This is a genomic window from Variovorax sp. dw_954 (genome assembly GCF_018449755.1).
Lineage (GTDB): Bacteria > Pseudomonadota > Gammaproteobacteria > Burkholderiales > Burkholderiaceae_C > Variovorax.
On sequence record NZ_JAAVVD010000003.1, the window covers coordinates 55177 to 112253 of the forward strand.

General features: G+C 65.8%; 51 protein-coding genes and 1 pseudogene (2 of these 52 only partly in view). 41 read left to right on the forward strand and 11 right to left on the reverse strand.

All coding sequences use genetic code 11. From position 1 onward, the window contains the following. From HB681_RS06360 to HB681_RS06375, 4 genes are all read right to left on the reverse strand, one after another. Window positions 1-1491 carry the 5' portion of a M3 family metallopeptidase gene (locus HB681_RS06360; RefSeq protein ID WP_213953955.1) on the reverse strand. 570 nt of this gene lie to the left of the window's left edge, so the window shows 1491 of its 2061 coding nt (coding positions 1-1491); the start codon lies at window positions 1489-1491; the stop codon falls past the left edge of the window. A gap of 145 nt (window positions 1492-1636) precedes the next feature. Next, the gene (locus HB681_RS06365) at window positions 1637-2485 is read right to left on the reverse strand and encodes a bifunctional methylenetetrahydrofolate dehydrogenase/methenyltetrahydrofolate cyclohydrolase (RefSeq protein ID WP_213953956.1); all 849 of its coding nucleotides are present in this window, start codon (window positions 2483-2485) and stop codon (window positions 1637-1639) included. Between the two features lie 96 nt (window positions 2486-2581). After that, a complete protein-coding gene (locus HB681_RS06370; protein ID WP_213953957.1) occupies window positions 2582-3208 on the reverse strand; it encodes a response regulator transcription factor in 627 nt (208 codons plus the stop codon). Further along, the gene (locus HB681_RS06375) at window positions 3205-5745 is read right to left on the reverse strand and encodes a PAS domain S-box protein (RefSeq protein ID WP_213953958.1); all 2541 of its coding nucleotides are present in this window, start codon (window positions 5743-5745) and stop codon (window positions 3205-3207) included. The genes HB681_RS06370 and HB681_RS06375 overlap by 4 nt, the downstream gene beginning before the upstream one ends. A gap of 202 nt (window positions 5746-5947) precedes the next feature. Between HB681_RS06375 and aceE the strand changes: the two genes are divergently transcribed. From aceE to lpdA (HB681_RS06395), 4 genes are all read left to right on the forward strand, one after another. Then, the gene (aceE, locus tag HB681_RS06380; protein WP_213953959.1) at window positions 5948-8662 is read left to right on the forward strand and encodes a pyruvate dehydrogenase (acetyl-transferring), homodimeric type; all 2715 of its coding nucleotides are present in this window, start codon (window positions 5948-5950) and stop codon (window positions 8660-8662) included. Window positions 8663-8713: 51 nt separating this feature from the next. Then, the gene (gene aceF, locus HB681_RS06385; protein ID WP_213953960.1) at window positions 8714-10384 is read left to right on the forward strand and encodes a dihydrolipoyllysine-residue acetyltransferase; all 1671 of its coding nucleotides are present in this window, start codon (window positions 8714-8716) and stop codon (window positions 10382-10384) included. Window positions 10385-10499: 115 nt separating this feature from the next. After that, entirely contained in the window at window positions 10500-11090 is a 591-nt protein-coding gene (locus HB681_RS06390; RefSeq protein ID WP_213953961.1) for an MFS transporter, read from the forward strand. Further along, a complete protein-coding gene (lpdA, locus tag HB681_RS06395) occupies window positions 11087-12907 on the forward strand; it encodes a dihydrolipoyl dehydrogenase (RefSeq protein WP_213953962.1) in 1821 nt (606 codons plus the stop codon). Before HB681_RS06390 ends, lpdA (HB681_RS06395) begins: the two co-directional genes overlap by 4 nt. A gap of 100 nt (window positions 12908-13007) precedes the next feature. Here the strand turns inward: lpdA (HB681_RS06395) and HB681_RS06400 are convergent, their stop codons facing one another. Beyond that, window positions 13008-13565 (reverse strand): C40 family peptidase, encoded by a 558-nt coding sequence (locus HB681_RS06400; protein WP_213953963.1) that lies wholly within the window; start codon window positions 13563-13565, stop codon window positions 13008-13010. Between the two features lie 232 nt (window positions 13566-13797). Between HB681_RS06400 and HB681_RS06405 the strand changes: the two are divergent. Beyond that, window positions 13798-13926 (forward strand): annotated as a pseudogene (locus HB681_RS06405) (PQQ-dependent sugar dehydrogenase); the annotation flags it as partial. 6 nt (window positions 13927-13932) lie between these two features. Here the strand turns inward: HB681_RS06405 and HB681_RS06410 are convergent. Together HB681_RS06410 and HB681_RS06415 are read right to left on the reverse strand one after the other, a co-directional pair. After that, entirely contained in the window at window positions 13933-14712 is a 780-nt protein-coding gene (locus tag HB681_RS06410; RefSeq protein WP_213953964.1) for an alpha/beta hydrolase, read from the reverse strand. Next, entirely contained in the window at window positions 14703-16310 is a 1608-nt protein-coding gene (locus HB681_RS06415) for a 4-hydroxyphenylacetate 3-hydroxylase N-terminal domain-containing protein (RefSeq protein ID WP_213953965.1), read from the reverse strand. Before HB681_RS06415 ends, HB681_RS06410 begins: the two co-directional genes overlap by 10 nt. A 196-nt stretch (window positions 16311-16506) precedes the next feature. Between HB681_RS06415 and HB681_RS06420 the strand changes: the two genes are divergently transcribed. From HB681_RS06420 to HB681_RS06450, 7 genes are all read left to right on the forward strand, one after another. After that, complete coding sequence (locus tag HB681_RS06420; protein ID WP_213953966.1) at window positions 16507-17109, forward strand: isochorismatase family protein; 603 nt, start codon at window positions 16507-16509, stop codon at window positions 17107-17109. 32 nt (window positions 17110-17141) lie between these two features. Next, window positions 17142-19076, forward strand: coding sequence for a propionate--CoA ligase (locus HB681_RS06425; protein ID WP_345944632.1), 1935 nt, complete (start codon window positions 17142-17144; stop codon window positions 19074-19076). Window positions 19077-19244: 168 nt separating this feature from the next. After that, window positions 19245-22121, forward strand: a complete 2877-nt coding sequence (locus HB681_RS06430; RefSeq protein ID WP_213953968.1) for a 2-oxoglutarate dehydrogenase E1 component — start codon at window positions 19245-19247, stop codon at window positions 22119-22121. 52 nt (window positions 22122-22173) lie between these two features. Then, window positions 22174-23430 (forward strand): 2-oxoglutarate dehydrogenase complex dihydrolipoyllysine-residue succinyltransferase, encoded by a 1257-nt coding sequence (gene odhB / locus HB681_RS06435; protein WP_213953969.1) that lies wholly within the window; start codon window positions 22174-22176, stop codon window positions 23428-23430. Window positions 23431-23440: 10 nt separating this feature from the next. Further along, window positions 23441-24871: a dihydrolipoyl dehydrogenase gene (gene lpdA / locus HB681_RS06440; protein WP_213953970.1), complete on the forward strand. Its 1431-nt coding sequence runs from the start codon at window positions 23441-23443 to the stop codon at window positions 24869-24871. Between the two features lie 4 nt (window positions 24872-24875). Further along, window positions 24876-25973: a cell division protein ZapE gene (gene zapE / locus HB681_RS06445; protein WP_213953971.1), complete on the forward strand. Its 1098-nt coding sequence runs from the start codon at window positions 24876-24878 to the stop codon at window positions 25971-25973. Window positions 25974-26002: 29 nt separating this feature from the next. Continuing rightward, window positions 26003-26608: a hypothetical protein gene (locus tag HB681_RS06450; protein ID WP_345944643.1), complete on the forward strand. Its 606-nt coding sequence runs from the start codon at window positions 26003-26005 to the stop codon at window positions 26606-26608. Window positions 26609-26617: 9 nt separating this feature from the next. Here the strand turns inward: HB681_RS06450 and HB681_RS06455 are convergent, their stop codons facing one another. Next, a complete protein-coding gene (locus HB681_RS06455) occupies window positions 26618-27415 on the reverse strand; it encodes a protein phosphatase 2C domain-containing protein (RefSeq protein WP_213953973.1) in 798 nt (265 codons plus the stop codon). Between the two features lie 107 nt (window positions 27416-27522). Here HB681_RS06455 and HB681_RS06460 point away from each other — a divergent pair, with 107 nt between their 5' ends. Next, a complete protein-coding gene (locus tag HB681_RS06460) occupies window positions 27523-27726 on the forward strand; it encodes a DUF465 domain-containing protein (protein ID WP_213953974.1) in 204 nt (67 codons plus the stop codon). Next, window positions 27726-29732 carry an ATP-dependent DNA helicase gene (locus HB681_RS06465; RefSeq protein ID WP_213953975.1) on the forward strand — a complete coding sequence of 669 codons (2007 nt, stop codon included), beginning with the start codon at window positions 27726-27728 and terminating at the stop codon, window positions 29730-29732. Before HB681_RS06460 ends, HB681_RS06465 begins: the two co-directional genes overlap by 1 nt. A gap of 22 nt (window positions 29733-29754) precedes the next feature. Here the strand turns inward: HB681_RS06465 and HB681_RS06470 are convergent, their stop codons facing one another. After that, entirely contained in the window at window positions 29755-30564 is an 810-nt protein-coding gene (locus HB681_RS06470) for an outer membrane protein assembly factor BamD (protein WP_213953976.1), read from the reverse strand. 56 nt (window positions 30565-30620) lie between these two features. Here HB681_RS06470 and HB681_RS06475 point away from each other — a divergent pair, with 56 nt between their 5' ends. From HB681_RS06475 to HB681_RS06570, 20 genes are all read left to right on the forward strand, one after another. After that, complete coding sequence (locus tag HB681_RS06475) at window positions 30621-31607, forward strand: RluA family pseudouridine synthase (RefSeq protein WP_213953977.1); 987 nt, start codon at window positions 30621-30623, stop codon at window positions 31605-31607. A gap of 135 nt (window positions 31608-31742) precedes the next feature. Then, the gene (scpB, locus tag HB681_RS06480) at window positions 31743-32525 is read left to right on the forward strand and encodes an SMC-Scp complex subunit ScpB (protein ID WP_256734841.1); all 783 of its coding nucleotides are present in this window, start codon (window positions 31743-31745) and stop codon (window positions 32523-32525) included. Continuing rightward, window positions 32522-34294 (forward strand): pseudouridine synthase, encoded by a 1773-nt coding sequence (locus tag HB681_RS06485; protein WP_213953978.1) that lies wholly within the window; start codon window positions 32522-32524, stop codon window positions 34292-34294. The genes scpB and HB681_RS06485 overlap by 4 nt, the downstream gene beginning before the upstream one ends. A gap of 148 nt (window positions 34295-34442) precedes the next feature. Beyond that, window positions 34443-34868 (forward strand): nucleoside-diphosphate kinase, encoded by a 426-nt coding sequence (gene ndk / locus HB681_RS06490; RefSeq protein WP_213953979.1) that lies wholly within the window; start codon window positions 34443-34445, stop codon window positions 34866-34868. 3 nt (window positions 34869-34871) lie between these two features. Beyond that, window positions 34872-36032 (forward strand): 23S rRNA (adenine(2503)-C(2))-methyltransferase RlmN, encoded by a 1161-nt coding sequence (gene rlmN / locus HB681_RS06495; RefSeq protein WP_213953980.1) that lies wholly within the window; start codon window positions 34872-34874, stop codon window positions 36030-36032. A gap of 97 nt (window positions 36033-36129) precedes the next feature. Next, on the forward strand, window positions 36130-36957 hold the full coding sequence (pilW, locus tag HB681_RS06500; protein WP_213953981.1) for a type IV pilus biogenesis/stability protein PilW: 828 nt from the start codon (window positions 36130-36132) through the stop codon (window positions 36955-36957). Next, entirely contained in the window at window positions 36950-37840 is an 891-nt protein-coding gene (locus HB681_RS06505) for a helix-turn-helix domain-containing protein (protein ID WP_213953982.1), read from the forward strand. The genes pilW and HB681_RS06505 overlap by 8 nt, the downstream gene beginning before the upstream one ends. A gap of 5 nt (window positions 37841-37845) precedes the next feature. After that, window positions 37846-39123 (forward strand): flavodoxin-dependent (E)-4-hydroxy-3-methylbut-2-enyl-diphosphate synthase, encoded by a 1278-nt coding sequence (ispG, locus tag HB681_RS06510; RefSeq protein WP_256354359.1) that lies wholly within the window; start codon window positions 37846-37848, stop codon window positions 39121-39123. Between the two features lie 11 nt (window positions 39124-39134). After that, a complete protein-coding gene (hisS, locus tag HB681_RS06515) occupies window positions 39135-40457 on the forward strand; it encodes a histidine--tRNA ligase (protein ID WP_213953983.1) in 1323 nt (440 codons plus the stop codon). A 5-nt stretch (window positions 40458-40462) separates the two neighbouring features. Continuing rightward, a complete protein-coding gene (locus tag HB681_RS06520) occupies window positions 40463-41137 on the forward strand; it encodes a tetratricopeptide repeat protein (RefSeq protein ID WP_213953984.1) in 675 nt (224 codons plus the stop codon). 7 nt (window positions 41138-41144) lie between these two features. Next, window positions 41145-42287, forward strand: a complete 1143-nt coding sequence (gene bamB / locus HB681_RS06525; RefSeq protein WP_213953985.1) for an outer membrane protein assembly factor BamB — start codon at window positions 41145-41147, stop codon at window positions 42285-42287. Window positions 42288-42340: 53 nt separating this feature from the next. Further along, the gene (gene der / locus HB681_RS06530; RefSeq protein ID WP_213953986.1) at window positions 42341-43684 is read left to right on the forward strand and encodes a ribosome biogenesis GTPase Der; all 1344 of its coding nucleotides are present in this window, start codon (window positions 42341-42343) and stop codon (window positions 43682-43684) included. Between the two features lie 176 nt (window positions 43685-43860). After that, window positions 43861-44106, forward strand: a complete 246-nt coding sequence (hfq, locus tag HB681_RS06535) for an RNA chaperone Hfq (protein WP_340338774.1) — start codon at window positions 43861-43863, stop codon at window positions 44104-44106. Window positions 44107-44167: 61 nt separating this feature from the next. Continuing rightward, on the forward strand, window positions 44168-45340 hold the full coding sequence (gene hflX, locus HB681_RS06540; protein WP_213953988.1) for a GTPase HflX: 1173 nt from the start codon (window positions 44168-44170) through the stop codon (window positions 45338-45340). 78 nt (window positions 45341-45418) lie between these two features. Continuing rightward, a complete protein-coding gene (gene hflK / locus HB681_RS06545) occupies window positions 45419-46789 on the forward strand; it encodes an FtsH protease activity modulator HflK (protein ID WP_213954310.1) in 1371 nt (456 codons plus the stop codon). A gap of 13 nt (window positions 46790-46802) precedes the next feature. Next, window positions 46803-47723: a protease modulator HflC gene (gene hflC, locus HB681_RS06550; RefSeq protein WP_213953989.1), complete on the forward strand. Its 921-nt coding sequence runs from the start codon at window positions 46803-46805 to the stop codon at window positions 47721-47723. An 18-nt stretch (window positions 47724-47741) separates the two neighbouring features. Continuing rightward, a complete protein-coding gene (locus tag HB681_RS06555) occupies window positions 47742-47930 on the forward strand; it encodes a DUF2065 domain-containing protein (RefSeq protein WP_213953990.1) in 189 nt (62 codons plus the stop codon). Between the two features lie 74 nt (window positions 47931-48004). Then, entirely contained in the window at window positions 48005-49159 is a 1155-nt protein-coding gene (locus HB681_RS06560; RefSeq protein WP_213953991.1) for an ATP phosphoribosyltransferase regulatory subunit, read from the forward strand. Window positions 49160-49184: 25 nt separating this feature from the next. Beyond that, window positions 49185-50516, forward strand: a complete 1332-nt coding sequence (locus HB681_RS06565) for an adenylosuccinate synthase (RefSeq protein WP_213953992.1) — start codon at window positions 49185-49187, stop codon at window positions 50514-50516. 62 nt (window positions 50517-50578) lie between these two features. Continuing rightward, window positions 50579-51103 (forward strand): phosphoribosyltransferase, encoded by a 525-nt coding sequence (locus HB681_RS06570; protein ID WP_213953993.1) that lies wholly within the window; start codon window positions 50579-50581, stop codon window positions 51101-51103. 89 nt (window positions 51104-51192) lie between these two features. Here HB681_RS06570 and HB681_RS06575 read toward each other — a convergent pair whose 3' ends face one another. Beyond that, window positions 51193-51636 (reverse strand): VOC family protein, encoded by a 444-nt coding sequence (locus HB681_RS06575; protein WP_213953994.1) that lies wholly within the window; start codon window positions 51634-51636, stop codon window positions 51193-51195. Between the two features lie 126 nt (window positions 51637-51762). Here HB681_RS06575 and HB681_RS06580 point away from each other — a divergent pair, with 126 nt between their 5' ends. Next, window positions 51763-52968 (forward strand): PLP-dependent transferase, encoded by a 1206-nt coding sequence (locus HB681_RS06580; protein WP_213953995.1) that lies wholly within the window; start codon window positions 51763-51765, stop codon window positions 52966-52968. A gap of 90 nt (window positions 52969-53058) precedes the next feature. Then, complete coding sequence (locus HB681_RS06585) at window positions 53059-53262, forward strand: hypothetical protein (RefSeq protein WP_213953996.1); 204 nt, start codon at window positions 53059-53061, stop codon at window positions 53260-53262. 94 nt (window positions 53263-53356) lie between these two features. Here HB681_RS06585 and HB681_RS06590 read toward each other — a convergent pair whose 3' ends face one another. After that, window positions 53357-53956 (reverse strand): arylesterase, encoded by a 600-nt coding sequence (locus tag HB681_RS06590; RefSeq protein ID WP_213954311.1) that lies wholly within the window; start codon window positions 53954-53956, stop codon window positions 53357-53359. Window positions 53957-54018: 62 nt separating this feature from the next. On the opposite strand from HB681_RS06590, the gene HB681_RS06595 reads away from it, so the two are divergent. The 5 genes in view from HB681_RS06595 to HB681_RS06615 are tightly spaced (at most 60 nt apart) and all read left to right on the forward strand, a layout consistent with a single transcriptional unit that may run on beyond the window. After that, window positions 54019-54708: an ABC transporter ATP-binding protein gene (locus tag HB681_RS06595; protein ID WP_213953997.1), complete on the forward strand. Its 690-nt coding sequence runs from the start codon at window positions 54019-54021 to the stop codon at window positions 54706-54708. Between the two features lie 21 nt (window positions 54709-54729). Beyond that, window positions 54730-55098 (forward strand): ribosomal protein L7/L12, encoded by a 369-nt coding sequence (locus HB681_RS06600; RefSeq protein ID WP_213953998.1) that lies wholly within the window; start codon window positions 54730-54732, stop codon window positions 55096-55098. Window positions 55099-55119: 21 nt separating this feature from the next. After that, window positions 55120-56103 (forward strand): hypothetical protein, encoded by a 984-nt coding sequence (locus HB681_RS06605; protein ID WP_213953999.1) that lies wholly within the window; start codon window positions 55120-55122, stop codon window positions 56101-56103. A gap of 60 nt (window positions 56104-56163) precedes the next feature. After that, complete coding sequence (rlmB, locus tag HB681_RS06610; protein WP_213954000.1) at window positions 56164-56919, forward strand: 23S rRNA (guanosine(2251)-2'-O)-methyltransferase RlmB; 756 nt, start codon at window positions 56164-56166, stop codon at window positions 56917-56919. A 14-nt stretch (window positions 56920-56933) separates the two neighbouring features. Beyond that, window positions 56934-57077: the 5' end (the start) of a hypothetical protein gene (locus tag HB681_RS06615; RefSeq protein WP_213954001.1), read on the forward strand. It continues 174 nt past the right edge of the window; 144 of the gene's 318 nt are visible here — the first part of the coding sequence; it begins with the start codon at window positions 56934-56936; the stop codon falls past the right edge of the window.

Here is a 57077-nt window from a genome sequence, read left to right on the forward strand (position 1 = left end):
CGGCAGTTCGACCGCATCCCACTCGACGCCGCTGATGCCCGACACGTCGCGCTCGTTGATCTGCGTGAGCATGTGGTGCAGGCCGTGGCCGAACTCGTGGAACAGCGTGGTCACGTCGTCGTGGGTGAGGAGCGGCGGCTTGCCGTCCACGCCGTCGGCGAAGTTGCAGACCAGTTGCGCGACCGGGGTCTGCAGGGCGCCGGTGTCGGGCCGCAACCAGCGGGCGCGCACGTCGTCCATCCAGGCACCGCCACGCTTGCCGGCGCGTGCGGACGGGTCGAGATAGAACTGGCCGACTTTCTGTGCGCCCTGCGGCGTCTGGCGCTCGATGCGATAAAACTCGACGCCCGGATTCCACACCGGCGCATCGTCGCGGCGGATGTTGACCTCGAACAACGTCTCGACGATCTTGAACAGGCCGGCCATGACCTTCGGCGCGGTGAAGTACTGCTTGACTTCCTGCTCGCTGAAGGAGTAGCGCGCTTCCTTGAGCTTCTCGCCGACGTAGCTCCAGTCCCAGGGCTGCGGATCGGCCAGGCCCAGCGATTCGGCGGCGAAGGCGCGCAGGTCGGCCAGATCGCGCTCCCCGTAGGGGCGGGCCTTGGAGGCGAGATCGCGCAGGAACTTCGTGACCTGCTCGGGCGACTCGGCCATCTTCGGCACCACCGAGAGTTCGCCGAAGTTCTTGTAGCCGAGCAGGCGGGCTTCCTCCTGGCGCAGTTCGAGGATCTCGCGGATCAGCGCGCTGTTGTCGAGCTCGGGCGGGCCGAACTCACTGGCCCGCGTGACGTAGGCGCGGTAGAGCGTCTGGCGCAGCGCGCTGCTTTTCGCGAACTGCATCACCGGCAGGTAGCAGGGCATCTTCAGCGTGAGCTTGTAGCCTGGCTTGCCTTCGGCTTCGGCGGCTGCGCGGGCGGTGCTGACGACGTCATCCGGAACGCCTTCGAGTTCTGGCAGCTCGGCGTAGTAGGCGAAGGCATCGGTGGCATCGAGGGCGTTTTCGCTGAACTTCTGGCTCAGTTCGGCCTGGCGCTCCTGGATGGCTGCGAAGCGCTCCTTGGCCTCGCCCTGCAATTCCGCCCCACCGAGCACGAAATTGCGCACCGCGTACTTGTGGGCCTGGCGCTGCTCCGCATTGAGCGCGCCCACGTCGACGGCTTTGTACTTGGCATACATGCGTTCGTCGGAGCCGAGCTGGGTCCAGAACGCGGTGACGCGCGGCATCGCCTCGTTGTAGGCGGCGCGCAGTTGCGGCGTGTCGGCGACGGCATTGAGATGGCCGACGGCCCCCCAGGCCCGGCTGAAGCGCTCGGTGGACACGTCCAGCACCTTGGCGATCGCCGACCATTCCGCGGGGAATGCCGGGGCGGTCACGGTTTGCAGGGCGGCCTCGGCATCGGCCAGCAGCACGTCGACGGCAGGCGCCACATGCTCGGGCTTGATCTTGTCGAACAGCGGGAGGTCGGAGAAATCGAGGAGGGGATTGGTCATGGTCTGGTTGAGATGGCGGGCAGATGAGACAAGTTCAAGTGTGCCGGTGTTTGAGCCGGCACCACTGCGACGCCGGCTTTATCGGGTTGCCGGCGTGGGGGCTCTGGTCGGGGGGGCGTGAGGAGCGCAGGAAGTGCGCGGAGCATCATCCCGCGTTTTCGGCCGCCTCGAGCGTGTTGACGAGCAGCATCGCGCGCGTCATCGGGCCGACGCCGCCGGGCACCGGCGTGATCCAGCCGGCGACCCCGCGCACGCCGTCGAAGTCGACGTCACCGCAGAGCTTGCCTTCGTCATTGCGGTTCATGCCGACGTCGATGACCACCGCGCCCGGCTTCACCATGTCGGCGGTGAGCACATTGCGCTTGCCGACCGCTGCGACGATCACGTCGGCCTGCAAGGTCATGGCCTTGAGGTCGGCGGTGGCGCTGTGGCAGATGGTGACCGTGGCGCTCTGCGCGAGCAGCATCATGGCCATCGGTTTGCCGACGATGTTGCTGCGGCCGATGACCACCGCATGCTTGCCGCGCAGGTTGTAGCCGATCGATTCGAGCATCTTCATGCAGCCGTAGGGCGTGCAGGGCCAGAAGCCGCGGGCGCCGGTCATCAGCGCACCGGCGCTGTGGATGTGGAAGCCGTCAACGTCCTTGGCGGGCGAGATGGTCTCGATCACCTTCTGGCTGTCCATGTGCTTGGGCAACGGCAATTGCACGAGGATGCCGTGCACTTTCGGATCCTCGTTGAGCGCGCGAATGCGGGCCAGTAGTTCGGCCCCGGTCATGGTGGCCGGGTAGCGCTCCAGCGTGGCCTGCAGGCCGGTCTCGGTGCTGTCGTTGACCTTGTGCTTCGTGTAGACCTGGCTGGCCGGGTCTTCGCCCACGAGGATGATGGAAAGGGCCGGCGTGATGCCGCGCGCCTTGAGGGCAGCGGTGCGTCCGGCGACTTCGGCGCGGATGGATTTGGCAAGCGCGTTGCCGTCGATGAGTTGTGCGGTCATGGGCGGTGATTCTCCAAGTAAAAGCGCCCGTTCACGCAAGCGTGACGGGCGCTGTGGCTGTCAGTGAAATAGCGAAATTCGGGAACGCGTCGTGCCTCAAGCCTTCGGGGCGTTCTGCCCCAGCGCGATCTTCAACAGGTCGGCGACCGTGTTGGCGTTGAGCTTTTCCATGATGTTGGCCCGGTGCGCCTCCACCGTCTTGATGCTGATGCCGAGGTCGTCGGCGATCTGCTTGTTCAGGCGGCCGGCGACGATGCGTTCGAGCACCTGGGCTTCGCGGCCGGTCAGCTTGGACAGCAGCGCGTCGCGGCTGGCTGATTGCTGGTGCTGGGCGAAAGCGCCGCGTGCGTGTTCGAGCATGCGCTCGACCAGCGTCACCAGTTCCTCGTCGTTGAAGGGCTTCTGGATGAAATCCATCGCGCCCTTCTTCATCGAGTCGACCGCCATCGGCACGTCGCCGTGGCCGGTGATGACCACGATCGGCAGCGGCGAGCGGCGCTCGATCAGCCGATCCTGCAACTCGAGCCCGGTCATGCCGCCCATGCGGATGTCGACGATCAGACATGCGACTTCGCGTGGGTCATAACGGGAGAGGAAGGATTCGGCCGAATCGAAACAGCGAACCCGGTAATCCTTGCCTTCCAGCAGCCATTGCAGGGAATCGCGAACCGCTTCGTCGTCATCGACAACGTAGACCGTGCCCTTCTTGGGAATCAAACTCATGCCGTTACCTTTGTCTCGTCTCTTGCTATCGGGTCCATCGCGTCAAACACCGGAATCCAGAAGGAAAAACGGCAGCCAACTACTTGTGAGAGATTGTAAATGTTCTCTGCCTGCATCCTGCCACGGTGGGATTCCACGATGGTCCGGCACAAATTCAGCCCTATGCCCATTCCTTCCGGTTTGGTGGAAAAGAATGCTTCATACAGGCGGTCCATGACTTCCGGCGCCAGGCCCATGCCGGTGTCCTGCACTGAAAACTCGACGGCATTCTGACCATCGACCACGCGCGGAACCACCCGCAACTCTACGCTGCGGCGCGCCAGCGGCCGATTCGCCACGTCGATGGACTCGGCGGCATTCTTCAGCAGGTTGACCAGCACCTGTTCGATGAGGATCGGGTCCACGCGCAGGATGGGCAGGCGCGCCGCGACATAGTGGTTGAGACGCACGTTGCGTCGACGCAGTTCGATGCCGGCGAGTTCCACGGCCTCGCTCACCATCGTGCTGGCCTCGGCCGGCGTGCGGTTGGGTTCGCTGCGCTTCACGAAGGAGCGGATGCGCTGGATGATCTGGCCGGCGCGTTGGGCCTGCTTCGAGGTCTTGTCGAGCGCGGCCAGCAGCGAATCGGAATCGATGGTCTGGCCCTTGATGCGCGAGGCCATGCCGTTGCAATAGTTGTTGATGGCGGTGAGCGGTTGCGTCAGTTCGTGCGCAACGCTCGATGCCATCTCGCCCATCGTGATGAGGCGGCTGGCGGCCTGCGCGCGGTCGGCCTGCGCGGCGGACAGGTCCTCGGCGTCGCGGCGCGGCGTGATGTCGGTCGCGATCACCATTTGCGCCAGGCGGCCGTCGACCCAGGTCAGGTAGCGCGAGCGCACTTCGAGCCACTTGCCGAGATCGGGCACGAAGATCTCGTTGTTGCCGGGCTGCGCTGCGGTGAGCGTGTCGATCGGCAGGCCGGCGTAGGGATCGACGTCGTCCAGGCCGTCGTCGTGGGCCTGCGAGGCCGGCACGCCTGCCTGCGCCACCATGTCGAGATGGCCGACGGTGTTGGAGCCGAACCAGCTGCGGTACAGCTTGTTGGCGAACAGCAGTTCCTTGCTGCCAAGCGGTGCCACCGATACGGACGCGTCCAGCGCCTCCAGCACGATCGTGAAACGCTCATGCGATGCCGACAGCTGTTCGCGGATGCGCGTCGGCTCCGTGATGTCGGTCATCGACGTCATCCAGCCGGTCTGGTGGCCGCGTGCATCGATGAGCGGCGAGACGTAAAGCCGCGCATCGAACACGCTGCCATTGCGGCGCTTGACCCGCACCTGGAAGCCGCCGGGCAGGGCGCGCCCGTGCAACTCTTCCTCCAGGCGCTCGTTCATCACCTCGCGGTCGGATTCGAGCCAGTAGGGGAAGGGCGGCGTCTGCCCGACCAGTTCCGATTCGCTCCATCCGGTCATGGCGCAGAAGGCGGCGTTGACGTAGGTGATGCGGCCTTCGAGGTCGAGCACGCGCATGCCGGTGAGCATGGAGTTCTCCATCGCACGGCGGAAGTTGGTTTCGGCAACCAATGCCTGCTGTGCCTGCAGGCGGCGGCGCGTGTGGCGCCAGGTGCCGATCAGCATCCAGCTGGTGAGCACGCTGAGTGCGCCAACCAGCCAAAACAAGCCGTTGCCGACGAAGCCCTGCGAGGTGCGATAGGCCTGCGCGCGCAACAGCAGGCCATTGCCGACGGGCGATACCGGCACTTCGTATTCGTTGGTGTGCTCGTTCCATGGCAGCACGCGCGTGCCGGCTTCACGCGGGTTGACGGTGTTGCCGGCGATCAGGCCATTCTTGGCGTCGAGCAGCGACACCGCATAGCGCGCCGCCACCTCGGGCGGGATGCCGTAGCGCAGCAGGCCGTCTATAGAGAACTCGCCCATCAGCACGCCGGCGAACAAGCCCTGGTCGAACAGCGGGATGTGGAGCTGCAGCAGGCTGGGCGGATCGTTGCCCGCGATCGGCTGCGAATACACCGGCTGCCGCAATTCGCGCGAGAGGGCGTAATTGGTTTCGATGTCGCCGGGGCGCAGCACTTCGCCGATCGGGTGTTGCTGCGAGGGGTGCACGCTGGGCGCGGCGTACGCGGCCTTCACGCGGCGACGGTCGTCGATCCACGTGACGCCCTGCAATTCCGGGAACTGGCTCACCAGTGATTCGGCTCGACTGGCGAATTCGGGGGAATCGATCTCGCGGTTGGAGGCATCGCGTGCCACGCGCATCAACTGCTCCTGGCGCTCCAGCAGTCGAAGTCGCAAGCGCTGCTGGGCGTATTCCACGTCGCGCTTGACGGACTCCTGTTCGCGCTCGAGTTCTTCTGCACGCAGGTACCAGAACGCGGAAACGATGGCGGCTAGGAAAAGCAGTACGGCGGCCAGCGGCGCCAGCATGGCGACCGCATCCTGAAGGACCGGCGTCTGGCGTCGCCACCACCGGCGCCACCAGGAAAGGGGCGACGAATTGGCGACCTGGCGCGCTGCTTCGACGGAGGACGTGAACGGCATTGCCCCCGAGTGTAGGGGAACCCCTCTTCGAGCCAGCGGAAACGGTCTTGACACTCATGCGGGAACGTCACGGACTGAAACTTCAAATTGCACAATATAAAATCAACAAGCACCATTTGAAATTACATAAATGTTGTGCGAAACTTCCTGCCATCGCAAACACGGCGGTAAATTGGCTGCCATCCACACCCAGGAGACAAAAATGTCGGCAAGTCCCGAGAATCTTTTTGGCTCGGCCGCGAATGACGCGGACGCGCAGGAAACACGTGAATGGATGGACGCACTGTCCGCCGTCATCCAGAGTGAGGGCCCCGACCGCGCTCACTTCCTCCTGGAGCAACTCCTCGAGCACGCGCGCCAGAACAGCATCGACAAGCCGTTCTCGGCCAACACCGCCTACGTCAACACCCTGGAGCCGGACCAGGAAGAACGCTCCCCCGGCAATCTCGAAATCGAAGAACGCCTGCGGTCCTACATGCGCTGGAATGCGATGGCGATGGTGGTCAAGGCCAACCGGCATCACCCGCCCGAAGGCGGCGACCTTGGCGGCCACATCGGCTCCTTCGCATCGCTGGCAAGCATGTTCGGCGCTGGCTTCAATCACTTCTGGCATGCCGAGAGCGAGAACCACGGCGGCGACTGTCTCTACATCCAGGGGCACGTGTCGCCCGGCGTCTATGCCCGCGCCTACCTCGAAGGCCGGCTGACCGAAGAGCAACTGCTCAACTTCCGCCAGGAAGTCGACGGCAAGGGCCTCTCCAGCTATCCGCATCCCAAGTTGATGCCCGAGTTCTGGCAGTTCCCGACCGTGTCGATGGGCCTTGGCCCGCTGATGGCGATCTACCAGGCCCGCTTCCTCAAGTACCTGCATGCCCGCGGCATCGCCAACACCGAGAACCGCAAGGTCTGGGTGTTCTGCGGCGACGGCGAAATGGACGAAGTGGAATCGCTCGGCGCCATCGGCCTGGCCGCACGCGAGAAGCTCGACAACCTGGTGTTCGTCATCAACTGCAATCTGCAGCGCCTCGACGGCCCGGTGCGCGGCAACGGCAAGATCGTGCAGGAGCTCGAAGGCGAGTTCCGCGGGGCGGGCTGGAACGTGATCAAGCTGCTGTGGGGCAGCAACTGGGATCCGCTGCTGGCGCGCGACAAGGACGGTGCGCTGCGCAAGATCATGATGGACACGGTCGACGGCGACTACCAGGCCTTCAAGGCCAACGACGGCGCCTACGTCCGCAAGCACTTCTTCGGCCGCGATCCGCGCACGGCGGCCATGGTCGAGAAGATGAGCGACGACGACATCTGGCAACTGCGCCGCGGCGGCCATGACTCGCAGAAGGTCTACGCGGCCTTCCATGCGGCCGTGAATCACAAGGGCCAGCCGACGGTGTTGCTGATCAAGACCGTGAAGGGCTTCGGCATGGGCAAGATCGGCGAGGGCAAGAACACCGTCCACCAGACCAAGAAGCTCAGCGAAGACGACATCAAGGCCTTCCGCGACCGCTTCAACATCCCGATTCCGGACAGCCAGATCGCGGACATCCCGTTCTACAAGCCGGCCGACGACACGCCGGAAATGAAGTATCTGCACGAGCGTCGCAAGGCGCTGGGCGGCTACCTGCCGCATCGCCGCACCAAGGCCGATGAAAGTTTCACCGTACCGGCGCTGGAGGTGTTCAAGAGCGTGATCGAGCCAACCGCCGAGGGGCGCGAGATCTCGACGACGCAAGCCTATGTGCGCTTCCTCACGCAACTGTTGCGCGACCAGGCGCTGGGCCCGCGCGTCGTGCCGATCCTGGTCGACGAGGCACGTACCTTCGGCATGGAAGGCCTGTTCCGCCAGATCGGCATCTACAACCCCGATGGCCAGCAGTACACCCCGGTCGATAAAGACCAGGTCATGTACTACAAGGAAGACAAGGCTGGCCAGATCCTGCAGGAAGGCATCAACGAGGCGGGCGGCATGTCGAGCTGGATCGCTGCGGCCACGTCGTACTCGACGAACAACCGAATCATGGTGCCGTTCTACGTGTACTACTCGATGTTCGGCTTCCAGCGCATCGGCGACCTGGCCTGGGCGGCCGGCGACATGCAGGCGCGCGGCTTCCTGCTCGGCGGCACGTCGGGGCGCACCACGCTGAATGGCGAAGGCCTGCAGCACGAGGACGGCCACAGCCACATCCTGGCCAACACCATCCCGAACTGCGTGAGCTACGACCCGACCTTCGCGCATGAAGTCGGGGTGATCCTGCACCATGGCCTGAAGCGCATGGTCGAACGCCAGGAGAACGTGTATTACTACATCACACTGCTCAACGAGAACTACCCGATGCCCGGCCTGCAACCCGGCACCGAGGAGCAGATCATCAAGGGCATGTACCTGGCCAAGCAGGGCCCTGCACTGAAGGCCAAGGCGCCGACGGTGCAGTTGCTGGGCAGCGGCACCATCCTGCGTGAGAGCTTCTTCGCGCAGGAACTGCTCGAGAAGGACTGGGGCGTGAGCGCGAGCGTGTGGAGCTGCCCAAGCTTCAACGAGCTGACGCGTGACGGCCAGGAGGCCGAGCGCTTCAACCTCCTGCATCCCACCGACGAACAGCGCGTGCCGTTCGTGACGCAGCAACTGTCGTCCAGCAATGGCCCGGTGGTCGCGTCGACCGACTACATGAAGGCCTACGCCGAACAGATCCGTCCGTTCATCCCCAAGGGCCGCAACTACAAGGTGCTTGGCACCGACGGCTTTGGCCGCAGCGATTTCCGCGCCAAGCTGCGCGAGCATTTCGAAGTCAACCGCCACTTCATCGTGGTTGCCGCGCTCAAGGCGCTCAGCGAAGACGGCACAGTGCCGGCAACCAAGGTCGCCGAAGCGATCAAGAAGTACGGCATCAACGCCGAGAAGATCAGTCCGCTCTACGCGTAAACAACCAACAACCCGAACAACCGACGCGCCTCACGGGCGGGAGACAACGAGATGGCAATAGTGGAAATCAAGGTGCCGGACATCGGCGATTTCGATGAAGTCGCAGTGATCGAGCTGCTGGTCAAGGTGGGCGACACGGTCAAGGCCGAACAGTCGCTGATCACCGTGGAGTCGGACAAGGCCTCGATGGAGATTCCGTCGAGCCAGGCCGGCGTGGTGAAGGAATTGAAGGTCGAGGTGGGCAGCAAGGTCAAGGAGGGCTCTGTGGTCCTGCTGCTGGAAGGCGAGGGGGCCGCGGTCGCTGCTGCCCCTGCGGCCGCGCCCGCCGCGGCGCCGGCCCCTGCTGCGGCCCCTGTCGCAGCCGCGCCTGCACCGGCTGCGGCGCCTCCCGCGGCTGCCGGTCCGATCGCCGTGCACGTCCCTGACATCGGCGCCTTCAAGGATGTTGCCGTGATCGAGGTGCTGGTGAAGCCGGGCGACACGATCAAGGTCGAACAGTCGCTGATCACCGTGGAGTCGGACAAGGCGTCGATGGAGATTCCCTCCTCGGCCGCCGGCGTGCTGAAGGAACTGAAGGTCAAGGTTGGCGATACGGTCAACATTGGGGATCTGATCGCGGTGATCGAGGGTGCCGGTGGCGGTGCTGCCGCTCCTGCGCCAGCGCAGGCTGCTGCGGCCCCGGCGACCGCAACCGCTTCCGCGCCGGTCGCGGCCGCTGCGCCGGCGACAGCTTCGGCGCCTGCGACGGCACCGGCGGCGCATGACCCGACCGTTGCGCCGAAGGGGAACCTGCCCCACGCATCGCCCTCGGTGCGCAAGTTCGCCCGCGAGCTTGGTGTGCCGCTCGAGGAGGTCAAGGGCTCGGGGCCCAAGGGCCGCATCACCGAGGAAGACGTCAAGGGCTTCACCAAGGCCGTGATGACCGGCCAGGCGAGCACCAAGGCTTCCGCCGCGAAGGCTCCGGCCGGCGGTGGCGGAGACGGCGCCGCGTTGGGCCTGATCCCGTGGCCCAAGGTCGACTTCTCCAAGTTCGGCGAGTTCGAGCGCAAGGACCTGTCGCGCATCAAGAAGATCAGCGGCGCCAACCTGCATCGCAACTGGGTGATGATTCCGCACGTCACCAACCATGACGACGCCGACATCACCGACCTGGAAGCCTTCCGCGTCTCCACCAACAAGGAGAACGAGAAGTCCGGCATCAAGGTCACGATGCTGGCCTTCCTGATCAAGGCCTCGGTGGCGGCGCTGAAGAAGTTCCCGGAGTTCAACAGTTCGCTCGACGGCGACGCGCTGGTGCTGAAGAAGTACTTCCACATCGGCTTCGCGGCGGATACGCCGAACGGCCTCGTGGTGCCCGTCATCAAGGACGCCGACAAGAAGGGCGTGATCCAGATCAGTCAGGAAATGGGCGAGCTCGCGAAGAAGGCGCGCGACGGCAAACTCGGGCCGGCCGACATGTCGGGTGCCTGCTTCACCATCAGTTCGCTGGGCGGCATCGGCGGGCGCTACTTCACGCCCATCATCAATGCGCCCGAAGTGGCCATCATGGGTGTGTGCAAGAGCACGATCGAGCCGGTGTGGGACGGCAAGGCCTTCCAGCCGCGCCTGATGCTGCCGCTGTCGCTGAGCTGGGACCATCGTGTGATCGACGGCGCTGCCGCAGCACGCTTCAACGTGTTCATCGGGCAGATCCTCGGGGACTTCCGCCGCGTTCTTCTATGAGCGAATCGACGCCTGGAGCGTCCGCGGCTCGGCGAGGGTTTGCGGGCCCCTTGACGCCTGCGGCGTCGTCCCCCGGGGGGAGCAGACCTCTTGGGGCGGCCCGGCGAGGTCTCATATGACCACCGTCGTGGCCGTTCGAAAGGGCGGCCAGGTGGCCATGGTGTCGGACTCGCTCGTGACCTTCGGGGACACGCGCATGTCGCATCGCATGGAGGCCAACCGCAAGATGTTCAAGGTCGACGATGCCGTTGGCCAGAGCGTCATCGCTGTGGCTGGCTCCGCGGCGCACTTTCCGGCGCTGCGGCATGCGTTGGCGGCGACGGCGCGCGAGGAGCTTCGCTTCGGCAGCAAGGACGAGGTGTACCGCACCTTCACCCTGCTGCATCCGGTGTTGAAGGACACGTTCTTCATGCAGACCAAGGAAGACGAGCACGAGCCCTACGAGTCGAGCCAGTTCACGCTGCTGCTGGCCAACCCGAGTGGCATCTACGGTGTCTACAGCTACCGCGAAGTGTTCGAGTTCAAGGAGTTCTGGGGCATCGGCTCCGGACGCAACTTCGCGCTCGGCGCCATGCATGCGGCTTACCCGAAGGCGCGCACCGCGCTGGAAGTCGCGCAGGCCGGCATCGATGCCGCCTGCGAATTCGATCGCAATTCGGCCGGACCGGTCGACGTTCTCACACTCAAACTCAAGGTGTCCAAATGAGCGAACAACAAATCAAGGTGCCCGACATTGGTGACTTCGACGAAGTCGCGGTGATCGAGGTGCTGGTCAAGGTGGGCGACACGATCAAGGCGGAGCAATCGCTGATCACGGTCGAATCGGACAAGGCTTCGATGGAGATCCCGTCGTCTGCAGCCGGTGTCGTGAAGGCGCTGGCTGTGAAGGTGGGGGACAAGGTCAAGGAGGGCTCGGTGGTGCTGACGCTGGAGGTCAGCGGCGCGGCCGCAACTGCGCCATCCCCCGCCGCGCCGGCGCCGGCACCTGCTGCAGCAGCCCCGGCGCCGAAGCAGGCGCCTGCGGTGTCCGCGCCGGCGCCCGCCGGTTCCTACAGCGGATCGGTCGATGTCGAATGCGACGTGGTCGTGCTTGGCGCGGGCCCCGGTGGCTATTCGGCGGCATTCCGCGCGGCCGACCTGGGCCTCAAGGTCGTGCTGATCGAACGCTACGCCACGCTCGGCGGCGTGTGCCTGAACGTGGGCTGCATCCCTTCGAAGGCGCTCCTGCACGTTGCATCGGTGATGGACGAAGTGAAGCACTTCGAATCGCTCGGCGTGACTTTCGCGGCGCCCACGGTCGATCGCGCCAAGCTGCTCGCACACAAGAACAAGGTGGTCGGCAAGCTGACGGGCGGCCTCAGCGCGATGGCCAAGATGCGCAAGGTGACGACGGTGCGCGGTGTCGGCAACTTCATCGACCCGTTCCACATCGAGGTGGAAGAGACCTCCGGCACGAGCTGGGACACCACCGGCAAGAAGCAGGTCGTCAAGTTCCGTAACTGCATCATCGCGGCCGGCTCGCAGGCGGTGAGCCTGCCCTTCATGCCGAAGGACGATCCTCGCGTGGTCGACTCGACCGGCGCGTTGCAGATGGGCACCGACCCGAAGCGCATGCTGATCCTGGGCGGCGGCATCATCGGCCTGGAAATGGGCACGGTGTATTCGACGCTCGGCGCGCGGCTGGACGTGGTCGAGATGCTCGACGGCCTCATGCAGGGCGCGGACCGCGACCTGGTCAAGGTCTGGCAGAAGATGAACACGCCGCGCTTCGACAACATCATGCTGAAGACCAAGACCGTGGGCGCAGAGGCGACCAAGGACGGCATCAAGGTCACCTTCGAAGGCGAACAGGCACCCAAGGAGCCGCAGGTGTACGACCTGGTCCTGCAAGCCGTCGGCCGCAGCCCGAACGGCAAGAAGATCGGTGCCGAGAAGGCCGGCGTCGCCGTCACCGACCGTGGCTTCATCAACGTCGACATCCAGATGCGCACCAACGTGCCGCACATCTTCGCCATCGGCGACATCGTCGGACAGCCCATGCTGGCGCACAAGGCGGTGCATGAGGCGCATGTGGCGGCCGAGGTGATCGCCGGCGAGCAGAAGGGCGACAGGGAGCTCTCCAGCGCCGCCTTCAATGCCCGCGTGATTCCGAGCGTGGCCTACACCGACCCCGAGGTGGCATGGGTCGGCATCACCGAGGACCAGGCCAAGGCCGAGGGCGTGAAGGTCAAGAAGGGCTTGTTCCCGTGGACGGCTTCCGGCCGCGCCATCGCCAACGGCCGTGACGAGGGCTACACCAAGCTGCTGTTCGACGCCGAGACGCACCGCATCATCGGCGGCGGCATCGTCGGCACGCATGCGGGCGACATGATCGGCGAGGTGGCGCTGGCCATCGAGATGGGGGCGGACGAGGTCGACATCGGCAAGACGATCCACCCGCACCCGACGCTGGGTGAAAGCATCGGCATGGCGGCCGAGGTGGCGCACGGGACCTGCACCGACTTGCCACCGTCGAAGCGCTGAGCACGCGAAAGCACGGCGCGAATGAAAAATCCCGCCCTGAGAGGCGGGATTTTTATTGGGTCGTCGGGAAGCGGCTGACCGGTCTTGCGAATCCGGGAGGCTATTCGCCAGCGCTCACGGGGCCTTGCACCGCCTCGACACGACGCGCGCCATTGAAGCGTCTTTGCCAGTAGCTGCCCGTCATGTCCTCGACGCGCACTTCAGCGCCTGAACGTGGCGAATGGATGAATTTTCCTTCGCCGATGTAGATGCCGACGTGACTGAAGGCGCGGCGCATCGTGTTGAAGAACACCAAGTCGCCCGGCTTCATGTCCGCGCGGGCGACGGGTTCGGTCGCGCGGGCTTGCTCTTCGGCGCGGCGCGGGAGCACCATGCCGACGGTCTGGTTGTACATGGCGCGGACGAAGCCGCTGCAATCGAATCCGGTTTCGGCCGTGTTGCCGCCGCGACGGTAGGGCACGCCCAGGAAGCCGATGGCGCTGACGACGAGTTCGGAGGTACGGTCGGTGACGGACTGGCGAACTTGATCGAGCTGGCCGATCAAGCCCTTGTTGTTGTCATTGAGCGTGCGGTCCGTGTCGTCTGTGCGGTCCTGCTGGGGAGCTGCGTGTGCGGCGGCGGCCAGCAGGAGGGAAGCAATTAAGACTAAAAAACGCATGGTCGGTAGGATATTGATGACAAACGGTCATGTCAAATTAATCACACTTTGTGATTTGCATGCTAAGTCCTTGTCGCATAACGATATTTTTACAAACTCGTTATGTGAAATGTAAAGCTCGTGAAGTCGTGACTCCGTTCTGTCATCTGTCGTTAATCATAAAGTTCGCCAAATAGAGTCAATTTGCATCTAACTTCTTCCATCGCGCTGATGAAAAAGAGGCAAATGGGACTGGGTGCCGCCCGGCGCGCCGTCCGGAATGGCCTTCCTCACCAGCGACCAGTACGACCCGGCGTGGAGGGGCAACCTGTTTGTCGGCTCGCTGAAGTTCGGCTACCTCGACCGCATCGAGCTCAAGGACTGAATTTCAGCTCGGGCATCTGGGCAGCGGCAAACGTGGCAGCAGGCTGCGCCAGAGCCGCATCCATTCGGGCCAGTCATGCTCGCCTTCGGTCGTCGCCACATGGTCCGCAGGCAATGCAGCGGCAAGCAATCGATGGCTGAAGGCGAAGCGGTCGTCCATCCCATAGCCCAGCCACAACGGCGGATGGTCGCCCAGTGGCGGATCGGCCGAATATGCCTGCAGCCAGCGCCATACCCTCAACTCGCGCTTTTCGAACGGCGACATCTCCGGCAGAAGCGGCTGCGCGCGCCATCGCGCCAGGCCGCCGGCGTTGTCGATGCCGGTGGCGATCAGGCGCTCGCCGAGGTAGGGCGCGATGGCGACAATGCCGGCCAACTCGCCGGGTCGCTCTTCGGCGTAGACCATGCCGCCATAGCCGCCGAGCGAGATGCCGGCAATCCAGATCGCACGATAGCCCCGGGCCTGCGCAGGCGCGATCACGTCAGCCCGCAGCCGGTCGATGATGACCTCTTCGCTGTAGTAGCCGAGGTGCGCGTCGACGCGTAGCAGATCGACCGCCAGGCGGCGCTTGCGCACCGCATCGATGAAGCCTTCCTTCACGAATTCCTCCGGGTCGGAGTAAGCGCCGGGCAGCAGCACGAGCAAGGTGTCGGTCTGCGCGGGGCATGCACTGGCATCGCGTTGCATGGCCATCGGCGCGACCGTTTTGCGCGAGGCGCAGCCGGCGGCCATCAACGCGCACGCTGCGAGCGCGAACACCGCCAGGCAGCGGGTCAGTCGCATGCCTTCGGGCGCGTCGGCTCTGGCAAATCGACCATGACTGGCTGACCGGGCGTGGTGCAGCCGGTATCGCAGCATTTGCCTGGCTGCCGGTTTTTCGTGATGGCGCGTTCGGGGTCGTGCGCCACGCCGCGCTCCAGCAGGCGCTCGACCAGCTCGACCTTGGAGCCGACGGGATAGTTGCGCCAGATCTCCTGCTTCATCGCTGCGGGCGAGCCGCCGCCGTGCAGGCTGATCACGCTGTACCAGCCGCCCTGGTAGCCGGCCGTCAGGTCCTCGATGAAGCGCGCCGTCTCGATGCGCTGTTCATACGGCACGGAAGGGTTGGCACGCAGCACATCGGCCAGGCTGGCGGCGGTCTCGGGATTGTGGTCTTCGTCGGGGCCGGGGAGGGTGACGATCAGGCCGCCGCTCACGTAGTGGGCAATGCGGTGCATGTCATAGATCTTCGTGGCCAGCAGCAGCTTGCCGATGTTGCTGAACACCGGGTCGGGCATGAACACCTCGCAATGCGCATCGGCCTTGGCATAGACGCTGGCGGCAACACCGCAGGCGAAGAAGCTTTCGGTGATGGTGATGAGTTCGACCATCTGTTCGCGCAAATGGGACTCCTTGCCGGGATTGAAGCCATTGGCTTCGCACATCAGCGCGCTGGCGCCGATCAGCAGGTCGCCAAAGCCGGCGCGTGCACCGATGCAGCTTTGGCGGTGGTGCGTGGCATAGCTGTAGGTGAGGTGGCCGGAGTGCTCCCATTCACCGGCATAGAACACGCTCTCCCACGGCACGAACACGCGGTCGAACATGCACACGCCGGTGCTCTGCCCGTACTTGCGGCTGAACAGCGCCTCGCCATGCTCCAGCCTCTCGCCGGGCCGGCCTGCCGGGCGCGCGATGATCGTGAGGCCTGGCGCATCGAGCGGCACGGCGCAGCAGACGGCGAAGTCGGTATCCTCGCGGCCCATGTTGCGGCAGGGCATGACCAGCAATTCATGCACATAGGGCGCAGCGGTCACGATGGCCTTGGTGCCGGAGATGACGATGCCCCGGGCATTGCGTTCGACCACATGCACATAGCTGTCGACATGGGCCTGCTCGTGCGGGCGACGGCTGCGGTCGCCCTTGGCATCGGTCATCGCGACGCCGAGCGTGAGATCCTGGTCCTGCACGCGGTGCAGGTAGTTGTGAAAGCGCGCGGTGTGCTCGGTGCCGCCCTTGGCATCGTCGATGCGGGCCGACACCTGCGCGATGGCATTGAGCGCGTCGTGCGTCAGGTAGCGCTGCGCGCAGCCGGTTTCCTGGCAGACGAGGCGCACGGCCTCCAGCTTGTTGAGCAGGTCACCCGCGCTGGTGTCGATGTGCGAAAAGCGGTTGACCCGCTTGCCGCTGGTGTGCTGCACAGCGGTCATGAGACGCTCGTACGCGGGCTTCAGCGCGTGGTCGTAGGTGACTCCGATGGCATTGATCCCGGGTTGGAAGGCCGGATCATCGGCGACGCTCTCGACCCGTCGCCCTTCGACGAAAACCCGAGGCTTGTAGCGCCGCAGCGACTCGCGATAGTCCTGGCCGCTCATCAGCGTGGCGTGCGGAAGCGGGGCGTTCATCGGTGTCTCCGGATCTTCGAGTGGCGCGGGGCGCCGGCAATTTGACCACCGCATCGCCGCGTGGGTATGCGGGTCGTGAATCCTTTTGCGACTTCCGCGTTCGGCTGTCCGCTCCCGATTTCCGCCTCGCAATCGAGGAACGCTCCAGGTTCGGTGGTACGTTCTACGTCCGCCGTTTTTGAAGAGATATTCCGCCATGCTGCTCGATGCATCCCAATCCCAACTCGTGCTGGTCGATTACCAGGCGCGCCTGATGCCCGCGATCTTCGAGGGCGAGGCGGTGGCCGCCAATGCCGTGCGGCTCGGGCAGTTCGCCCGGCTGCTGGGCGTGCCGGTATTCGGCACCGAACAGAACCCTTCGAAGCTCGGCGAGAACCTGCCGGCCATTCGCGCGCTGTGCGACCGCACGCTGGCCAAGATGCATTTCAGCGGTGCGGAAGAGGGCCTGGGCGAATGGCTGCGCGCGCCGGCCCCGGCGCCCAAGGGCAATGCGCGCAGCCTGCCCAAGCACCTGCAGAAGCCGGCCGCCCAGGCGGACGAGCGCAACAGCATCGTCATCGCGGGCTGCGAGGCTCATGTGTGCCTGCTGCAGACGGCGCTGGACCTGCTGGAAGACGACTTCGAAGTCTGGGTCGTGGTGGACGCCTGCAGTTCCCGTACCGAACGCAACCGCGATGCGGCCTTCGATCGCTTGGCTGGCGCGGGGGCCGAGCTGGTGACCACCGAGATGGTGGGCTTCGAATGGCTGGCCACGGCCGAGCATCCGAAGTTCAAGGAATTTCAGGCGATGATTCGATGAACGGGCGCTGATCCATTCCACGCGGCGGCGAGGTGCATACAAGGAGGCAACGAAGCATGGGTTCGTACAGTGAGTTCTATCGTCGTTCGGTGGATGACGCCGAGGCCTTCTGGGCCGAGCAGGCCGGCCTGGTCGACTGGCAGACGCCGCCCCGGCAGATCCTGGATGCGAGCCGTCCGCCCTTTGCCAGGTGGTTCGTGGGCGGCACCACCAACCTGTGCCACAACGCGGTCGACCGGCACCTCGCGACGCGTGGCGACCAGGCCGCGCTGATCTTCGTCTCGACCGAAACCGGCGTCGAGCGCACGTTCAGCTTCAAGGATCTGCACGCCGAAGTGCAGCGCATGGCCGCGAGCCTGATCGGACTCGGCGTGGGGCAGGGCGACCGCGTGCTGATCTACATGCCGATGATCCCCGAGGCCGCCTTCGCGATGCTGGCCTGCGCTCGCATCGGGGCCGTCCACTGCGTGGTGTTCGGCGGATTCGCCAGTGTTTCCCTGGCATCGCGCATCGAAGACGCGGAGCCCAAGGTCATCGTCAGCGCCGATGCCGGGTCTCGCGGCGGCAAGGTGCAGGCGTACAAGCCGCTGCTGGACGAGGCCATTCGCCTGTCGAAGCACAAGCCCGATGCCGTCCTGCTGGCCGATCGCGGGCTGGCGCCCATGGAACTCGCGGCAGGGCGCGACCACCTGATGAGCGCGCTGCGCGCCACGCACATTGATACGCAAGTGCCGTGCACCTGGCTCGATGCCACGGCCATCAGCTACACCCTCTACACCAGCGGCACCACGGGCCGGCCCAAGGGCGTGCAACGCGACACGGGCGGCTATGCCGTCGCGCTTGCGGCCAGCATGAAGCACATCTTCGATGGCCGCGCCGGGGAGACCTACTTTTCCACCAGCGACATCGGCTGGGTGGTGGGCCACAGCTACATCGTCTATGGCCCGCTGATCGCCGGGATGGCGACCATCATGTACGAGGGCCTGCCGACCCAGGGCCTCGACCAGCAGCCGGACGGCGGCATCTGGTGGAGCCTCGTCGAGAAGTACAAGGTCACCGTGATGTTCAGCGCGCCCACCGCCGTGCGCGTGTTGAAGAAGCAGGACCCTGCGCTGCTCGGCAAGTACGACCTGTCCAGCCTGCGCGCGCTGTTCCTCGCCGGCGAGCCGCTGGACCAGCCCACCGCGCGCTGGATCAGCGAAGGCCTGGGCGTACCCATCATCGACAACTACTGGCAAACCGAAGCGGGCTGGCCGATCCTCACGATCGCCAACGGCGTCGAGAAAAAGCCGAGCAAGTTCGGCAGCCCCGGCGTTCCGATGTACGGTTGGCGCGTGAAGATCCTGGATGAGGAGACCGGCGAGGAACTCACCGCGCCCAACGAGAAAGGCGTGGTCGCCATCGAAGGCCCGACGCCGCCCGGCTTCATGCAGACCGTCTGGCGCGATGACGCACGCTTCGTCAACACCTACTGGAGCAGCGTGCCCGGCAAGGTCGTGTACTCGACCTTCGACTGGGGCATTCGTGACGAAGACGGCTATTTCTACATCCTCGGCCGCACCGACGACGTGATCAACGTGGCCGGCCACCGCCTCGGCACGCGCGAGATCGAGGAAAGCATTTCCGGCCATGCGAATGTGGCCGAGGTCGCTGTGGTCGGCGTTGCCGATGCGCTGAAGGGCCAGGTCGCGATGGCCTTTGTCGTTCCGAAGGCCGGCGCCGCCGCCAGCGATGCGGACGTGGCCCTGACGCTGGAGGGGGAAATCATGATGCGCGTGTCCGACCAGCTCGGCGCGGTGGCCCGTCCGGCCCGCGTGCGCTTCGTGACCGCATTGCCCAAGACCCGCAGCGGCAAGCTCCTGCGTCGCGCGATCCAGGCGGTCTGCGAGCAGCGCGACCCCGGCGACCTGACCACCATCGACGATCCTTCCTCGCTGCAGCAGATCAAACAACTGGTTGCACCTTGAAAGCTTCATGAAAGCTTCGCATGTTGTGTCACGGTTCAACGTGGCACAATCCCCCGGTACTCAGGCCCTTCCCCAGCCACAGTCGCATCCGCCAATCGGTTCAGCCGTGTCGCGGAAGGTTTTCTTACCAGCTAGTGCTTCCTTCAGGGAAGCGAAGGTCAGCGGAATATGAGCGAATCCAGCACGCCATCGGCGTATCGCGCCTATCAAGGCAACACCTACCTCTTCGGCGGCAATGCGCCCTATGTCGAAGAGATGTACGAGAACTACCTCGCCAACCCCGGCAGCGTGCCCGACAACTGGCGCTCGTACTTTGACGCGCTGCAGAACGTCCCCGCCGGCGACGGCAGCAACACCCGCGACGTTCCCCACCTGCCGGTGATCAACGCCTTCGCCGAACGGGCCAAGCAGGGCACCACGCGTGTGGTGCAGGCCAGCGGCGCAGACTCCGAACTCGGCCGCAAGCGCACCGCGGTGCAGCAGCTGATCGCCGCCTATCGCAACGTCGGCGCCCGCTGGGCCGACCTGGACCCGCTCAAGCGCACCGAGCGCCCGGCCATCCCTGAACTCGAACCCTCGTTCTACGGCTTCCACGACGCCGACCTCGAGACCGTGTTCAACACCAGCAACACCTTCTTCGGCCGCGACACCATGTCGCTGCGCGACCTGCTCAACGCCCTGCGTGAAACCTACTGCGGCACCATCGGCGCCGAGTACATGTACACGACCGACCAGAACCAGAAGCGCTGGTGGCAGGAAAAGCTCGAACGCGCCCGCACCAACCCGCAACTCACGGTCGAGAAGAAGAAGCACGTCCTGAACCGCCTGACGGCCGCCGAAGGCCTGGAGCGCTTCCTCCACACCAAGTACGTCGGCCAGAAGCGCTTCTCGCTGGAAGGCGGCGAGAGCTTCATCGTCTCGATGGACGAGCTGATCAACCAGGCCGGCATTGCCGGCGTGCAGGAAATCGTGATCGGCATGGCTCACCGTGGCCGTCTCAACGTGCTGGTCAACACGCTCGGCAAGATGCCGGCCGACCTGTTCGCCGAGTTCGACCACACCGCGCCGGAAGATCTGCCGGCCGGCGACGTCAAGTACCACCAGGGCTTCAGCTCGGACGTGACCACGCCCGGCGGCCCGGTGCACCTGAGCCTCGCGTTCAACCCGTCGCACCTGGAAATCGTGAACCCGGTGGTCGAAGGCTCGGTGCGCGCCCGCATGGACCGCCGCGGCGACGCCGAAGGCGACTCGGTGCTGCCGATCATCGTGCACGGCGACGCGGCCTTCGCCGGCCAGGGCGTCGTGATGGAAACGCTGGCGCTTGCGCAGACCCGTGGCTACTACACGGGCGGCACGGTGCACATCGTCATCAACAACCAGATCGGCTTCACCACCAGCGACCCGCGCGACAGCCGCTCGACGCTGTACTGCTCGGACATCGTCAAGATGATCGAGGCGCCGGTGCTGCACGTGAACGGCGACGACCCCGAAGCCGTGGTGCTCTGCACCCAATGGGCGCTGGAATATCGCCAGGAATTCAACATGGACGTTGTCATCGACATCGTCTGCTTCCGCAAGCTGGGCCACAACGAGCAGGACACGCCTTCGCTCACCCAGCCGCTGATGTACAAGAAGATCGCCCAGCACCCCGGCACGCGCAAGCTGTATGCCGACAAGCTGGCTGCGCAAGGCATGGGCGAGACGCTCGGCGACGACATGGTCAAGGCCCAGCGCGCCGCCTTCGACGAAGGCCGCAACACCATCGACCCGGTGCTGACCAACTTCAAGAGCAAGTACGCGGTCGACTGGAGCCCCTTCCTCAACAAGAAGTGGACCGATGCCGGCGACACCGCCATTCCCACCTCCGAGTGGAAGCGCCTCGCCGAGAAGATCACCACCGTGCCCGGTGGCTTCACCGTGCACCCGCTGGTCAAGAAAGTGCTGGATGATCGCGCGGCCATGGGCCGCGGCGAGATCAACGTCGACTGGGGCATGGGCGAACACATGGCCTTCGCCTCGCTGGTGGCCAGCGGCTACCCGGTGCGCCTGTCGGGCGAGGACTGCGGTCGTGGCACCTTCACGCACCGCCATGCCGTGCTGCACGACCAGAACCGCGAGAAGTTCGACACCGGCATCTACACGCCGCTGTCGAACGTGGCCGACAACCAGGCCCCGTTCGTCGTCATCGACTCGATCCTGTCCGAAGAAGCCGTGCTGGCCTTCGAATACGGCTATGCCTCGAACGATCCCAACACGCTGGTGATCTGGGAAGCGCAGTTCGGCGACTTCGTCAACGGCGCGCAGGTCGTGATCGACCAGTTCATCGCTTCGGGCGAAGTGAAGTGGGGCCGCGTCAATGGCATCACGCTGATGCTGCCGCACGGCTATGAAGGCCAGGGTCCGGAACACAGCTCGGCGCGCATCGAGCGCTTCATGCAGCTGTCGGCCGACACCAACATGCAGGTGGTTCAGCCCACCACCGCCAGCCAGATCTTCCACGTGCTGCGCCGCCAGATGGTGCGCAACCTGCGCAAGCCCCTGATCATCATGACGCCGAAGTCGCTGCTGCGGAACAAGGACGCGACCTCGCCGCTGTCCGAGTTCACCAAGGGCAACTTCCAGACGGTCATTCCGGACAACAAGGACCTGAAGGCCGAGAAGGTCAAGCGCGTGATCGCCTGCTCGGGCAAGGTCTACTACGACCTGGCCAAGAAGCGCGAGGAACGCGGCAGCGAAGACGTGGCGATCATCCGCGTCGAGCAGCTCTATCCGTTCCCGCACAAGGCATTCGGCGCGGAACTGAAGAAGTACACCAACCTCGTCGACGTGGTGTGGTGCCAGGACGAGCCGCAGAACCAGGGCGCATGGTTCTTCGTGCAGCACTACATCCACGAGAACATGCAGGAAGGCCAGCGCCTCGGCTATTCGGGCCGTGCCGCTTCAGCTTCGCCTGCGGCCGGGTACTCGCACCTGCACCAGGAACAACAGAAGTCGCTGGTCGACGGCGCATTCGGCAAGCTCAAGGGCTTCGTGCTGACCAAGTAATCCCACTCATAAAACACTACAAGCCAAGCACGCGAAGCGGAGCAAAACTCAAATGTCTATCGTAGAAGTCAAAGTCCCCCAGCTGTCCGAATCGGTGGCCGAAGCCACCATGCTGACCTGGAAGAAGAAGGCCGGCGAAGCCGTCGCCATCGATGAAATCCTGATCGAGATCGAGACCGACAAGGTCGTGCTGGAAGTGCCGGCGCCCGCCGCCGGCGTGCTGGCCGAGATTGTCCAGGGTGACGGCGCCACGGTGGTGGCCGAACAGTTGATCGCGAAGATCGATACCGAAGGAAAGGCGAGCGCCGGCGCACCTGCGGCGGCCCCGGCCGCTGCTGCTGCTGCTCCGGTTGCTGCTGCCACGGGCGGCTCGAAGTCGGACGTCGCCATGCCATCGGCCGCCAAGCTGCTAGCCGACAACAACCTGAAGGTTGGCGACGTGGCCGGTTCGGGCAAGGACGGCCGCGTGACCAAGGGCGACGTGCTCGGCGCGATGGCCGCCGGCGCCGCCGCCCCCAAGGCTGCACCCGCTCCGGCAGTGGCTGCGCCCGCCGCTCGCCCGGCGCTTGCACAAGTCTCGGCACCCGTCAGTGCGCCGGACCTGGGCGACCGTCCGGAACAGCGCGTGCCGATGAGCCGCCTGCGCGCCCGTATCGCCGAGCGCCTGATCCAGTCGCAATCGACCAACGCCATCCTCACGACCTTCAACGAAGTCAACATGGCCCCGGTCATGGAGATGCGCAAGAAGTTCCAGGATGCGTTCAGCAAGGAGCATGGCGTCAAGATCGGCTTCATGAGCTTCTTCGTAAAGGCCGCGGTGCATGCGCTGAAGAAGTACCCGGTGCTGAACGCGTCGGTCGACGGCAACGACATCCTGTACCACGGCTACTTCGACATCGGCATCGCTGTCGGTTCGCCGCGCGGCCTGGTCGTGCCGATCCTGCGCAACGCCGACCAGATGAGCTTTGCCGAGATCGAGAAGAAGATCGCCGAGTACGGCCAGAAGGCCAAGGACGGCAAGCTGGGCATTGAAGAAATGACCGGCGGAACGTTCTCGATCAGCAATGGCGGCACCTTCGGCTCGATGCTGTCGACGCCGATCATCAACCCGCCGCAGTCGGCCATCCTGGGCGTGCACGCGACCAAGGACCGCGCGGTGGTGGAGAACGGCCAGATCGTCGTCCGCCCGATGAACTACCTCGCCATGAGCTACGACCACCGCATCATCGACGGCCGCGAAGCCGTCCTTGGTCTGGTCGCCATGAAGGAAGCGCTGGAAGATCCGTCGCGCCTGTTGTTCGACATCTGAGGAGCACCGGATGTCTGACAAGAAATTCGACGTCGTCGTCATCGGCGGCGGCCCCGGCGGCTACATCGCGGCGATCCGCGCGGCGCAACTCGGCTTCAATGTCGCCTGCGTCGACGAGTGGAAGAACGGCAAGGGCGGCCCGGCGCTGGGCGGCACCTGCACCAACGTCGGATGCATTCCGTCGAAGGCGCTGCTGCAATCGTCCGAGCATTACGAGCATGCCGGCAAGCACTTCGCCGACCACGGCATCAAGGTCGAAGGCCTGGGGCTCGACATCGCCAAGATGCTCGGCCGCAAGGACACCGTCGTGAAGCAGAACAACGACGGCATCCTGTACCTGTTCAAGAAGAACAAGGTCAGCTTCTTCCACGGCCGCGCGTCTTTCTCGAAGACGGACGACACGGGGTACGAACTCAAGGTCGCAGGCGCTGCAGAAGAATCGATCAGCGCCAGGCACGTGATCATCGCCACCGGCTCGAACGCTCGCGCACTGCCGGGCGCACCCTTCGACGAGGAGAACATCCTCTCGAACGACGGGGCGCTCCGCATCGGCAGCGTGCCGAAGAAGCTGGCGCTGATCGGCTCTGGCGTGATCGGCTTGGAGATGGGTTCGGTCTGGCGTCGCCTCGGCTCGGAAGTGACTGTGCTCGAGGCCTTGCCCACCTTCCTCGGCGCGGTCGACGAGCAGATCGCCAAGGAAGCCAAGAAGGCCTTCGACAAGCAGGGCCTGAAGATCGAGCTCGGCGTGAAGGTGGGCGAGGTGAAGTCGGGCAAGAAGGGCGTGAGCATCGCCTGGACCAATGCCAAGGGCGAAGACCAGAAGCTGGATGTCGACAAGCTGATCGTCTCGATCGGCCGCGTGCCCAACACCATCGGCCTGAACGGCGAAGCGGTCGGCCTGAAGCTCGACGAGCGCGGCGCGATCGTGGTCGACGACGAGTGCAAGACCAACCTGCCGAACGTCTGGGCCGTGGGCGACGTGGTGCGCGGCCCGATGCTTGCGCACAAGGCGGAGGAAGAGGGCGTGGCGGTGGCCGAGCGCATTGCCGGCCAGCATGGGCACGTCAACTTCAACACCATTCCGTGGGTGATCTACACCTCGCCCGAGATCGCGTGGGTCGGCCAGACCGAGCAGCAACTCAAGGCCGAAGGGCGCGCCTACAAGGCCGGCACCTTCCCCTTCCTGGCCAACGGCCGCGCACGCGCGCTGGGCGACACGACCGGCATGGTCAAGTTCCTGGCCGACGCCGCGACTGACGAGATCCTCGGCGTCCACATGGTGGGACCGCAGGTGAGCGAGTTGATCTCGGAGGCCGTGGTGGCGATGGAGTTCAAGGCGAGCAGCGAAGACATCGCGCGCATCTGCCATGCGCACCCGTCGCTGTCGGAAGCGACCAAGGAAGCGGCCCTGGCCGTGGACAAGCGCACGCTGAATTTCTGACCTCTTGAGCGTCCTCCAGGCCTACCAAGCGGAACTCGCCAAGCGCGGGTTCCAGAGCGATCCCGCGCAACTGCACGCGGTCGAGGCGCTCGACCGCTGCGCGCGCGAATGGGGCGACTACAAGGCCCAGCGCTCGAACGCCTTCAAGAAGCTCATCAACCGGCCCGACATCCCGCGCGGCGTCTACATGTATGGCGGCGTGGGACGGGGCAAGAGCTTCCTGATGGACCTGTTCTTCAACGCGGTGCCGCTGCGCCGGAAGACGCGGCTGCATTTCCACGAGTTCATGCGCGAGGTGCACCGCGAGCTGGCCGATCTGCAAGGCACGGTCAACCCGCTCGACGAACTGGGTCTGCGCATCTCCAGGCGCTACAAGCTCATCTGCTTCGACGAGTTCCACGTCTCCGACATCACCGACGCGATGATCCTGCACCGCCTGCTGAAGGCGTTGTTCGACAACGGCGTGGGCTTCGTCACCACCTCCAATTTCAAGCCGGACGATCTTTATCCGAACGGCCTGCACCGCGACCGCATCCTGCCCGCGATCGCGCTGCTCAACGAGCAGCTCGAAGTGCTGAGCGTCGACAACGGCACCGACTATCGGCGCCGCACGCTCGAACAGCTGCGCATGTACCTCACGCCCAACGGCGCGGTGGCCGACAAGGAGATGCGAGACGCCTTTGCGCGCCTGGCCGAATCGGCCGACGAGAACCCGATCCTGCATATCGAGGCGCGCGAGATCCACGCGAGGCGCATGGCCGGCGGCGTGGTGTGGTTCGACTTCAAGACGCTGTGCGGCGGCCCGCGCTCGCAGAACGACTACCTCGAGATCGCCTCGCAGTTCCACACCGTGCTGCTGTCCGACGTGCCGCGCATGGGCGTCAACCGGGCCTCGGAAGCCCGCCGTTTCACATGGCTGGTCGACGTGTTCTACGATCGCCGCGTGAAACTCATCATGTCGGCCGAGGTTCCACCCGAGGCGTTGTACACGGAAGGTCCGCTGGCCCATGAGTTCCCGCGCACCGTCTCCCGCCTCAACGAAATGCAGTCGGCCGAGTTCCTGGCCCTGGAGCGTCGCACGGTCGACACCCGTCTCACATGAAGCATCTTGCGCTCTCGCTGCTGTTGGCCGTGCTGGCCGGGTCCGCAGGGGCCCAGTCCGGCAGCACCTCGGGCGGGCTCGACCCGGCCGCCGAGCGGGCGCGCATCGCCTCCGAGCGCCAGGCGCTGCAAGTGCGCGTCAATAGCGAGCGCGCGGCGTGCTATCAGAAGTTCGCCGTCGAGGATTGCCTGAGCGACAGCCGCCGGCGTGCGAGGGTTGTCAGCGACGACCTGAAGCGTCAGGAGTCCGCGCTCAACGACATCGAGCGCAAGCGCCGTGCCGCGATCGAAACGCAAAAGCTCCAGGACAACGCATCGCAGCAACGCGCGAAAGACCAGGAAGCCCAGCGCGAACGTGCCGCCGACGCGCAAAAGGAACGCGAGCAGCGCACCGCGGATCATGCGGCGAGCCGTGAGGCCATGACCGCGCAGGAAGCGCAAAACCAGCGCGCCTTCGCCGACAAGCAGCAACGCCAGGCCAGGGAAGATGCCAGCCGCCAGCGCGAACGGGTCCAGGCGCCGGCCAACGTGCAGGCCAACGACGAGCGGCTGGACAAGGCGGCAAAGCACCGCGCCGACGTTGAACGGCGCAACGCGGAGCGCGACAAGCCGCGCGCCGCACCGTTGCCGCCCTGATACCGGAAATCAGTGCTCGCCCGCCTCCGCGGCGGTCTTCGGCTCCCGCGGCAAGGACTCGAACTTGAGCACCGCGATCGATATGTTGTCACCCGTGCCCATCGCCCGTATGCGCGCTTCGTCGACCAGCAGTTCGACCGCGGATCGCGGCGATTGCTCGTGCAGCACCGCCCCCATTTCTTCTGGCGAAAAATAATGCCAGAGCCCGTCGCTGCAGGCCATCAGCAAGTCGCCCGGCTTGAGCTTGGCGATATGGTGCGTGTCGATGGGCGGCGGCGAAGTCGTCATGCCGAGGCACCCGATCAGGATGTTGCCCTGCGGATGCACGTTGGCCTCGTCGTCGGTGAGTTCGCCGCGGTCGACCAGCGCCTGGACGTACGAATGGTCGCGCGTGCGCAGCACCATGCGGCCGCGCTGGAAATGGTAGATGCGCGAATCGCCGGCATGGATCCAGACGCACTCGCCGTTGGGGTTGACCAGGAACGCGGCCACCGTGCTGTGCGGCTCGCTCTCGCTCGACATCGCTGTCAGCTTGATCACCGTGTGCGAATCGTTGACGATGCGGCGCAGCAGGTCGTGCATGTCGTCGATGCTGGGCGAGAAGCGGTTGAACAGTTGCCTGGCCGTCATCATCACCTGGTCGGAGGCCTTGCGACCGCCGCTGCGTCCGCCCATGCCATCGGCCACGAGGCCCAGCACGCAACCCTTGACGCGGGGATGTTCGATCAGGAGGACCTGATCCTGTTGATAGGGGCGATCTCCCTTGTGGAGACCAGTGGCTGCAGCTATCCGAAAGCCTCGACTCATGCGCGCGTTGTGCGCCTGAGGCGCGATCCATGTGTTGTTCGTCTGACAAAGACTCGACGTATTATCAAGTGAACAAGTGTCGGCCCTATGCGGTCGAACCCCATCCGTTGGACTCCAATCTTCACTCCCTCTCGCGCCAGTTGATCGAACTGCGCATCGAGCACGCAGACCTCGACGCCTCCATCGACAGGCTGGCGGAGGCGTCGCCGCAAGACGAATTGCTGCTGCGCCGCCTCAAGAAGCGCCGCCTCGCCCTGCGCGACCAGATCGAGCGACTGGTGCGGCAGATCGATCCGGCCGAGCCTGCCTGATGGCGAGCGAGGGGGCACTCGTCGCGCGGACGCGCGAAGCCTTCGCGCAGGAGGGCGCGTTGTCGTTGGCGGCCGACCAGTTCCGCGAGCGCGGTGGGCAGACCGACATGGCGCTGGCCGTGGCCCGAACCATCGAGGAGGGCGGCCAACTTGTGGTCGAGGCCGGCACCGGCGTCGGCAAGACTTTCTCGTACCTCGTTCCAGCGCTGCTGAGCGGCGAGCGCGTGCTGCTGTCGACCGCCACCAAGACGCTGCAGGACCAGCTCTTTGGCAGGGACCTGCCGCGCCTCGTCGAAGCGCTGGGCCTCCCGGTGCGCACGGCGCTGCTGAAGGGCCGCGCCAGCTACCTCTGCCTGCACCGGCTCGAACTGGCGCGCCATGACGCGGGGCCTGACCGCGTCTCGGCGCGTACGCTGGCCAAGATCGAGCAATGGTCCCAGGCCACGCGTACCGGCGACCTGGCCGAGTTGCCGGGCCTGGACGAACGCTCGCCCTTGATCCCGCTCGTCACCTCGACGCGCGAGAACTGCCTCGGCGCGCAATGCCCGCAGTTCCGGCCCTGCCACGTCAACGCGGCCCGCCGCGAGGCGCTGGCGGCGGACGTGGTGGTGATCAATCACCATCTGTTCTTCGCCGACCTGGCGGTGCGCGAGTCGGGCATGGCCGAATTGCTGCCGACGGTACGCGTCGTCGTGTTCGACGAGGCGCATCAGCTCAACGAGACCGGCGTGCAATTCCTCGGCGTGCAGATCGGCACGGCGCAGGCACTCGACTTCGCGCGCGACGTCCTCGCCGCAGGGCTGCAACATGCGCGCGGCCTGGTCGACTGGACCACGGTCGCGGCCACGGTCGAACGCGCCGCGCGCGAGCTTCGCCTGGTCGTCGGCAAGCAATGGCCAGGCGCCAAGCTGCGCTGGCTGGACGCCGCGCCCGAAGGCATCGAGCCCGAGGGCTGGCAGAGGGCGCTGGAAGAGCTGCAGCAAGGCTTTGAACAAGCCGCCGAGGCCATCGACACCGTCAGCGAGATGGCGCCCGACTTCGTGCGCCTGCACGAGCGCGCCACGCAGCTCTCTCAGCGCGCCGCCCGTTTCGCATTGGCTTGCCCGCCGGAGTCCGTGCGCTGGGTCGACGTGGGCCAGCAGTTGCGCCTGATCGAGTCGCCGCTCGACATTGCCGAAGCGGTGCAGACGCGCGTGCTGAAGGCGGACAAGGCCGACCCGGATGCCATCGGGCGGGCCTGGGTCTTCACCTCCGCCACGCTCGGCGACGATGCCCGCCTGCGCTGGTTTACCGAGCCCTGCGGCCTTGGCGATGCAGAGGTGCTGCGCGTGGCCAGCCCGTTCGATTACGCATCACAGGCCACGCTGTACGTACCGCGCCAGTTCCCCAAGCCAAACGACGCGGGCCACAGCGGCGCGGTCGCGCAACTCGCCGCACGAGGCGCCACGGTGCTGGGCGGGCGCACGCTGGTGCTCACCACCACGCTGCGTGCGCTGCGCACCATCGGCGAAGCCATGCGGGCGCACTTCGAGCGCACCGAGGCCGAGCTGCGGCCCGAAGTGCTGGTGCAGGGCGAACTGCCCAAGCGCGTGCTCATGGACCGCTTCCGCGAAGGCGCGGGCGGCGGTCGGGCCGGTTGCGTGCTGGTGGCCTCCGCGTCGTTCTGGGAGGGCTTCGATGCGCCGGGCGATGTGCTGCAGCTGGTGGTGATCGACAAGCTGCCGTTCCCGCCCCCGAACGACCCGCTGGTGGAGGCGCGCTCGCGCCGCCTCGAAGGCCAGGGGCGCAGTTCGTTCAACGATTACTTCCTGCCCGAGGCGGGCGTCGCCCTCAAGCAAGGCGCGGGCCGGTTGATCCGGCGGGAGACCGACCGCGGCTTGCTGGTGATCTGCGACACCCGCCTGGTGGCGATGGGCTACGGCAAGCGCCTGCTGGCGGCGTTGCCGCCCATGCGGCGGGTGGAGGGCGAGGCTGCGTTCGATTCAGCGCTCGCGGAGCTGGTGTAGCCGGGGCGGGGCAGCCGGGTGGCTACCAGAACTTCCACCAGGGATCGTCCTTGCCGCGGAAGCCCTTGGCGACGAACTGGCTGTTCGGGTAGTTCTGTGCCAGCACGCGTTGCGTGTCGTCGCGCAGTTGGGTCAGGCCCAACTGGTCGTACGAGCGCATCATGATGTAGAGCGCTTCCTCGAGCGCCGGCACCTCGCGGTAGTCGGCCAGCGCGATCTGCGCGCGGTTGATGGCGGCCAGGTAGGCGCCGCGCGTGTAGTAGTAGCGCGCCACGTGAACTTCATACTGCGCGAGCGAGTTCACGATGTAGTTCATGCGCGCCCGGGCGTCGGGCGAGTAGCGCGAGTCCGGGAAGCGGGTGACCAGTTCCTTGAAGGCCTCGAACGATTCCTTGGCCGCGCGCTGGTCGCGCTCGGACAGGTCTTGTCGGGTCATCCACGAGAACATGCCGAGGTCGTCGTTGAAGTTGACCACGCCCTTCATGTAGAGCGCATAGTCCATCGCCGGGCTGGCCGGGTGCAGCTTCATGAAGCGGTCGAGAGTGGAGATGGCGGCGGGCTTTTCGCCCGACTTGTATTGGGCGTAGGCCTTGTCGAGCTGGGCTTGCTGGGCCAGCGGCGTCCCGGCGGCGCGGCCTTCCAGCTTCTCGTACAGCGGCACGGCCTTTTCGTAGGAACCGGAATCGGCCTCGTCCTTGGCTTCCGCGTAGATCTTGTTGGGGCTCCAGTTCGCCGTCTTGTCGTCTTCGGTCGTCGAGCAGCCGGCCAACAGCCCTGCCGCGGCAAGCGCCACCACCCAGCCGGGGACCGCCGATAATTTGGCGCGAAACATCACATGAAGCTTTCGTGAAACAGGAGCCTTCAATTATATCGACCGACCCTTTGGACATGACCCTGACGGCAGGAGAGTCGGACGAGGCCGCCGACCTTGCCGACGCCAGCGAAACGCGCGCGTTCACCATCGGCGTGGCGCAGCACGGCCAGCGCCTCGACCGGGCTCTGGCAGCCCTGGTGCCCGAGTTCTCCCGCAGCTATCTGCAGCAGTTGATCGAGGCCGGCGCGGTCAGCCTCCAGGGCGGGCGGCCGGCGACCAAGCCGTCGATGACCATGCACGCGGGCGAGGCCGGCGCCATCGAACTCAAGCCCACGCCGCAGAGCCAGGCCTTCCGGCCCGAGCCGATGGAACTGCGCGTGGTGCACGAGGATGCCGACCTGCGCGTGATCGACAAGCCCGCCGGCCTCGTGGTCCATCCCGCGCCGGGCCATTGGAGCGGCACCCTGCTCAATGGCCTGCTGGCCCTCGACCCGAAGGCGGTCCTGCTGCCGCGCGCCGGCATCGTGCATCGGCTCGACCGCGACACCAGCGGGCTGATGGTGGTCGCGCGCACCCGCGCCGCGATGGATGCGCTGGTCGCGTTGATCGCCGCGCGCGAGGTCACGCGGCAATACATCGCCATGGCACACCGGCCCTGGGAGGGCGCCGCGGCGCGCCATGTCGATGCGCCGATCGGGCGCGATCCGCGCAACCGCCTGCGAATGGCCGTGGTCGACCTGGATCGCCATGGCGGCAAGGTGGCGCGCACGCTGATCGAGCGGCTCGACAGCGGTGACAAGGGTTGTATCGTCCGTTGCACCCTCGAAACCGGACGCACGCACCAGATCCGCGTGCACATGGCGTCGATCGGCCATCCGCTGGTGGGCGACGCCACCTATGGCGGTGCGCCGGCTGCCGGCGTCGCGCGGCAGGCGCTGCATGCTTACCGACTCGCCTTCGTGCATCCGGTGACGCAGGCGGAAATGACCTTTCACTCGCCATTGCCGCCCGACCTGGCGGCGGGCGCGCACGAATGGGGGCTGGACTACAATCGCGCCTGACGGCCTGCGGGCCGCGCCAGCCACCCGGAGCCGGCCCTGCGTTGCACCTGCCCAAGCGCCTGCGACGCCCCACCCGATCTAGATCCCACTGAACGCGCGCCCACGGGGCGCCTTGTCCCGGACACAACGCGAACCATGAACACGGCGGATGCCAAGCGCATTCTGGAAACGGCCTTGATCTGTTCAGCCCAACCGCTGCAGGTCCGCGAGTTGCGCGTGCTTTTCGACGACGAACTCGGCGCCGACACCATCAAGTCCCTGCTGCACGACCTGCAACTGGACTGGGCGCAGCGTGGGCTCGAACTCGTGAGCGTGGGCAGCGGCTGGCGCTTCCAGAGCCGACCGGAATTGCGCGACCATCTCGACCGCCTGCACCCCGAGAAGCCGCCGCGCTACACCCGCGCCGCGCTCGAGACGCTGGCCATCATTGCTTATCGCCAGCCCGTCACGCGCGGCGACATGGAAGACATCCGGGGCGTGACCATCAATTCGCAGATCCTCAAGCAGCTCGAGGACCGCAATTGGGTCGAGGTCATCGGACACCGGGAAACCGTGGGGCGCCCGGCGCTCTTCGCGACCACGCGCCAGTTCCTCGATGACCTCGGCATTGCCTCGCTCGACCAGTTGCCATTGATCGAGTCGCCGGCCCAGCAGGGCGCGCTGGTCGATGCGCTGGCCGCTGCCGCCGCCGCGGATGAGGTGCAACCGGACCTGCCGATCGACACGCCGGCTCCCGATGCGCTCGATGAAGTCGCGCCTTCGATCGTCAAAGCGGCCCGCGCGCCTGAACCTGCGGCCGAGCCGCTCGCCAAAGCCGACGAGCTGCTCGGCGCCCAAGTCGACAACACCCCGTCCGACCCCGATACCGATCGCAACCCGGCCGACCTGACGCCTGCCCCTTCCGGAACCCCATCATGAGCCCCTCTGAACCCGACGCGTTGATCTTGCCGGTCGAGCCTGTTGCCGAAGACAAGGCGGCTGCTGCGCCTGTCGCGCCTGTGCAGGATGGCGGCGAGGCTGTCGAAACCAGCCCCGCCGCGCCGCGCAAGCGTCGCCCGCGCGCCCGCAAGCCTGCCGCGCAAGAGGTGCAGGACGCACCGGAGCCGGCGAACGAAGCAGCCGAACCGGCTGCCGCCGACGCGACGCCAGAATTGCCTCTTCAGGCTGCACCCGTCGCGCAAGACGAGCCCGCCGTTCAGGCCGAGGCAGGTGTCGAGGCTGCGCCAGTCGCTGATGCCGCGCCAGTTGCCGAGGCCGAGCCGATTGCTCAAGCCGAGCCGGTCGCGCAGTCCGACGAAGCGGACGACGACTACGACGACGAGGAAGAAGAGCCCGACGAGGAGGAAGACGACCTCGACCGCGCCCGGCGCGCCGCCGAGCGCGAGCAGCGCAACGCCCCGCCGCCGCAGCCGATCAGTTTTGCCGACGTGGTGTCGGGCCAATTCGACGCCGACGAAGAGAGTCCCGAGGTGCCGCCGCTCAAGCGCGTGCTGCTGCCCGAGGCCGATTCGCCCAAGCTGCACAAGGTGCTGGCCCAGTCCGGCCTTGGTTCGCGGCTCGAGATGGAGGCGCTGATCCTGCAAGGCCGCATCTCCGTCAACAACGAACCGGCCCACATCGGCCAGCGCATCCAGTACGGCGACCAGGTCAAGGTCAACGGCAAGCCGATCCGCTATCGCATCGCACCGCCGCCCGCACGCGTCATCGCGTACCACAAGCCCGTCGGCGAAGTGGTCACGCATGACGATCCGCAGAACCGCCCCACGGTGTTCCGCAAGCTGCCGCGCCTGCAGCAAGGCAAGTGGCAGTCGGTCGGCCGGCTCGACCTGAACACCGAAGGCCTGCTGCTGTTCACGAGTTCGGGTGAACTGGCCAACAACCTGATGCATCCCCGCTTCGGGCTGGAGCGCGAATACGCCGTGCGCGTGCTCGGCGCCATCAGCAAGGAAGAGCGCCAGAAGCTGCTCGATGGCGTGCGTCTGGACGACGGCATGGCCCAGTTCGGCAGCATCGAGGATGGTGGCGGCGAGGGTTCGAACTGCTGGTATCGCGTGACGATTTCCGAAGGCCGCAATCGCGAAGTGCGCCGCTTGTTCGAAGCGGTGGGCCACGCGGTCAGCCGGCTCATCCGCATCCGCTATGGCGCGATGGTGCTGCCGCGCGGCCTCAAGCGCGGCGCGTGGATGGAACTCGACGAGCGCGACATTCGCGGGCTGTTCCAGGCGGCCGGCGGTGTCGCCGAGCGCGGCCCGCGTCCGCAGCAGGCGCGCGGACCCGGCGGTGGGCCCGGCGGCGAAGGCGGTGGCCGCAACAAGCGCCGCCGTGGCAAGGGCGGCAAGGGGCCGGCCGGTCCGCGCGACGACATGCGCGCGCAACCCAACAACATTCCGAACCCGCTCGGCGATGGCCGCGGGCCGCGAGGCAACCGCGGCAATGCAGGCGGCCCAGGCCAAGGGCAGGGCGGCCAGCGACGTGGTGGCGGTGCCGGTGGTGGCGGCGGCGCGCGTGGACGTGCCGACGGGCCGTCGACCGGCGCCAACCAGCCGGATCCGATGAAGACATCACTCGGCTACATCGGTGCGGACAGTTTCTCCCGCCAGCGCAAGGAGCAGCGCCAGGGCCCGCGACGCGGTGGCCCGGGCGGTGGTTCCGGCGGTGGCGGGGGACAGCGTCGCCGCGGACGCTGAAACCAGCCGATCCGGCAGTCTTTGATCGGTCCGTCATCGGACCCCAGGCCTGCCCCGGTTAAAATCAAAGGCTTTGTCAAGGCAGCGCAACCCTTTGTTGCGCGCTTGATCGAACATTTCAAAAATCCTAATCTCAGGAAGCATCTCAATGGCCATCGAACGCACCCTCTCCATCATCAAGCCTGACGCCGTCGCCAAGAACGTCATCGGCAAGATCGTCTCCCGTTTTGAAGCCGCCGGCCTCAAGATGGTCGCCGGCAAGCTGGTGCATCTGTCGCGCAGCGAAGCCGAGCAGTTCTATGCCGTGCACAGCGCGCGCCCCTTCTTCAAGGACCTGGTCGAATTCATGATCTCGGGCCCGGTGTTCGTGCAGGTGCTCGAAGGCGAAGACGCCATCACCAAGAACCGCGACCTGATGGGCGCCACGGACCCCAAGAAGGCCGCCGCCGGCACCATCCGCGCCGACTTCGCCGACAGCATCGACGCCAACGCAGTGCACGGCTCCGATGCGCCTGAAACCGCGAAGGGCGAGATCGCCTTCTTCTTCGCGGGCCTCAACGTCTACAAGCGCTGATCCATGACCACGGCCAACCTGCTCGAATTCGATCTCGAGGGGCTGGCCGCGTTCTGCGAAAAGCTCGGCGAGAAGAAGTTCCGCGCCACGCAGCTGTTCCGCTGGATCCACCAGCGCGGCGCCAGCGAGTTCGGCCAGATGACCGACCTCGCCAAGTCGCTGCGTGAAAAGCTCGCAGGCACCGCACGCGTCGAGGCGCTCAAGGTGCTCTCGCAACACGAATCCGCCGACGGCACCATCAAGTGGCTGTTCGATGTCGGTGATGGCAATGCGGTCGAGGCCGTGTTCATTCCCGAGGACGATCGCGGCACGCTGTGCGTGTCGTCGCAGGCCGGCTGTGCCGTGGGCTGCCGCTTCTGCTCGACCGGGCACCAGGGGTTCAGCCGCAACCTGACGACCGGCGAGATCGTCGCCCAGCTCTGGTTCGCCGAGCACTTCCTGCGCAAGCACCTCAAGCGCACAGAGCGCGTCATCTCCAACGTGGTGATGATGGGCATGGGCGAGCCGCTGCAGAACTACTCCGCGCTGGTGCCGGCCTTGCGCACCATGCTCGATGACAACGCCTATGGCTTGTCGCGTCGTCGCGTGACGGTGTCGACCTCCGGCGTGGTGCCGATGATGGACAGGCTCGGCGCCGATTGCCCGGTCGCGTTGGCGGTGTCGCTGCATGCGCCCAACGATCCGCTGCGCGACGACCTGGTGCCGCTCAACAAGAAATACCCGATCGAAGAACTGCTCGATGCCTGCCGCCGCTACCTGGCGCACGCGCCGCGCGACTTCATCACATTCGAATACTGCATGCTGGATGGCGTCAATGACCAGCCCGAGCATGCGAGGCAACTCGTCGAACTCGTCAAGGGCGCCCATGGCGTCTCCTGCAAGTTCAACCTGATCCCGTTCAATCCGTTTCCCGCCTCGGGCCTGCTGCGTTCGCCGCAACCGCGTGTGCTCGCGTTCGCGAAGCTGTTGAGCGAGGCTGGCATCGTCACGACCGTGCGCAAGACGCGCGGGGACGATATCGATGCAGCCTGCGGTCAACTGGCGGGTGACGTGAAGGACCGTACGCGCGCGGCCGAACGGATGGCGCAGCGCCGCCTCGCGGAGCACACCGTGACAGTGCACCGGCCACTGCGCGCCGGGGCCAAGCCGGGTGCAGGAGCTTGAACCTTGGAAGAGAAGGTCCGCGTGAGCAACGACAATCCCCGGCCATCCGATCACGGCGCCATCGCGCGCATCCAATTGCCGTTTCAAGGTTGAATTCATGAGCAAAGTCTTTCCGGGCCGGTGGGTACTCGCCCCGTTGTTCGCGGTCGCCGTGGTGACGCTGGCCGGCTGCGCGAACAAGGGCATGCCGGCGGCGTCCACGACCACGGCCGCCAGCGGCGCCGAACTCACGACCGAATCCGACGAGGGCAAGGCGCGCAAGCGTGCGCGCACCCGGCTCGAACTGGCCATCAGCTATTTCGAGGCCGGGCAGACCACGACGGCGCTGGATGAGATCAAGCAATCGCTGGTGGCAGACCCCAACTATGCCGAGGCCTACAACCTGCGCGGCCTGGTGTACATGCGAATGGACGATCCGGGCCTGGCCGAAGACAGCTTCCGGCGCGCCATCGCGATCAATCCGCGCGACGCCAACACCATGCACAACTACGGCTGGCTGCTGTGCCAGCAGAATCGCTACAACGATGCGATGACGCAGTTCAACGCCGCACTGGCCGTCCCCGGCTACATCGACGCGTCCAAGACGCTGATGACGCAAGGCCTGTGTCAGATCCGCGCCGGCCAGAACGCCGAAGCCGAGAAGACCCTGATGAAGGCCTACGAATTCGATGCCGCCAACCCCGTCATCGGCTACAACCTCGCGGCGCTGCTGGCCAAGCGCGAGGACTGGACCCGGGCGCAGTTCTATGTGCGTCGCGTCAACAACGGTCCGGCGGCCAATGCCGAAACACTTTGGCTGGGCGTGAAGGTGGAGCGCAAGCTGAACAATCGCGAAGCGGTGAGCCAGTTGGGCGGCCAGTTGCAGAGCCGCTTCCCCCAGTCGCGGGAAGCCATTGCGTATGAGCGCGGAAATTTCAATGATTGAACGTGCCAGTCAGTTTGGTGCCCCGGTCGCCGTGCCGCTGGCAGGCGGAGACAGTGCGCTGCTGAGCGCCGGCGCGATGCTGCGGCAGGCGCGCGAGGCGCATGGCCTGGACATTGCCGTGGTCGCGGCTGCGCTCAAGGTGCCGGTGCAAAAGCTGGAGGCGCTGGAAGACGACAACATCGGCGCATTGCCCGATCCCGTGTTTGCGCGCGCCCTGGCGGCCAGCGTCTGCCGCGCGCTCAAGATCGACCCCGCGCCGGTGCTGGCCAAGATACCTGGCGCCAAGCGTCCCGGTCTGGCCGATGCCGACCGCACCATGAGTTCCAACATTCGCTCGGGCGCGCCGCACCAGGGCCGTACCGGTGGCGTGTCCATGCCGTCGCGTGCCTTGATGGTGGTGGTGGGCTTGTTGCTCCTGGGCGCAGCGCTGATGTTCTGGATTCCGCAATCGGCATTCGACAAGTTGAGCGGCGCGGTTTCGAAGATGACCGGCCAGTCCGAAACGGCCGCGGTCGAAGCCCCGCCGGCGCCGCCTGGCACCGTGGTCGAGCCCGTCGCGCCGAACGGGCCCGCGGCGGAGCCGACGCCACCGGTGCCTGCCGTCGTGGCTCCCGTCCCGCCGCCGACGCCAGCGCCGCCTTCGGATGTGCTGGTCTTCACCGCCCGTGGCGATTCATGGGTCACCGTGACCGATTCCGGTGGCAAGGAGTTGCTGCGCCGTACCGTCAAGACCGGCGAAACGGTGGGCGTGTCCGGCACCCTGCCCCTGAAGGTCATCGTCGGGCGCGCCTCGCAGGTCGATGTGCAGGTGCGTGGCAAGCCGTTCGACACCACCCCGCTGGCCAAGGCCGGCGGCGTTGCAAGATTCGAGGTCAAGCCGTGAATGATCTGATCGTTCCTCCCTGCCTGCCGATCGAGCCGGCATCGCCCCGGGCGCGCAATTCGCGCCAGGCCCGCGTGGTGTGGGGCGCGCGCACGGTCACCGTCGGCGGCGACGCGCCGGTGCGCGTGCAGTCGATGACCAATACGGATACGGTCGATGCCATCGGCACCGCCATCCAGGTCAAGGAACTGGCGCTGGCCGGCTCGGAGATGGTGCGCATCACGGTCAACACGCCCGAAGCGGCCGAGCAGGTGCCCTACATCCGCGAGCAACTTGACCGCATGGGCGTCGACGTGCCGCTGATCGGCGACTTCCACTACAACGGCCACCGCCTGCTGACCGACTATCCGGCCTGCGCCGAGGCGCTCAGCAAGTACCGCATCAACCCCGGCAACGTGGGCAAGGGCGACAAGAAGGACAAGCAGTTCGGCCAGATGATCGAGGCCGCGATGCGGTGGAACAAGCCGGTGCGCATCGGCGTGAACTGGGGCAGCCTGGACCAGGAACTGCTCGCCAGCCTCATGGACACCAACAGCCAGCGCGCCGAGCCCTGGGATGCCAAGTCGGTGATGTACGAGGCGCTGGTCACCTCGGCCATCGATTCGGCGAAGCTGGCCGAGTCCATGGGCATGAATGGCAACCAGATCATCCTGAGCTGCAAGGTCAGCGGTGTGCAGGACCTGATCTCGGTCTACCGCGAACTGGCCAGGTGCTGCGACTACACGCTGCACCTGGGCCTGACAGAGGCCGGCATGGGCACCAAGGGCACGGTGGCCTCGGCCACCGCGCTGTCGATCCTGTTGCAGGAAGGCATCGGCGACACCATCCGCGTGTCGCTCACGCCGCAGCCGGGCGAGTCGCGCACCCAGGAAGTGCTGATCGCCAATGAGATCCTGCAGGCGCTAGGCCTGCGCGTGTTCGTCCCGAGCGTGACTGCCTGTCCGGGTTGCGGCCGCACCACCAGCACCACCTTCCAGGAACTGGCCAAGCAGATCGACGACTACCTGCGCCAGCAGATGCCGGTTTGGCGCAGCAAGTACCCCGGCGTCGAGAACATGAAGGTGGCCGTGATGGGCTGCATCGTGAACGGTCCCGGCGAAAGCAAGCATGCCGACATCGGCATCAGCCTGCCGGGCACCGGCGAGTCGCCGGCCGCGCCCGTCTTCATCGACGGCCAGAAGGCACTCACGCTGCGCGGGGACAACATCGCCAACGAGTTTCACCAGCTCGTCGAAAACTACATCGAGAAGCGCTTTGGCAGCCCCGCTGCCGTGGTCGCCTGATTCACTGACACATGGCTGAAAAACTGAGTGCCGTCAAAGGCATGAATGACATATTGCCCGGCAGCGTGACCCGCAAGGACAAGCTGCCGGATTCCCAGCTCTGGCTGTGGTTCGAGAACGCGCTGCGCTCGGTGCTGGGTCGCTACGGCTACCAGTACATGCTCACGCCCATCGTCGAGCCCACGGCCTTGTTCGTGCGCGGCCTTGGCGAGGTGACGGACATCGTCGAGAAGGAGATGTATTCCTTCACCGATTCGATGAACGGCGACAAGCTCACGCTGCGCCCGGAAGCCACGGCCGGCATCGTGCGCGCGATGGTCGAGCACAACGCGCTCTACAACGGGCCGCTGCGCCTGTGGACCATCGGGCCGATGTTCCGCCATGAGCGGCCGCAAAAAGGACGCTACCGCCAGTTCAACCAGCTCGACGTCGAGGCCTTGGGCTTTGCCGGGCCGGATGTGGATGCCGAGCTGATCCTGCTGGTGCGCCGCCTCTGGAAGGAACTGGGCCTGGTCGAAGGCGAGCATGTGCGCCTGGAATTGAACAGCCTGGGCCAGCCCGCCGAGCGTGCGGCCCATCGCGCCGCGCTGGTGGCCTACTTCGAGGCGCATGCCGATCAACTGGACGAGGATTCCAGGCGTCGCCTGCTCACCAACCCGTTGCGCATCCTCGACAGCAAGAACCCTTCGATGCAGGCGCTGATCGAAGCTGCGCCCCAGCTGATGAGCTTCCTTGGCGAGGAGACGCTGGCGCACTTCAACGCCGTGCGTGCGGTCCTTGACGAAGCCGGCCTGGCCTACCGCGTCAACACCCGCCTGGTGCGCGGCATGGACTACTACAACCTGACCGTGTTCGAGTGGGTCACCGACCAACTCGGCTCGCAGGGGACCGTCTGCGGTGGCGGACGCTATGACGGCTTGTTCGAACAGCTGGGCGGCAAGCCCACGCCGGCCGTGGGCTTCGGCCTCGGCGTCGAGCGGTTGCTGCTGCTGATCGACACCCTGGGCTTGCCGGTGCCTTCCGCCGCGCCGCATGCCTATGCGGTGGTTCCGGACCTCACCCTGAGCCCCAAGGTGCAGGTGGCGCTGGAAGCCTTGCGTTCTGCGGGCGTCAGCGTGCAGATGCACGCGGGCGGCGGCAGCCTCAAGTCGCAGCTCAAGAAGGCGGACGCCAGCGGCGCGCGCCATGCACTGATCTTCGGTGGCGATGAACTGGCCCGCGGCGAGGTCTCCGTCAAGTCGCTGCGCGACGGCGATGGCGCCCAGGTCGCGCGCGCCCTCTCCGAGGTGGCCCAGTGGGCCACCACCCTACAATCCCCGGCTCCCTCACATTGATCCGCATGGCAACACCTCTAGACCTCCAGGAACAGGAACAACTCGACCAGATCAAGCATTTCTGGAAGACCTGGGGCAACCTCATCACCTCGGTGCTGCTCGTCGTCGCGCTCGCGTTCGCCGGCTGGAACGGCTGGCAGTACTACCAGCGCAACCAGGCGGCGCAGGCCGCAGCACTCTATGACACGCTCGAGCGCAACGTCGAAGCCGGCGACCCGGCCACCGTCGAGCGCACGCTGGGCGAGATGAAAGACCGCTTCGGTTCCACTCCTTATGCCCAGCAAGCCGGCTTGCTCGCGGCCAAGGCCTTGCACGACAAGGGCAATGCCGAGGGCTCGCGCGCTGCGCTGGCCTGGGTGGTGGACAAGGCCGTCGACCCCGGCTACCAGGCCGTGGCGCGCCTGCGCCTCGCGGCCGAACTGCTCGACAGCAAGGGCTACGACGAAGCGCTGAAGCAACTCGGCGCCTCCTTCCCCAAGGAATACGAGCCGCTCGTGGCGGATCGCAAGGGCGACATCTACATGGCCCAGGGCAAGCGCGACGAAGCCCGCGCCGAATACCAGAAGGCGTGGACCGCGCTGGAGCCGCGCAACGACTACCGGCGCATGGTCGAGATCAAGCTCAATGCGGTCGGCGTCGACACGCAATCCCTCAAGCCTGCAGCCTCCAAACAATCCTGATCGCAACATGAATCCCAAGCGTCTCCTGCCTGCAGCACCCGTTCTTCGCACCGGTTTGGCGATGGTCCTGGTCGCGGCATTGGCGGCATGCTCCAGCACGAGCAAGCCCAAGCCGCCGGAACTGCCGGCCAATGTGGTGGTGCTTGGCGTGCGCCAGGCCTGGAGCGTCAAGATCCCGCAGGTGGCCTTCCCCTTGCAGACCAGCGTCAACGGCGACATGGTCACGGTGGCCAGCACCGACGGCACGGTGGTGGCCATCGATGCACGCACCGGCACCGAAGCCTGGCGCGCCAGCGTGGGCGCGCCGCTGACGGCGGGCGTGGGCAGCGACGGCTCGATGGCGGCCGTAGTGACCAAGAAGAACGAACTCGTCGTCCTGGATGGCGGCAAGGTCCTGTGGCGCGAGCCGCTTGCGGCCGAGACCTTCACTGCCCCGCTGGTGGCGGGGCGACGTGTCTTCGTGCAGACGGCCGACCGAGCCACCAGTGCCTACGACGGCGGCAGCGGACGCCGCCTCTGGATCCAGCAACGTACGCCGGAAGCCCTGGTGCTGAAGAAGCCCGGCGTGTTGCTCGCCGTCGGCGATACGCTGGTGTCCGGTATCGGTGGTCGGCTGGTGGGCATGAATCCATCCAACGGCTCCTCGCGTTGGGAGTCGCCCATCGCAGCGCCTCGCGGCACCAACGATGTCGAACGCCTGGTGGACTTGACCGGCAGCGTGAGCCGCGTGGGCGACAGCGTCTGCGCCCGGGCCTATTACGTCAATGTCGGCTGTGTCGACGCGGTGCGTGGCGGCTTGCTGTGGAGCAAGCCGGCTGTCAGCGCCGAGGGCCTCAGCGGCGACGCGCAACTTGTGGTGGGCACCGAGTCGGACGGCAACCTGATGGCATGGCGCCGTGCCGACGGCGAGCGCGCCTGGCAGTCTGACCGGCTCAAGTACCGCGACCTCACGGCGCCGCTGGTCGTCGGACGCTCGATCGTCATCGGAGACGGCACAGGCCTGCTGCATTTCGTCTCGCGCGAAGACGGCGCTCCCCTCAACCGCCTCAGCGTCGATGGCTCGGCCATCGCCGCCACGCCGGTGGTCGCCGCCAACACGGTGGTCGTCGTGACGCGCAACGGTGGCGTGTTCGGCTTCCGTCCTGAATAACCCAACCCATTTGAAAGACCGACCTTGAAGCCAGCAGTGATGAGGGTCCGGCCATGAAGCCGGTACTGGCGCTGGTCGGACGGCCCAACGTCGGCAAGTCGACGCTGTTCAACCGGTTGACCCAGACTCGCGACGCGATCGTCGCCGATTTCGCCGGCCTGACGCGCGACCGCCACTATGGCAACGGGCGCCTGGGCAAGCACGAGTTCATCGTGATCGATACCGGCGGCTTCGAGCCTGATGCGGGCAGCGGCATCTTCAAGGAGATGGCCAAGCAGACGCGCCAGGCGGTGGCCGAGGCCGATGTGGTCATCTTCGTCGTCGATGCGCGCGAAGGCATCTCGGCGCAGGACCACGACATCGCCCGCGAACTGCGCCGGCTCGGCAAGCCGACCGTGCTCGTGGCCAACAAGGCCGAGGGCATGCTTGACGGCACCAAGCTGGTCGACTTCTATGAACTCGGCCTGGGCGACGTGCATGGCGTCTCCGCGGCGCACGGGCAGGGCATGCGCGACCTGGTCGAGCTGGCGCTGGAGCCGCTGAACCTGGCCGAGCCCGAAGAGGAGGAAGACGACGGCGAAGCCAAGCCTATCAAGCTTGCTGTCGCGGGACGCCCCAACGTCGGCAAGTCGACACTGATCAACACCTGGCTGGGAGAGGAGCGCCTGGTGGCGTTCGACATGCCGGGCACCACGCGCGACGCGATCTCGGTGCCGTTCGAGCGCAACGGCCAGCGATTCGAGTTGATCGACACGGCGGGACTGCGCCGCAAGGGCAAGGTGTTCCAGGCGATCGAGAAGTTCTCGGTGGTCAAGACCCTGCAGGCCATCGAATCCTCGAACGTGGTGCTGCTGTTGCTCGATGCCACGCAGGGCGTGACGGACCAGGACGCGCATATTGCCGGCTACATCCTCGAATCGGGCCGCGCCGTGGTCATTGCCATCAACAAATGGGATGCGGTCGACAGCTACCAGCGCGAGCAGATCCAGCGGCAGATCGAAACTCGCCTGCCGTTCCTGAAGTTCGCCGCCTTGCACTTCATCTCGGCCATCAAGCGGCAGGGACTGGGTCCGGTCTGGCAGTCGATCGCGCAGGCACACAAGTCGGCCACGCGCAAGATGTCCACGCCGGTGCTGACGCGCCTGCTGCTGGAGGCGGTGCAGTTCCAGTCACCCCAGCGCGCCGGCATGTTCCGGCCCAAGATGCGCTATGCCCACCAAGGCGGTATGAATCCGCCGGTGATCGTGATCCATGGCAATTCACTGGAGCATGTCACGGACGCGTACAAGCGTTTCCTGGAGGCGCGATTCCGCAAGGAGTTTGATCTCGTTGGGACACCAATGCGAATCGAGTTCAAGACCTCGACCAACCCCTACGCGGACAAATCCGGCCACTGAACTCCGTATTGGTGCGCGGTTGACTGCTAAAGACAACAGTTCGGTTGTCCTGAGGCGAAAGTTCGCTCCGATAGAAGAAGTTATTTTTTCAGGGCTTTGGCAACCGTTGCTGCGGCGCGGAAACGCTGTGTTAAGGTCGTCGCTTCTATAACTCTTCCTTGAACACGGAGAATATCGTGAGCAACAAAGGGCAACTTTTGCAAGACCCGTTCCTGAACACTTTGCGTCGGGAGCATGTGCCGGTTTCCATCTATCTGGTGAACGGCATCAAGCTACAGGGTCAGATCGAGTCTTTCGATCAGTACGTCGTGCTGCTGCGCAACACTGTTACTCAAATGGTGTACAAGCATGCAATTTCCACGATCGTTCCGGGCCGCGCGGTGAACTTCTCGGCCGCCGAGAGCGACGACTCGGGTTCTTGAGCGTTACCTCCGGCGCGGCGGCCCGCTCGTCGCGCCTTTCCCCTGATTGGTACGGTTCCGTTTGTCTGAACTGATTTCAACCCAGGAAGGCGCCGCCGTTCTCGTCGGCGTCGACTTCGGCTTGCCTCATTTCGACAGCGGACTGGAGGAACTCGGACTGCTTGCGCAAACCGCGGGCCTCCAACCCGTGGCGCGCATCGTGTGCAGACGCAAGGCGCCCGACGCCGCCCTGTTCGTGGGCAGCGGCAAGGCCGACGAGATCAAGGAACTGGCGTTGATGCATCGCGCGAGCGAGGTCATCTTCGACCAGGCCCTGAGTCCGGCGCAACAGCGCAACCTTGAGCGAACGCTCGATCTGGCTGTCTACGACCGGACCTTTCTCATTCTGGAGATCTTCGCGCAGCGGGCACGCTCGCACGAAGGCAAGTTGCAGGTGGAACTCGCGCGCCTGCAATACCTCAGCACGCGACTTGTTCGCAGGTGGTCTCACCTGGAGCGCCAGACCGGCGGCGCAGGCGTTCGCGGCGGCCCTGGCGAAAAGCAGATCGAACTCGACCGTCGCATGATCAGCGAGTCGATCAAGCGCACGCGCGAGCGCCTGGCCAAGGTGCAGAAGCAACGCGGCACGCAACGCCGGCAGCGCGAGCGGCGCGAGACCTTCAACATTTCGCTGGTCGGCTATACCAATGCCGGCAAGTCGTCGCTCTTCAATGCGCTGGTCAAGGCGCGTGCCTATGCGGCCGACCAGCTGTTCGCGACGCTCGACACCACCACGCGCAACCTGTACCTGGGCGACGCGCGGCGGCAGGTTTCGATCTCCGATACGGTGGGATTCATCCGTGCACTGCCGCATGGACTGGTCGACGCCTTCAAAGCCACGCTGCAGGAAGCCGTCGACGCCGACTTGCTGCTGCATGTCGTCGATGCGTCGAACCCGCATCATCCCGAGCAGATGGCCGAGGTACAGCGTGTACTCGAGGAAATCGGTGCGAGCCACATTCCGCAGCTTGTGGTGTTCAACAAGCTCGATGCCCTTGAAAGTGGGCAAGAGCCGCTGCATCTGCAAGACGAGATCGAGGTCGATGGGGTCCAGGTTCCGCGCATCTTCGTGAGCGCTCATTCGGGGCAGGGGCTGCCGGTGTTGCGGGCCGAACTGGCCTTGCGCTCCGGCTCCGCGAGCGCTGCGGCCATGACCTTAGACGCCGACGCTGAATTGCACGATGCAGCAAGTTGATTGGGCACAATCCCGCCTCTGACGAGATAACAAGCAAAACGAATGAATGCAAAGCCAGTGTGGAGTCGTCTTCAGGGAATGTTCAACCTGAACGACGGTCGATGGGGACGGGGCGACGAGCCCTCGTCCAATGGAGAGCAGCGACCGTCCGGCAACCGGCCCGACAGCGAACCACCTTCAACGCCGCCTCCGCAACCTCCGCGGCCCAATCCACCCCGCGGGCAGGGTCCGAACCAGGGGCCGCCGGACCTCGACGAACTCTGGCGCGATTTCAATCGCAAGCTCGGCGGTCTGTTCGGCGGTCGTGGCGGCAACGGCGGTGGCAATGGCCAGCGTCCCAACGGGGGCGGCAATGGCGGCGGCTTCAAGCCCGACATGAAGAACGCGGGCTTCGGCCTGGGCCTGGTAGCCGCGGTGGCGGCGCTGATCTGGCTGGGCACCGGCTTCTTCATCGTCAACGAAGGCCAGCAGGCCGTGATCACCCAGTTCGGCAGCTACAAGAGCACCGTGGGTGCGGGCTTCAATTGGCGCTTTCCTTATCCGGTCCAGCGCCACGAGATCGTGGTCGTGACGCAGATCCGCTCGGCAGACGTCGGGCGCGACAGCATCGTGCGTTCCACCGGCCTGCGCGAGTCGGCGATGCTGACCGAGGACGAGAACATCGTCGAAATCAAGTTCGCCGTGCAGTACCGCCTGAGCGATGCGCGGCAGTACCTGTTTGAAAGCAAGTCGCCAGGGGAGACCGTGGTGCAGGTGGCCGAGACCGCGGTGCGTGAAGTCGTCGGCAAGATGAAGATGGACAAGGCCCTCGCCGAGGAGCGGGACCAGATCGCGCCGCGCGTGCGCACGCTGATGCAGACCATCCTGGACCGCTACAAGGTCGGCGTGGAAGTCGTCGGCATCAACCTGCAGCAGGGTGGCGTGCGTCCGCCCGAGCAGGTGCAGGCCGCGTTCGACGACGTGCTCAAGGCCGGCCAGGAACGCGAGCGCACCAAGAACGAGGCGCAGGCCTATGCCAACGACGTGATCCCCAAGGCAACCGGCACCGCGTCGCGCCTGAAGGAAGAGTCGGAGGCGTACAAGGCGCGCATCGTGGCGCAGGCGCAAGGCGATGCCGGGCGATTCAGCCAGGTGCTGGCCGAATACCAGAAGGCGCCGCAGGTCACGCGGGACCGCATGTACATCGACGCCATGCAGCAGATCTACGCCAGCACGACCAAGGTGCTGATCGATTCGAGGCAAGGCTCCAACCTGCTTTACCTGCCGCTCGACAAGCTCATGCAACTGAGCGCGCAAGCCGGCGCTGCCGCGCCCACGCCCTCCGATGCAGCCAGTCCCAATGTGGCCGGCACCGCGCCGACCCAGTCCTCGGTGATTCCGGTGACACCGATGTCGGGCGCCGACTCACGCGCCCGCGAAGGCCGTTCGCGCGATCGCGACGCCCGCTGAGGAAAACGTTGACATGAACAGAATCGGATTTATCGCAACGTCGGTCCTGGTGGCGCTCGCGCTGCTGAGCTCCACGCTATTCGTCGTCGACCAGCGCCAGTTCGGCGTGGTGTACCAACTCGGGCAGATCAAGAGCGTGATCACCGAGCCGGGCCTCAACTTCAAGATGCCGCCGCCGTTCCAGAACGTGTCGTACATCGACAAGCGCCTGCTGATGCTGTCGAGCATCGACACCGAGCCGATGCTCACGGCCGAGAAGCAGCGCGTGGTGATCGACTGGTACGTGCGCTGGCGCATCTCCAACCCGTCGGAGTACATCCGGAACGTGGGCCTGGATGAGAACGCCGGCGCCATGCAACTCAACCGCGTGGTGCGCAATGCGTTCCAGGAGAACATCAACAAGTACACGGTGCGCCAGTTGATCTCGGCCACTCGCGAGGAACTGATGGCCAACGTGCAGCGCGAGGTGCTCGGCGTGGTGAAGGGCGCGAAGCCCTGGGGCGTGGATGTGGTCGACGTGCGCATCACGCGCGTGGACTACGTGGAAGCCATTACCGAATCGGTCTACCGCCGCATGGAAGCCGAACGCAAGCGCGTGGCGAACGAACTGCGCTCCACCGGTTTTGCCGAAGGCGAGAAGATCCGTGCGGACGCCGATCGCCAGCGCGAAGTGACCGTGGCGAATGCCTATCGCGACGCGCAGAAGATCAAGGGCGACGGCGACGCGCAGGCGGCGGGCATCTATGCCGATGCGTTCGGCCGCGATCCGCAATTCGCGCAGTTCTATCGCAGCCTCGACGCCTACAAGCAGAGCTTCAACAAGAAGAACGACGTGCTGGTGGTCGACCCCGCGTCGAGCGACTTCTTCCGTGCGATGCGCGGTTCGGGCACCGCCGCCCCGGCAGCCGCGGCGCCCCCGGCTGCTCGGCGCTAGCAAGAGGGGACCCCTGCGTTGAGCTCCGACGTCTTCTGGAGCGCCTTGGCGCTGGTGCTGGTGATCGAAGGTGCGATGCCCTTCCTGTCGCCCGGCACCTGGCGCAAGGGCTTCGTCCAACTGCTGCAATTGCGCGACGGCCAGCTTCGCTTCTTCGGGCTTTGCAGCATCCTTCTCGGCGTCTTGCTCCTTTGGGTTGCAAATTGAGCCTGTGAAGTCGGTCGGCGGGCGGCCACTGCGGGCCCAGTAGAATTCGCGTTTAACCCACGCCTCCTTTTCCCATGTCCGCCTGGGTCCTCCCGGATCACATTGCCGATGTGCTGCCTTCCGAAGCGCGCCACATCGAAGAACTTCGTCGTCAGTTGCTCGACACCGCCCGTAGCTATGGCTATGAGCTGGTCATGCCGCCGATGCTCGAGCACCTCGAATCGCTGCTCTCGGGCACGGGCGAGGCGCTCGACCTTCAAACCTTCAAGCTGGTCGACCAACTGTCCGGCCGCAGCATGGGCCTGCGTGCCGACACCACGCCGCAGGTCGCGCGCATCGACGCGCACCTGTTGAATCGCCAAGGCGTCGCGCGACTGTGCTATTGCGGCCCGGTCGTCCACGTGCGGCCCGATCGTCCGCATGCCACGCGCGAGCCGTTGCAGTTCGGCGCCGAGATCTATGGGCACGCCGGCCTGGAAGCGGACACCGAATCGCTCGTGCTCGCACTCGATTGCCTGCATGCCGCCGGCGTCACCGAGAAGGTGCTGGTCGACATGGCCGATGCGCGCATCGTGCGTTCGCTGTTCGCCGGCGTGCCGGTGGATGCTGGCGTGCTGGTCCGCGTGCATGCGGCGCTGGCCACCAAGGACGCCAGCGAACTGCGCAATTTGACGCGCGACTTTCCCGCGGCTTCGCGCGATGGCCTGCTGGCGCTGGTCCAGCTGTACGGGGACGCCAAGGTGCTCGACGAAGCCGAGCGCGCGTTGCCCGCCACCCCCGCTGTGCGGCAGGCGCTGGCCGACCTGCGCCAGCTCGCGGGCCGGCTCGGCGGCGGCGCCAACGTGAGCTTCGACTTGTCCGACCTGCGCGGCTATGCCTACTACAGCGGCATGCGCTTCGGCATCTACGTGAACGGCGCGGCTGATGCCCTGGTGCGCGGCGGCCGCTATGACGAGGTCGGCGCCGTGTTCGGACGCAACCGGCCCGCCGTGGGCTTCAGCCTGGATCTGCGCGAGCTGGTTGAAGTGCTGCCAGCCCGCCCGTTGCGTGCGGCCGTGCGCGCGCCGTGGAGCGATGCGTCCGGCCTGCGCGACGCCATCGCCGCGCTGCGCCGCAGCGGTGAAACCGTGGTCTGCGTGCTGCCCGGCCACGAGAGCGAAATCGACGAATTCCACTGTGACCGCGAGCTCATCGAGCGGGGCGGGCAGTGGACACTGCAATCCATCTGAATCAGTTTTTGAGAAGCGAGTAGACATGAGCGTTACCACCGGAAGAAACGTGGTCGTCGTCGGCACCCAGTGGGGCGACGAGGGCAAGGGCAAGCTGGTCGACTGGTTGACCGAAAGCGCCCAGGGAGTGGTTCGCTTCCAGGGCGGCCACAACGCGGGCCACACGCTGGTCATCAACGGCGTGAAGACCGCGCTGCACCTGATCCCGAGCGGCATCATGCGCCCGGGCGTCAAGTGCTACATCGGCAATGGCGTGGTGCTGTCGGCGGCCAAGCTGTTCGAGGAAATCGAAGGCCTTGAGAAGGCCGGCGTCGAGGTGCGTTCGCGCCTGCGCATCAGCGAGGCCTGTCCGCTGATCCTGCCGTTCCACGCGGCGCTCGACATCGCGCGCGAGAACTACCGGGAAAAGGGCGGCATCGAGAAGATCGGCACCACCGGCCGCGGCATCGGCCCGGCCTACGAAGACAAGATCGCGCGCCGCGCTTTGCGCGTGCAGGACATGAAGCACCCCGAGCGCTTCGCGGCCAAGCTGCGCGTGTGCCTCGACCTGCACAACCATGTGCTGGTGGAAGTGCTGGGGGCGCCGGCGGTGGACTTCGACACGGTCTTCAACGAGGCGATGAAGCATGCCGAACTGCTCAAGCCCATGATGGCCGACGTGTCGCGCGAGTTGAACGATGCCAACAAGAATGGCGCCAACCTGCTGTTCGAAGGCGCGCAAGGCACGCTGCTCGACGTCGACCATGGCACCTACCCGTACGTCACCTCGAGCAACTGCGTGGCCGGCAATGCGGCCGCCGGTTCGGGCGTGGGCCCGGGCATGCTGCACTACGTGCTGGGCATCACCAAGGCGTATTGCACGCGCGTCGGCGGCGGTCCGTTCCCGACGGAACTGGACTGGGCCACGCCCGGCACCGCCGGCTACCACCTGAGCACCGTGGGCGCCGAGAAGGGCGTGACCACCGGCCGCAGCCGCCGTTGCGGCTGGTTCGATGCGGCGCTGCTGAAGCGCTCGGCGCAGGTCAATGGCCTGTCGGGCCTGTGCATCACCAAGCTCGACGTGCTCGACGGCATCGAGAAGCTGGAGCTCTGCACAGGCTACATCCTCGACGGCGAAGTGACCGACATCCTGCCCATGGGCGCCGACGAGATCGAACGCTGCACCCCGATCTACGAGACGCTGGAAGGCTGGAGCGACAGCACCGTCGGCGTCACGCAATACGACAAGCTGCCCGTGAACGCGCGCCTCTACCTGCAGCGCATCGAACAGGTGACCGGCGTGCCGATCCACATGGTGTCGACCAGTCCGGACCGCGATCACACGATCATGATGCGCCACCCGTACCTCGCCGATTGATCATCGCCGAGATCATTGATTTCCCACGACCTCAAAAACATCCAAAGTTCAGGAGCCAACCCATGTTGACGGAAGACGGCAAGCATCTCTACGTGAGCTATGACGAGTACCACAATCTGATCGAGAAGCTCGCGATCAAGGTGCATCAGTCGGGATGGGAGTTCGACACCATCCTGTGCCTGGCGCGTGGCGGCATGCGCCCCGGCGACGTGCTCTCGCGCATCTTCGACAAGCCGTTGGCCATCATGTCGACCAGTTCCTACCGTGCGGACGCCGGCACGATCCAGGGCCACCTCGATATCGCCCGCTACATCACCACGCCCAAGGGCGAGATCGCCGGCAAGGTGCTGCTGGTGGACGACCTGGCGGACTCGGGCCATACGCTGCACGCGGTGGTCGACATGCTTCGCAACCGCTATGCACCCATCACTGAACTGCGCAGCGCCGTGATCTGGACCAAGGCCCTGTCGACCTTCGAGCCGGACTACTCGGTCGAATTCCTCTCGACCAATCCGTGGATCCACCAGCCCTTCGAGGGCTACGACGGCATGGGCGCGGAGAAGCTGATCGAGAAGTGGTCGGTGTGAGTCGCTCAAGTCGATGTGGCTTTGCCATCTCGACTTGATCCCCCTCGGGAAGCGGGCCGGGCATAGCCCGGTCCTCGGGGCCTATTCATTCAGTTAGTCATCATGGCGGTGTACCGCCGCTGCATTTCCTCGGGCGTCACTTCTTCGATGCTGTGCCCGATGCTCCATCGATGCCCGAACGGGTCGTCGAAGCTGCCGGAGCGCTCTCCGTAGAAATGGTCCTGCGGCGCCATCACCAGCGTGGCGCCCGCGGCGACCGCGCGCTCGATCAGCGCATCCGCGTCGTCGACGTGGAGGTGCATGGCCACGGGGCTCGCGCCGATGGTGCGTGCGCTGTCCATGCCGTACTCGGGATACGCGTCTGACAGCATCAAGGTGGCGCCGTTGCCGAAGTCGATCTCGGCATGGCCGATCCGTCCACCGGGTTCTGTCAGCCTGAACTTTTCCTTGACGGCGAAGAGGGCGCAGTAGAAATCGATGGCGGCCGCGGCGTCGTGCACGCGCAGGTAGGGGAAGAGTTCGTGGATCGCCATGGCAACTTGCTCCTGGATGCGCGTCTGCGCGCGCCGGGTTCATTCTGCGCCCTTGTCGCACGGGTGCCTCAGCTGCGGTCGTGCGCGCCCCAGCGCCGCGGCCCGCAACCGGGCTAGCATCGCGACATGGCTCACGAACCGATCACCGACCTCATCCACCATCCCTACAAGCCGCCCGCGAAGTTCGCGGCGCCGCAGCCGGGCACCTACAAGGCCTCGACGGTCTTCTTCGCCGATGTCGCGGCCATGCGTGCGCGCGACTGGAAGACCAAGGTGGGCTACACCTACGGCCTGCATGGGACGCCCACCACCTTCACGCTGGAAGAGCGGTTGGCCACGCTGGAGGGTGGCACGCATTGCCTGCTGGTGCCCAGCGGTCTGGCGTCCATCGCGCTGGTGGCCTTCGCCTTCCTCAAGACCGGTGACGAGGTGCTGCTGCCCGACAACGCCTACGGTCCCAACAAGGCGCTGGCCAACGGCGAGCTGGCCAACTTCGGCATCACGCACCGCACGTACGACGCGATGAATCCGGCCGATCTGGCGGCCAAGCTGTCGGAGCGCACCAGGCTGGTCTGGCTCGAGGCCGCGGGCTCGGTGACGATGGAGTTCCCGGACCTGCCTGCACTGGTGGACCTGTGCCGCGCACGTGGCGTGATCACCGCGCTGGACAACACCTGGGGCGCCGGCCTGGCCTTCGACCCGTTCGACTTCAACGGCACCGGGCAGGGCGTGGACGTGTCGGTCCATGCGCTGACCAAGTACCCGAGCGGCGGCGGCGACGTGCTGATGGGCAGCGTGGTCACCCGCGACGACGGGCGCCTGCACCAGGCGCTGAAGCTCACGCACATGCGCATGGGCTGGGGTGTCGGGGTGGGCGACGTCGAGACGCTGCTGCGCTCGCTGCCGAGCATCGCGATCCGCTATGCGGCCCATGACAAGGCCGCGCGCGCGTTGGCGCACTGGCTGGGCGCGCGCGACGAGATCGCGCAGGTGCTGCATCCGGCCATCGAAGGCTCGCCGGGGCATGAGCACTGGCGCGCGCTGTGCGGCGCCCGCGACCTCGCCGCCGGCATCTTCTCGGTGGTGTTCGACGAGCGATTCAGCAGCGAAGAGGTCGATCGTTTTTGTGACGGCTTGAAACTGTTTCGACTGGGCTATTCATGGGGCGGCCCGATCAGCCTGGTCGTGCCCTACGACATCCGCTTGATGCGCGACGCGAGCGTGGCGCGCTGGCCCTACAAGGGCACGCTGGTGCGTTTCTCGGTGGGCCTGGAAGCGCTGGCCGACTTACGGGACGACCTGGCGCAAGCGCTGGACGGCATGCGTAACTGACAACGCTTCCGGTGCGTTTTCGCGGGAAGCGTTATCGCTTAAAGTGGGTGCCGGTTTGCCCCGCTTCCGGGGCGCGACATCAGGAGCAACATGGCCGCACCCAACTACGGATACGAGAAGCGCCAAAAGGAACTGGCCAAGAAGAAGAAGAAGGAAGAAAAGTTGCGGGAGAAGGCCACCCGAAAGCTGAGCCCGAGCAGCGAAGGGTTGATGCCAGGCGATCCGGAAACGGACGTGGCTTCGCTCGAGAACGAGGCCCCGACGGTGCCCACGATCCCGACGAAGAACGGCTGAACGGTCCCACCGAACCCGCCACGAAAAAGCCGCCACCTGCGCCATGCAGGCGGCGGCTTTCTCGTTGGCGCGCGCTGCGAGCCGCGAAGCTACTTCACTTCAGCAGTTTCTTCAGTTCCGGCCAGATGTTGTCGAGGATCCGTGGATGCGCCGCGGCCACGGGGTGGATGCGGTCGGGCTGGAACATCGTCGCGGCATCGGGACCGTCGGCCACGCCCTTGAGCATGAACGGCACCACCGGCGCCTTGCCCGCCACGCCGACGTTGGTGAAGACCTTCGAGAAGTTGTTGAGGTAGGTCATGCCGTAGTTCGGCGGCACCTGGATGCCGACGATCAGGACCTTGGCGCCCGCCGCCTTCGACGCGTCGACCATGGCCGAGAGATTGGCCTGGGTCTGGGTGTAGGGCAGGCCGCGCAGCGCGTCGTTGGCGCCGAGCTCGATCACCACGACGTTCGGCTTGTGCGTCTTGAGCAAAGCGTCGACGCGCGACTTGCCGCCAGCGGTGGTCTCGCCGCTGATGCTGGCGTTGATGACCTGGGCTGGAATCTTCTCGTCGGCCAGGCGCTTCTCCAGCAGTGCGACCCAGCCTTCGCCACGCTTGAGACCGTACTCCGCGCTCAGCGAATCGCCCATGATCAGCACGGTGGGACCGCCGCTCGACTGGGCCCATGCGCCCAGCCCCGGAAAGCCCATTGCGAGGGCCAGCGAGGCGGCCGGGATAAAGTGTCTGCGATTCAAAACGAGAGCCCTTCCAAATGTCTGTACCCAAGTCCGAGCCAATCGTGGCGGTCGAGCATGTGTTCAAGTCCGTCACCGACTCGGCCGGCACGCTGGACATTCTGCAGGACATCGATTTCACCTTGGGTGCGAAGGAGACCGCGGCCATCGTCGGCGCCTCGGGCTCGGGCAAGAGCACGCTGCTGTCGATCATCGCGGGGCTCGACACGCCGACGCGCGGCACGGTGAAGCTGGCGGGCGCGGACATCTTCTCCATCGACGAGGACGACCGTGCCGCGCTGCGTGCGCAGAAGGTCGGCTTCGTGTTCCAGAGCTTCCAGTTGCTGGCCAACCTGAGTGCGCTCGAGAACGTGATGCTGCCGCTCGAACTGGCCGACCGCAAGGATGCGCGCAAGGCGGCCACCGAGATGCTGGGCCGCGTCGGACTGGGGCAGCGGCTCGGCCACTATCCCAAGGTGCTGTCCGGCGGCGAGCAGCAGCGCGTGGCGCTGGCGCGCGCCTTCGTGGTGCAGCCGGCGCTGCTGCTGGCCGACGAGCCGACCGGCAGCCTGGACTTCGCGACCGGCGAGCAGGTCATGAAGCTGATGTTCGACCTGAACCGCGAACGCGGCACCACGCTGGTCCTGGTGACGCATGATCGCGGCATCGCGGCGCAGTGCGAACGGCGCATCACGATCGAGGCCGGGCGGGTCGCGTCCGATTCATAGTCGCAATCGAGGATCATGGCCATGTCGAACCTCAACCTGCCGCCCGAAGCGATTGCCGCGATCGATCGCGGCGAGTGGATCGAGGCCATCAAGCTGGTCCGCGAGCACACCGGGCTCGGCCTCAAGGAGGCGAAGGATGCGGTCGAGCGCTATCGCAACGGCGACCGGTCGCCCCTGGGCGTGGCAGCGGGCACGACGGAGGACTTCGACGAGGCGTTCGCGCCGCCGGCCCATCACGCGCCGGTGGAGCGCGGCATGCGCAATGTGCTCGCCGATCCGATGGCCGAGCCCGGGCGCGTGCGCAGCACCTTCCTCTCGTCGCCGGTGTTCTGGCTGGTGCTGCTGGCCATCGCGGTGATCGCCTGGCGGTTTTTCAAGGCGGGTGAATAGGTCAATGGGGAGCTTCAAGGGATGATCATTCCGGCGCATTGGGCGGAAGGGCGCGTACAGGATCATGTCAACGGCCAGCAGGTGACAGTGCGGCGCTTCGGCTGGTCCGACGAAAGCGCGGAGGCGGCGCAGCGCCATGCCGACGCGCGCACGCTGGCCGCGTTCGACCGCATCGCCTCGGGTGAGCAACTGGCGCGGCGGGAGCGCAAGGTGGCCTACAACGGCGCGGATGGCATGCCGATCCGCGAGGAGATCGTGCAGCGCGCGGGCGATGCGGTGATCACGCGCAACAGCTATGGCGCGCTGTGCCTCAATACGCCAGACGTGCTGTTCCTCGACATCGACTTCGAGTCGCACAAGATGGACAGCGGCGCGATGGAGTTCGCGCTCGGCCCGGCGCTGATCGCGGGCCTGCTGGCCGGCTGGTCTGCGGAATCGTGGATTGCCGGGGCGATCGCGGCGGTGGCGGTGTTTGCCGTGGCGCTGCGCATCGGCAAGGATCGCAAGCGTGGCGATGCGAGCGCCGTCAACCCGGGGCCGGAGAAGCGGGCCAAGGCGCGCATTGCACGCTTCATGCAGCAACATGCGGACTGGCACTTGCGCATCTACCGCACGCCCGCGGGCTTCCGGTTGCTGGCGATGCACGATGTCTTCGATCCGGCGAGTGCGGCCGTGACGGAGTGCTTCAGGCAATTGGGCGTCGACAAGGTCTATGCACGCATGTGCCAGAACCAGGGTTGCTTTCGTGCGCGCCTGACGGCGAAACCCTGGCGCATCGGCATCGCCGATCACCTGCGCCCACGGCCCGGCGTCTGGCCCGTGGCGCCGGAACGCCTGCCCATGCGCGAGGCCTGGGTCCGGCGCTATGACGCATCGGCGCGTGGCCACGCGGCCTGCCGCTTCCTGGAGGCGGTCGGTAGCGCGAAGGTGCACCCAGCCGCGCAGCGCGTGCAGGACGTCCACGATCAACTGAGCCAGGCCACGAGCGGCCTGCCCATTGCATGAGTCAAGTCTTGCTTGCCGGGTTTCATCAGGCGCGGGCGGCGCGCCATCGATAATCGCGCGATGTCTTCCCCCAAAGTAATTTTCGGCTTCCATGCCGTGGGCGTGCGCATCAAGACGGCGCCGGCATCGGTGCTGGAGGTGCTGTTCGATGCCAGCCGTCGCGATGCGCGCATGAAAACCTTCGTCACGCGAGCGCAGGAGGCCGGCGTCCGGCTGGTCGAGGCGGATGCGCTGCGCATTGCCAAGCTGGCCGGCAGCCACGGGCACCAGGGCGTCGCCGCACGGGTTTCGCCGATGCAGCAAAGCCATTCGATCGACGAGCTGCTGGAAGGCCTCGAAGCCGCCGGCACCGTGCCGCTGATGCTGGTGCTCGACGGCGTGACCGACCCGCACAACCTGGGCGCTTGCCTGCGCGTGGCCGATGGCGCCGGGGCCCATGCGGTGATCGCGCCGAAGGACCATGCGGCCGGCATCAACGCCACCGTGGCCAAGGTGGCGAGCGGCGCGGCCGACACGGTGCCCTACTTCATGGTGACCAACCTGGCGCGCACGTTGAACGAGCTGAAGGAGCGCAACATCTGGTGCGTGGGTACCAGCGACGACGCGTCGGGTACGCTCTACCAGTGCGACTTGAAGCGTCCGCTGGCGCTGGTGCTGGGCGCCGAAGGCGAAGGCATGCGGCAACTGACGCGCAAGACCTGCGACGAATTGATCAGCATCCCGATGGCGGGTGCGGTAGAAAGCTTGAATGTGTCCGTGGCCAGCGGCGTGTGCCTCTATGAGGCCATGCGGCAGCGCCAACCCATCCGTATCTAAAGAGGAGCAAAGCCATGGAGAACAGGCACGAAGATCTCGATGTTTCCGCGAAGCTGGTCTTCGACGTCAACCTTGCGCTCTATCTGGACCTCGTGGCGCTGCTCGAACGATCCGGCGTGGTCAGCTACCGCCAGATGGCGGCGCGGGTGCTCAACATC

Excerpts from the sequence above, each read along its gene's own strand:
- HB681_RS06455 (WP_213953973.1), bottom strand. The coding sequence starts at position 27,415 with ATGAGTCGAGGCTTTCGGATAGCTGCAGCCACTGGTCTCCACAAGGGA.
- HB681_RS06475 (WP_213953977.1), top strand. The coding sequence starts at position 30,621 with ATGACCCTGACGGCAGGAGAGTCGGACGAGGCCGCCGACCTTGCCGAC.
- HB681_RS06505 (WP_213953982.1), top strand. The coding sequence starts at position 36,950 with ATGATTGAACGTGCCAGTCAGTTTGGTGCCCCGGTCGCCGTGCCGCTG.
- ndk (WP_213953979.1), top strand. The coding sequence starts at position 34,443 with ATGGCCATCGAACGCACCCTCTCCATCATCAAGCCTGACGCCGTCGCC.
- HB681_RS06580 (WP_213953995.1), top strand. The coding sequence starts at position 51,763 with ATGGCTCACGAACCGATCACCGACCTCATCCACCATCCCTACAAGCCG.
- HB681_RS06375 (WP_213953958.1), bottom strand. The coding sequence starts at position 5,745 with ATGCCGTTCACGTCCTCCGTCGAAGCAGCGCGCCAGGTCGCCAATTCG.
- lpdA (WP_213953970.1), top strand. The coding sequence starts at position 23,441 with ATGTCTGACAAGAAATTCGACGTCGTCGTCATCGGCGGCGGCCCCGGC.
- rlmN (WP_213953980.1), top strand. The coding sequence starts at position 34,872 with ATGACCACGGCCAACCTGCTCGAATTCGATCTCGAGGGGCTGGCCGCG.
- HB681_RS06390 (WP_213953961.1), top strand. The coding sequence starts at position 10,500 with ATGACCACCGTCGTGGCCGTTCGAAAGGGCGGCCAGGTGGCCATGGTG.
- HB681_RS06605 (WP_213953999.1), top strand. The coding sequence starts at position 55,120 with ATGATCATTCCGGCGCATTGGGCGGAAGGGCGCGTACAGGATCATGTC.
- HB681_RS06520 (WP_213953984.1), top strand. The coding sequence starts at position 40,463 with ATGGCAACACCTCTAGACCTCCAGGAACAGGAACAACTCGACCAGATC.
- HB681_RS06430 (WP_213953968.1), top strand. The coding sequence starts at position 19,245 with ATGAGCGAATCCAGCACGCCATCGGCGTATCGCGCCTATCAAGGCAAC.
- HB681_RS06570 (WP_213953993.1), top strand. The coding sequence starts at position 50,579 with ATGTTGACGGAAGACGGCAAGCATCTCTACGTGAGCTATGACGAGTAC.
- HB681_RS06400 (WP_213953963.1), bottom strand. The coding sequence starts at position 13,565 with ATGCGTTTTTTAGTCTTAATTGCTTCCCTCCTGCTGGCCGCCGCCGCA.
- lpdA (WP_213953962.1), top strand. The coding sequence starts at position 11,087 with ATGAGCGAACAACAAATCAAGGTGCCCGACATTGGTGACTTCGACGAA.
- scpB (WP_256734841.1), top strand. The coding sequence starts at position 31,743 with ATGAACACGGCGGATGCCAAGCGCATTCTGGAAACGGCCTTGATCTGT.
- HB681_RS06415 (WP_213953965.1), bottom strand. The coding sequence starts at position 16,310 with ATGAACGCCCCGCTTCCGCACGCCACGCTGATGAGCGGCCAGGACTAT.
- HB681_RS06485 (WP_213953978.1), top strand. The coding sequence starts at position 32,522 with ATGAGCCCCTCTGAACCCGACGCGTTGATCTTGCCGGTCGAGCCTGTT.
- pilW (WP_213953981.1), top strand. The coding sequence starts at position 36,130 with ATGAGCAAAGTCTTTCCGGGCCGGTGGGTACTCGCCCCGTTGTTCGCG.
- HB681_RS06365 (WP_213953956.1), bottom strand. The coding sequence starts at position 2,485 with ATGACCGCACAACTCATCGACGGCAACGCGCTTGCCAAATCCATCCGC.
- HB681_RS06590 (WP_213954311.1), bottom strand. The coding sequence starts at position 53,956 with ATGGGCTTTCCGGGGCTGGGCGCATGGGCCCAGTCGAGCGGCGGTCCC.
- hflK (WP_213954310.1), top strand. The coding sequence starts at position 45,419 with ATGTTCAACCTGAACGACGGTCGATGGGGACGGGGCGACGAGCCCTCG.
- HB681_RS06470 (WP_213953976.1), bottom strand. The coding sequence starts at position 30,564 with ATGTTTCGCGCCAAATTATCGGCGGTCCCCGGCTGGGTGGTGGCGCTT.
- der (WP_213953986.1), top strand. The coding sequence starts at position 42,341 with ATGAAGCCGGTACTGGCGCTGGTCGGACGGCCCAACGTCGGCAAGTCG.
- aceF (WP_213953960.1), top strand. The coding sequence starts at position 8,714 with ATGGCAATAGTGGAAATCAAGGTGCCGGACATCGGCGATTTCGATGAA.
- bamB (WP_213953985.1), top strand. The coding sequence starts at position 41,145 with ATGAATCCCAAGCGTCTCCTGCCTGCAGCACCCGTTCTTCGCACCGGT.
- hflC (WP_213953989.1), top strand. The coding sequence starts at position 46,803 with ATGAACAGAATCGGATTTATCGCAACGTCGGTCCTGGTGGCGCTCGCG.
- odhB (WP_213953969.1), top strand. The coding sequence starts at position 22,174 with ATGTCTATCGTAGAAGTCAAAGTCCCCCAGCTGTCCGAATCGGTGGCC.
- HB681_RS06410 (WP_213953964.1), bottom strand. The coding sequence starts at position 14,712 with ATGCGACTGACCCGCTGCCTGGCGGTGTTCGCGCTCGCAGCGTGCGCG.
- HB681_RS06560 (WP_213953991.1), top strand. The coding sequence starts at position 48,005 with ATGTCCGCCTGGGTCCTCCCGGATCACATTGCCGATGTGCTGCCTTCC.
- HB681_RS06595 (WP_213953997.1), top strand. The coding sequence starts at position 54,019 with ATGTCTGTACCCAAGTCCGAGCCAATCGTGGCGGTCGAGCATGTGTTC.
- hisS (WP_213953983.1), top strand. The coding sequence starts at position 39,135 with ATGGCTGAAAAACTGAGTGCCGTCAAAGGCATGAATGACATATTGCCC.
- HB681_RS06565 (WP_213953992.1), top strand. The coding sequence starts at position 49,185 with ATGAGCGTTACCACCGGAAGAAACGTGGTCGTCGTCGGCACCCAGTGG.
- rlmB (WP_213954000.1), top strand. The coding sequence starts at position 56,164 with ATGTCTTCCCCCAAAGTAATTTTCGGCTTCCATGCCGTGGGCGTGCGC.
- HB681_RS06465 (WP_213953975.1), top strand. The coding sequence starts at position 27,726 with ATGGCGAGCGAGGGGGCACTCGTCGCGCGGACGCGCGAAGCCTTCGCG.
- HB681_RS06600 (WP_213953998.1), top strand. The coding sequence starts at position 54,730 with ATGTCGAACCTCAACCTGCCGCCCGAAGCGATTGCCGCGATCGATCGC.
- HB681_RS06575 (WP_213953994.1), bottom strand. The coding sequence starts at position 51,636 with ATGGCGATCCACGAACTCTTCCCCTACCTGCGCGTGCACGACGCCGCG.
- HB681_RS06370 (WP_213953957.1), bottom strand. The coding sequence starts at position 3,208 with ATGAGTTTGATTCCCAAGAAGGGCACGGTCTACGTTGTCGATGACGAC.
- HB681_RS06585 (WP_213953996.1), top strand. The coding sequence starts at position 53,059 with ATGGCCGCACCCAACTACGGATACGAGAAGCGCCAAAAGGAACTGGCC.
- aceE (WP_213953959.1), top strand. The coding sequence starts at position 5,948 with ATGTCGGCAAGTCCCGAGAATCTTTTTGGCTCGGCCGCGAATGACGCG.
- HB681_RS06420 (WP_213953966.1), top strand. The coding sequence starts at position 16,507 with ATGCTGCTCGATGCATCCCAATCCCAACTCGTGCTGGTCGATTACCAG.